Genomic DNA, 57,671 nt, shown 5'->3' with positions numbered 1-57,671 from the left:
ATGCTTTCTTGCGCGAATTCTTTTCGCGTTATCCCATGCAAAAACCAAAGCGGAAATAATCACTCCTACCAAAACAGCAAGGGCAAGATTATGCAGTATTACAGTAATTAAAGCCACAGTAATCCCCACAAATATATCTGACTTTGGCATTTTATTCACAATTCTGATAGAAACCCACTGAAAAGTACTGATAGCAACCATCATCATTACGCCTACCAAAGCTGCCATCGGGATTTTCTCAATAATTGGTGCTCCAAACAGGATAATGAATAAGATCATAATGGAAGCAATAATTCCTGATAATCGGGCTCTGGATCCTGCATTAAGATTCACCAAAGTCTGGGCAACCATTGCACAACCGCCCATTCCGCCAAAAAAGCCGTTGGTAATATTGGCCAATCCCTGTGCTACAGATTCTTTATTGGTATTTCCTTTGGAATTGGTAATTTCATCCACCATAGATAAGGTCAGTAATGATTCGATAAGTCCTACTCCAGCCATAATTAATGCATAAGGGAAAATAATCTGTAACGTTTCCAGCGAAAATGGAATCTGCGGGATATGAAAACTTGGGAGGTTACCACTGATATGGGCAATATCTGCTACCGTTTTTGTCTGGATATTGAATCCAAGCACTACCGCAAATACTACAATAATGGCTACCAGCGATGCAGGAACAGCTTTCGTAAGCTTTGGGAAGAAGTAGACTACAGCAATGGTAAGGGCCGTTAAACCACCCATAATATATAAAGGTATTCCCTGAAGCCAGCTTACAACTCCATTAGTGTCTGTAATTTTAAACTGCTCAATCTGAGCCATAAAAATAATGATCGCAAGCCCATTTAGAAAACCATACATCACCGGCTGCGGAATAAGCCTGACAAACTTCCCCAATTTAAAGATTCCGACAGACAGCTGTAGAACTCCTGCAAGAGCTACTGTTGCAAAAAGATACTCAATTCCGTGAGATTTTATGAGGGCAATCAGAACCACAATGGTAGCACCGGCTCCTCCTGAAACCATTCCCGGGCGGCCTCCTAAAACAGCTGTTACAAATCCCATCATGCATGCAGCATACAATCCTGTGAGTGGAGAAAGTCCTGCCAGGATTGCAAATGAAAGAGATTCAGGAATCATGGTCATAGCTACGGTAAAGCCTGCCAGCAATTCATTTTTATAATTTATTTTCTTCGAAAAATCGAATAAGCTTATAGTATTTTTCATTGAAGCACAAAGGTATATACTTGCTCAGTGGTAAACAATTTTCTTTTTCAACTTTTAGTATATATTAGTATTTTAATTTATTTCACACATCTGTTTACATAATATGTTAATTTTAATTAAAATTCGTTCATAAAGAAACTTTTTTATATTTCTCCCTATCTTCGTTTTTAATTTTTGTTTAAATTTGAAAGCTATTAAGCAGATTATTTGGTACTAAACAAGATATTCTAAACATAAAATACTGGTTGTTAACACACCTACAACCTTTCAACACAAAAGCTTAACGTAAATAGAATGGCATGAAGCAACTTTAATAGGCTATATATTATTTACACAAATGGAAGAAAAAAGAAGTTTGAAAAAGAAGATGAGCAGTAAAACCATTGGAAATAATGCATAAACCTAAAGGTAAATTAAACATATCCTTTTAAAATTAAGCTGTCCTAAACAATTTCCTAAGACTTTTATAGTCTCATTTCGGGTATTCAAGTTTTTTGAAAATATCCCAATCCTTCAATTTCAAAATTAAGTGAATTATGTCCTGTAATGCATAATAATATATATCACCTATTTTACGTTTTCTTATGCATAAGTTTTAATAATATAGATAATATTAAATAAAAATGTTATACAAAGAGATCCATATTGGAAGTTTTATTAAGGAGAGGGTTGATGAAAATGAAATAACCATGGAGAGAATATGTAAATTCCTGGACAGCGATGAAGGAGCTGTAGAAGGAATGTACAACAGCAGATCAATAGATACGGATCTTCTCCTGAGATGGAGCAAATTACTGGAATATGATTTTTTCAGACTTTACAGTTCTCACTTGATTTTATATGCTCCCCCGGCAGCACCCAATAAAAATCAGCAGAAATCGGATAAAATTCCCTACTTCAGAAAAAATATTTATACTCAGGAAATTAAAGAATTCATTATGAAAAGAATTCTTTCAGGAGAGATGACCCAGAGTGAGGTGATTAAGGAATACTCTATTCCTAAAAGTACGCTTCACAGATGGCTTCAGAAAAGTGATATTAACGGATAAATTGATAAAAAATGCGTCCCAATTATAAAAAGATTTATCAAGACATGCTTAAGATGGAGTATCCGGATAAGTTAAAGGATCCTAAAATAAAGGAACTTCTCGGAAAGCTTGATACCAGTGAAGATGTACTGAAATTCAATGACAGGCTTTTCAAACCTTCAAGGGAAGGCCAAAGAAACAATCAAAAACTGAAAACCTATGACAAAAAAACGATGCTCAAACTTCTTGAATACCAAAAGAAGCACGAGCATTCTACCAGTTATATGTCTAAAAAATATAAGATCAGCAGAACCACGCTTTCCAAATGGAAACTGATATTTGAAGAAGAGCTGGATCATGCCATGAAAAAAAACCGATAAATAACTTATCGGCTTTTTTGTAAAGGTAATAAAAAGGAAAAAACGGGGCGCTACGTTGGCCGGAGTTGAACCGGATAGCCTTGCCGGAGTTACCGACTGCGCTATTCCTCCCCAAAATGGTGTACGATGAATTTTTTCCTAACGACACTTTTTATTTCCTGAAAAGGAAGTTGCAAGGAAAAAGAAGGAAAAAGTTAGAAAATTACGATACAAAGATTATTTCCTACTCTCACTTTCAGCTTCGTTTTTATATTAACAAGGCAACAGACCAATAGTGATGTCGTGCTCTAACCACCTGAGCTACTCTTCCTATTTTTGTAGTGGAAGAGACGGGATTCGAACCCGTGCCCCCGTCGTGATGAATGAAGTAGCACTATTTTACGGCACTTGTTTGTTTTTTTTAAAAAAAAGAGGCAAATTTTGAAAAGACATGTACAGATCATTTTCATGATCTTTCTGGAATCGAACCAAATTAAACCGAAGTAAGCCTTTTCTACGGCACTCTTTTATACAAATCAGGGTAATATTTTAGAATCGTTCATGCATTTGCTCTACCTGCTGAGCTACCTTTCCTTTTCGAGGAAAAAGGCAGGATTCGAACCTGCGACCCAATGTTTATTCAATCTCGAAGTATGATTCTAAGACGACACCTGATTTTTAGTCTTTTTTCATTTGTATTAGTTTCTTCAAGTATAATTTTTGAACGACACTTGAAAACAGTAAGGCAGTCAGTTAAACAGACTCCTATTAACAGTGTGCTATCCTTACATGATCTGTTTCTACAGAACAGGACTTGAACCTACACCTCTGTTATCCCACGAAGTAATTCTGTTTTACGGCACTTGCTTTATTTTTCCCATTGGGTTTTTCTGTATTCCTTCCAATTTCGCTGAAACTTGGTTTCCTTTGCATTCACTACTTCTAAGCCATGTGGAAAACAATATGAACACTCTAAGTCATTTCCATATTGGAGCCTGGAAATCTGTACTCCGGAAATTTTCATCGGAAAATCAATTAATTCGTATTCATTGGTTCCGAAGATCTGTCTTAATGTTTTAATTTTTTTCATGAGTATTGAGTATTAACCTCAATACACTGCTTCTTTTAGATCTGATTTATAGTTGTTCATGGTTATGAGTTGATATTACAAATTTATATGGTTACTGCGTATTCTTTTTACGCAGTTCATTTTTTATAAAAACCAAGCAATGTATTGTAAGAGTAATTAGTTTCAATGGGAAGTTGACGATGAAACTCTTACGGACGGCATTGGTTATTTTACCGGGTAATTTGACGAAAGACTCTGTCAGTTTGGAATCGAAGGAGGCCTTTCTTACGACACTGGTAATATTAACACTGCAAAATTATGTACTAAGTGCGCATTCTTTTTACGCAGTTTTATTTTTTATTTAATGCCGGACATGAAGGCTGAAATTCTTTCGGCATTGTCAATATTCATCTTTTTCAAAATATCTGAAATCCTGTTTTTAAAATGAGTTTGGTGGTACATCACCTTGTCTAATTCATCTTTAAATTCTGATTCTTCAATATCAAATTTTATTTTCACATCTTTCACATCATTGATATTGGCTTCTGTATAATCTGAAAAACTAATCACTCCTTTTTCTCTTTTATAGAAGACCCACGGATGTCCGATCCACATTTCTGCCCATTCGGAAGATCTATTATCTATAACTTTCTCCCAGTTTTCTATATTTTCAATATCCCCACAACAACTTGGCAGAATAAGAACCTCATCCTCTTTTTTTAATACAATTCCGCCATCAAAAGAGAGTACAAATCCCATTTCCTCCGGGGCATCAAATTCTACTTCTGTAAGTTTTGCGGCTACAATGATCTGTAAACTTTCATCATCAATGGTTCTAATATTAACCAGATGAGATCCTTTCCGAAATTCATTACAATTAGTGGTAAGTCTGGAAGCTGTTTCTGTCCATTTCAAAAATAATTCTTCAGGATCAGGATAATCAGCAAGTTGGGGTAATTTAAAGTCTTCTTTGGAATATTTTAACGGATTAATCTCAATGGTGTTAATAAGCTCTATCATACTATATCTCTTCATTTACTAGCCCCGATTGCAGCGACATCCTTTTTCTGAATTGCCCTAAGACAGGCGAAAAAGATATAGCGGAAAGCGGGAATAAGCTCCTAAATATACTAATGATTTATAAGATCCTGCTGTTAATACCAATGAACTTTACATTTCAATAGAAGGCAGTGCCTTTTACAGCACTACTTTTTGAATGATTTCTATGGCTGATTTTTGATCTTCCAACGCATTCAATACATCAAAAATCTTATCTGACCAACCTGCAATGAGGTATACATCATTTCTTTTGACATCGATGGGCTGTCTGCCATAACCCGCCAAATCAAAAATATAGAGTTTAGCATTGGGTGCTATCATTTTATACCTGTTCCATGTATCCTCAAAAGAGTTCCCTCTTCCGCTGGTATCGTACAGTTGAGTATCTGTAAACAACATTACTTTATCTACTGTTTCTTTTCTTTTGATAAGGTCTTCAATCACCAGGTATCCATTGGTAGCATATCCTACTTCCCCTTCACGTTTGTAAAATACATCTACATTGTTCAAAATACCCTGTTTTGGCATCGGAACACGCAACCATCGGTCACCAAAGATTCCTGTAACCACATTTTGACATTTTGACTGCAGAATCATAGACATCAGCAAACCGATATCATACAACAAGATCTTACTCTTAGGAGAAACCGATTTCTGCATAGAACCTGAAACATCCGCCGCAATCACTACCGAAGTATTGAATCCGAAACCTTTGATATTTTGAGCACTTGCCACTAAAGCTTCTTCCAATGCGCTCCAAACAGAAGATAGATAAGGGGAATCTAGCTTTTTTAATTCCCTGTACGCCGCCAGGAAACGGAATGGCAATTGTTTTGAGTTTCGAACCGCTCTTTCATCTGACAGATAACTACATACTTTACTCATGGCCTCAGGAGAAACTCCTGCTTCAAGAATATTTCTTAGGTTTCTCAGAGTGGCCATATAGCCTAATTTATTACTGAAGATGAGTTCTTCCCATTTATTTTTGAAAGCCAGCTTCTTTTCTGCTTCATCTGCAAATTTTTTCTGACCCAATACTGAAAGTTCTACTTCCCATGTATAAGGGGTATCTAAAATATCATATACAATTTTGTTGAAAATGGTCTGCTGATTTTCATCCTTTGCTTTTGGATGAACCAGAAACAAGGCATCTTTAAAGGTTACTTCTCCTTTTCTGTTGTATTTGGCGAATTGGTATTCATCGAATTTATTGAATGATTTCACCAGACCTTTCTGGATCTGCTTTGATAATCTGTTCAGTTTTTTGGTTTCTGTTCTCTCGTTCGCTAGCTGGTAATATGCCAATAGTTCAGTGATTTCATCTGCTCTCTGAATAACACCGTCTACCGTTCTGCTCACCAGATCCGTACCGGAAGCTTCCTTCGCCAATTCTGTAGCTAAAACCAAGGGAATGGAACGCAAATGCATATCTTTTCTTGCATATACCGCAAGCTTGGCCACAAATTCAGGGTCGTTTTTCTGAATCAGAGACTGAATTCGCTCTAATCTGTCATTTCCTTTTTCATAAGTAATGTCTGACAGTCCTGTTGTAACCACAGCACTGTACAATTCTTCTGCAGGTGTCATCACATATGCTTTTGCACCTTCGTGGTTGGTTACCACTGTTTTCTCTTTTTTTAGAAAGTTAAATTTCATGAGTTACTGTTTTATTGTTAAACATAAGAAGAGTTAACGCTTCCTCTCTGATTTCTGATGCAAAGTAAAAACAAGATTACGCAATCTTTTTGCGTAGATTATTTTTTTGAAAAATTAATTTAAAATTGATGGAAAAAGAAGTTAAAGCTCTCGCAGATTGGGCTGATAACGTAGATTTTTTAAGTTTTGGCTAAAGCCAAATGGATTTGTTTTATTTATTTAAGCGGGCTAAAGCCCACCCCTATTGATGTTGATATCCGCATGGATATATACACGGATAATTGTTGTTTAACGACAAGATCTTTTATCTTTTATCTTTTATCTTTTATCTTTTATCTTTTATCTAATCCTTCTATCATTCATTTTCATGAAAGAAATCGGTATTAGCAGGCTTTTATGCTGTTGTTTACTAGCTTTGTGTACATTAAAATTAAAACTATGATTAAAGGATTATATGAGACTCATGTTCAGGTAAGTGATTTGGAAAATGCTATTCAGTTTTATACAGAAGTTTTGGGTTTGAGATTGGCCCACAGAGATGAAACAAGACCTATAGCATTCATGTGGATTGGAGAAGAAAAGGAGTTTATGCTTGGATTATGGGAGCAGAAAGAAAATCTCCAGACCAGACATTTTGCCTTTACGAGTACGAAAGAAGATATTTTAAATTATTCTGTGAAGTTTTTAGAGAATAAGAATTTAAAGCCTTATAATTTTCTGAAAAACGGAAGTGTAGAACCTATGGTATTTGCATGGATGCCTGCAGTGGCCATTTATTTTAATGATCCGGATGGAAATCAGCTGGAGTTTATTTCTATTCTTGAAGGGAATGGAAAACCTGAACTGGGTGTTCTTTCTTACAAGGAGTGGATAGAGCAGATACAAAATTAATTAACCTGAGTTCGGGATAAGACATTTCTGTTTTTAGTAAGGAAGGAAACCTGGAGCTGGGAGAGGGAAGTGAGTTGAGGTTTAAAAAACCATTTACAACCCTGTAATGTATTATTCCTTTAAAGACTGCTTCATCAAATTTTACGGCAACATCAGAAATGTTAGTTCCGATAGTAACTTCCAGCCTATTATCCTTAATTTTATGATCCCGAACTCGGGTTAACTACATTACCACAAATGCCTTTAGATTTGTAAATCTAAAGGCATTTGTGGCAAAAGGTTTTGTCATAATATGATCCATTAATTGTTATTAACAAGTTTCTTCACTGCCAGAACATGTTTACAAGGGCCTCTTTCACCTTGGTATTTACTGAACCATTCACAAGTACAGCGTTCTTTATCTTCTTCAAGGATTACCGTATGATGTACACCAGTCCCCTCTACTCTAGCTTCTGTTCTTTCTTTGGTATTGTTTAAAATTTCCACTTTTCCATCTTCAATAAGCTTTTCAGCATTTTTCATGCGGGGATTTAACCCTAAAATACGGCTTAGTTTAAAAGGTAATCTGCGGTAGAAAAATTCATTTTCATCAAGATCATATCCTAATAATCCCATCGCTGCAAGTCTTCCTGTCAGATTCTCTGTCTTACTCAAACTAAGGTTTTCTTCCAGTGTCAGAACAGTTGCATTGAATGATTGATTAGCATAAGCATATTTATCCAAGGCATCAATCCATTCATCAGGAACCTCAGTGGTTAGGCTATTCAATACAGCTCCTTCTCCGGAGAACCCACGCCAGCTTTCTCTTGATAAGGAAAAGCTGAATCTTATATTTCCCATATATAATTGCCAGGTTGTAGATTTCATATTTGGGTGTGGAAAAACCTGCATGGAATCAATATACGGAAGCAGAGGTTCCAGTAAACGAAGCCTGTGAAGCCCACCAATGCAAACTGTATCAGCCGATTTTACAGGAGAAAACATCGGTTTATTTCCTCTCACAATCAGATAATAATCAGACTTCACCACCCCTTTCGGCATTCCTCTAAACAGCTGTTGGGTCTGGATCTTATTAAAAGTATGCTGTTTTTCCGATTCGGACAGATAGATCTGAACCGTTCCGAGACCTTTGATCCATTTTACAGGCAAAGGAACTTTTCTTTCCACTACTTTTTTTTCTTCTCTGTAGAGCCCAACTTCTTTTTCCCCTACAGAAAGCATAATATTTTCGTTAGGACGAATACTTCCCAAAGCGGTTATCATAGGTTGATTAAAGTCTACATTAGTTGTTCCGTTCTCCAAAAATTCACCATTTAATCCATCCGGAAGAACATCTACACGGGCATATACGCCGGCACAGTGAGAAAATCCTTCGAAACGAAGCCTTTCATTTCCTGCAGTCACAATTGGATCTTTCAAAAGTGCCATCTGAAATGGTGACAAATTGAAGCTTGACTTCACAATATTGGAAAGTGTAATCAGACAACGAGCTAATATAAAAGGCTGACCTACATTTCCCCAGAAAAAACAGGGAATATCAGTATTTTTCTGTATCTCGCTGTATTGCGCAAGAAACAGTTCTTCAAGGTCATCTTTCTTTACAAAGGAAGATGACCTTGAATAATTATAAGTAAGCATATCTTCCATACATTTAATTTTTTAGAAGATGATTACAGATTTTCTTCAGGCTCGAGTTTTCTTTCCAGTCTTTGAGTTTTTCAATTACTTTTTTATTGGCTTGGGACTGGTTTAAAGCCAATACTTCATGATATACTTCCAGCAGCTTCTTCAGATTGGTAATAGGTTTATCCATCTGAAGCAGAATAGTGGAAATTAATTCTTCGAGTGCAATATTATGATTTTTACTAACATTCAGCATCTGATGTTGGATAAGGTCTGTAAATCTTTTTACAGGGGCCCACTCCAATTTTTCATGGGTGCCAATTACTTTTCCTAATCGGGTATTGTCTATCATCTTATGAGAAACATGTTCCAGCCAGATTTCAGCAGCCGTTCCACGAATGGTTTTATCTCCATCCAGGAAAATAGTTCCCAGGAACAGATATCCCATTTCATCCAAAGGTTTTTTAACCTGGTAAAGGGCCTGGGCTGTATTCAACACCAGATTTCTTTCGTAAACTTCTGCAATACCTGAGTAGAAAAGACAGCTCTTAATCACTTTTGCCAAAGCACTACCCAAAGTATTCGGGAAGCACCACATCATGCCAATGGTTTCTGAAAGTTCTCTTGGTTCAGCAATAAAATATTCCAGAAGCAATGGATTTTTTCTTTTTTCAAAATGATATTTTGGAATCACAATATTCAGCTCAGCCGGATAATATGAATTTTTCTTACTATCAATAGTTTTCCACTGATAAATTCCTGAAAAGAATTCTGTCGGAATCGTATCATATCCAAAACTACCGAACTCTTTGAAAACCTTTCCGGGAGAGCGTGTAATTCCGGCTGTCATCCACCATGCAGGATGTTCAACCTTTCCTTTTGGTTCAGTATTTTTACCAAAGAAGAAAAGCAGCAGATCTTTGTACTCGCCTTTTAATTTTTTTTCAGCCAGCTGTAATGCTTCGGATGTGTTATCCAGAGCACATCGCTGAAGGGCCAGCTGCATATCAAGATGATGAGGTTCTATATTTTTATTCTGATAAACTTCCAGCCTTTCTACTAAAGTAACAGGAGAAATCCAACATGGTGCATGGGTAATGGCAAACAGTAAAGGAACACTGTCTCCTGCTTTTATTTTTTCATCAGTAAATATGGCAAGTTCTTTAAAAGCTTTCATAACAGGGCTCCCTGCTCCCACTTTCGTTATTGGCCCCAGCTTTTTATGATAGTTTGAATAGGCTTCCCTTGTGGTCTCTTCATTAGAGGTTTTTTCATATATTTTGTTCAGGTTTTTAAGCTGAACCGGATATTTTTCCAATAGATTCAATCCGTAATTAATGATGAGATTACACAACAGGACATTCAGATACGGAACTTCCCATTTTGCAATGGTTTTACAGGCTTTCAAAAATACCGGTTCTATCAGTTTTACAGATTCTTCATCTACATCATTGGCAAAACGGGCAAATCCGGATAAAGCGGTATCACAGTGATGGCTGTACGGATCTTCTATAGCCAAAGGAAGGAAGAACATTAAATCTTCAAAATTTTCAAGTACTTTAACTTTATTTTCGTCAGTAGTCAGGATTATTTTTTCTGAAACTATAGCTTCCAATTCCTGTGGTTTTTCTTCTATATAAGTTTCTAAAAGGGAACGTACATTCGTTAATATATTATCTGAATAGTGGGAAATAGATTCCTTTATTGTTTCGGATGGCGGAATGTATTTCAGGATAATTTTGGCTGCTTTTGACTGTATCCCATCATCTTTACTTACAAATGCAGATGTTAAAGCCAACCCCAATATCTCAGGATTAACTTTTCTATGCTGGAATATTTTTTCCGTTAAAGTAAGACTACTCATCACCACGGTTTTCACTTCCATACTCAGCAGATTGGGAAGGTAGTGGGCAAATTCTTCATGTTTAAAAGCGGGGCTTCCTACCATTTTTTTCAAATGTATAAGAATGGTATTGACTGCTTTTGACTGTGCAGATGTTAACCCGGCCATTAATTCATCCTGAAGTTCTATCAACTCATCTTCTGTTGGTTTTAAAGCAGTAAAAGCATCCATAAACCATCCTGTCACGTTCTTATTGAAATTTCTGTTGGAAGCCAGAAGGCATTCTTTTAAAAATCTTGTTCTTTCAATTTTCTGCTCAGCGACAAGCTTTTGTACTAATGGAAACCATTCTTTCTGGAAGGGTAATGATTTCGATGGATATTCGCACAAGTACCAAAAATGGGTACTGAGTGTTTCAGGGTGCTGATCCAGATCAGCAGGATAATTACTTAAGTGATGCCCCAATAATTCTGGTTTGGGCTGGATGTAGCCTTTTTCTGTCCATCCTAAAATATGCTGATAGTTAAATGCTGTAAACTCCGCATCAATAGAATCATTGATAAAATCGGAGAACCAATCCGGGCATCCCCATTCCAATATCTGCTCTGTCTGTTCTATATTGCGGAAAAGACTCCAGTAGTTTTTACCAAAGTTCTTTTGATCCATACAAACAAATGATGCAATATCAATAATGGCATGCTGATTGACAGAACCTGCTGTATGGTAAGAATTTTTGGTCATGATGATCTTGTTGATCTCACGATCCATTTTTTTTATCGTAGGTACTAATGTCTGCTTTTCTTCTGCGCTAAGCTGCTTTAAAAAAGGGACAATCTCATGGAGTCTCTCCTCATTAAGAATCTCATAAAGTCTTTCTTTCATGTGTTTTAATTTGATGTATAATTTTTTTCAGGTTATTTTCGTTTTCCCACTCTTTAAGAACTTCAGCAATTTTCTCACTTACTTTGGTTCTGTTTTGGTTCAGCAGTTCATAATAAAGCTCTAATAGCTTTTTAAGATTAAAAACCGGTTTTTCTACTGTTGAAAGAATGGATATCAACAGTTTTTCAAAGGCCTGGTTATGACTGGCAGTCAGATTAATAAATCCGGATAGCCCATCTGTAAACCTTTTGACAGGAGCCCATTCGAAATTGATCTTTTTACCAATTATAATTCCCAGTTCATGAATATTAAAATCTTCTGAAACAGCCTTATTAATAAAGGCTTCAAAAGCTATACCAGAGAATGTTTTATCTTTATGAAATAATCCTGCAGACATTACTAAATAATGCACAGACTGAAACGGCAGATTCAATTTCATCCAGGCATCAAGGAATTCTATATTTCCTTTTATATCATATTGGTAGGCAGAACAGGACAAATCGCCATTGTATTTTCTGGCGGCTAAAGATCCTGAAAAGTAAGGAGCCGTATATAAAGTCCGAATCAGATCATCCTGATAGATGGTATGATGAGAATTAAAAAGATGGTCTAAAAATGAAGCATTTTCAGGCAATTCTTTGTTATTTTCAATAGATATTAATGATTGGGGAACTTCTTCTGTGCTATTCCATTTATAGATTTTCTTATATCCTAATTTCCAGTCGAAGCTGCCGTCAAGAAATTCTTTTTCGTAATAATTTTTAAAATAGTCCTGTTCAAAAACTGGCTTTAGAAAATCGTAATATTCCTCATTAAGTTGCTCTCTTGCATATTGTTCTCCTTTTTTCAGGTTTTCTTTTTCTACCCGAAGTATGGCAATCTCAAGATCAAAAGGAATAGGTTTCCTTCCTCGCTGCTGGTAGATTTTTAATTTATCTACAAGAGTATTAATGGTAATCCAGCAAGGTGTATATTCTGGAACAGAAAGTAGTGGAAGTTGTTTGTTTTCTTTTAAGAATTCAAATATTCCTAACAAAAGCTGATGGTAAGCTCTGAAAATAAAAGGGGTTCTTTTTTCACTCCAGTTTTCGAGTGTTGGAAATCCTAAATAAGCCTCCGATACTACTTTTGATTTATTTTTTTGCTTCAGCAAACCGTAATTAATAACAAAGGTCGCCATCAAATGTTGAAACCCTACGGTATCTTTCCTTTTAAATGCCGCATTAAAAGCAGGTTCAAGCTGATTAAAATGTTCTTCCTCAAATTCACCATTGAATCTAATGAGAGCATCCAGAAACAAATCAATGTGATAGGTTTCATTATTATTGAAGATCTGAGAAGCCAGGAAAATAAAATCATCTATGGACTCTACAGGAGTAATAGGCTGTGATACATGCCATGAATCAACTGCATAATTCTGTTCTTCTTTATTTTCAATGACTTCGTTTTCTATAATGAATTTTTCCAGTAAAGTCTGAGTATCAGAAAGAAATGATGTTGTATAAAATGTAAGTTCCTTCCTTATCTTTTCTGATTGCAGATCTCCATATTTAACAATAATTTTGGCTCCTTTCGTTTGAAGCGTTTTATCTTTATTAAGAAAAACAGGCATCAGAGAAAGACATATTGCTTCATGATATTCCTTATTGTCTTTCGCTATTTTCTCGAGTGCCTGAAGCGATGCATTAACAATATTCTTTGTTGGGAGAGTCATTAAAGATTCTGTAGCCTGTAAAAAGTCTTCTGTTTTAAAATCGTTTTCTGCAATAACCGGATTGATCATCTTTAATACCCCAGGAAACAGTGAATGTTGAGTGGAATGAAATATCATAAACATTTCATCCTGTAATTCCAGAATTTCTTTTTGAGAAGGTTCCAGATAAGCAAAAAACTCAAGGAACCATGTATTATGTTCTTTTGAAAAATTAAAGTTAATCGCCGCAAGACTTGCTTTAAGGGCTCTCGAACGATCTATTTTCTTTTCCTGAACAAGGTTTTTCAACACATCTTTCCAGCTTCTGTTATCATAAACAGATGTGATGCTGCATTCATGATCAAACAAAAACCAGATATGAGATTGCAACGTTGCTGGATAGGTAAACAGTATTTCTTCTGTTCTTGATGATGAAGAGAGCAATGATGCCCAAATTTCATCATGAAGGGTAAGATAGCCTTTCTGCTCCCATTCCAATACTTTCAGATAATCGAATCCATCAAGAAATAAGTAACTTTCTCCAATCCAATCAGGAACATGGCTCTCAAAAAGTTCATCAACAAGTTCTACCGGAATGGAATAAAATCCCGGTCTCATCTTTTCATATTCATCCTTCGTTTTACTGCATGCCAAAGCAGCCAACACCGATATTGTATTGTGCCCCCATTCTTTATTGATATGTTTCTTTAAAGTGGCAGCAACTTCTTTTTTATCTTTGGGTGTAAGTTTCTTCAGGAAAGGAATAATCTCCTTGATTTTATAGTTTAAATATATAGTTTTAAACTCTTCGTCAATAAACATAAATTCACTCTTGACGGCTAAAATATAAAAAAATGACTGACAGGCAGTAAATTATCCCCAAAAAGTGAATTTTTTAACAAAACTTTAAGTTAATAAAACCATTATACAGCTATTTATAACCAGGATTTAATTCTTTTTGTTAAAAGATATATGAATCAAAATACATCCGGGTTGCCCCACTATTATTTCTATTTTGATTATGGAAAAGACATTCTTCATTACCCTATAAAATTACTGTTTAAAAGTTCTTTCTACTTCGGTTAAACCCATTTTTGCAAGATGCCTGTATACCGTTGCAAGGGTAAGGTTTCTTTTTTCAGCAATTTCAAAAGGAGGCATTCCTTCATCAAATAACTCAAAAGTGATCATATGGGTTGGCTTTTTAACAACTGTTATGGAAGTATCCATTTCAATTTCTTTGTTAAATAAAGAAATATCTAATAGACAACAGGCTTTTAGTCTTTCAATATATTCTTCCAGGTCATGTAAAAATTTCTTTGTTTCTTCATTGAAGGTTTTTAAGCCTTTGGTTCCTATCGTTTCTGTGTAAAGGTTTTTCAAAGGCAATAAAATTTTTTCTGCTGCATTTTTATAGAAAAAGTTAACAGCACCAGAACATTTTTCTTCCAGCTCACTCCATAGAATTTCTCCATTGATAAAATCTGATAATTTCAAACGGATGACTTTTTTAAATTTTTCGGATACTTTAAAAAGATGGTCACTTTCTCTTTCAAATTCATCATACAAAGCATTGGCTTTCTCCGGATCTGGTATTCCGGAAGTAAGGATTATGTCTTTCCAGTTCATTACAGCTTCTTTTAACCAGCCTGCATCTACTGTCATCTGAACTTTATGCAATGTATAATCATATTTTTCATGTTCAATGATTGGGAGTAAACCGTCATTCACATTGGTAGAATTTTGAAAGTCTTCAATCCTATGGTCTCTGAATATAGCATTCTGTGAAATTTCAGATTTCAAAACGATTCCATTCAGGGTTCGGCAACGACTTAATGCGACATACACCTGCCCGCTTGCAAAAGACCTTCCGGCATCAATGATAACACGGTCAAATGTCAGTCCTTGACTTTTGTGAATAGTAACTGCCCAGGCCAACCGAACAGGATATTGTTCGAAACTTCCCAGCACTTCCGTTTTAATATTTTTATCGGCATCCAGCGTATATCTTTTTTGTTCCCAGACTTCCGTAGTGAGAGTTATTTCTTTCTTACTTCCATCCAACACAGCTTTTATGGTGTCTTCATCGAGATAGGAAATTTCGGCTAACTTCCCGTTATAAAAGTTTTTTTCGGGTGATGAATCATTTCTGATGAACATAATCTGAGCGCCTACCTTCAGTTCTAAAGTTTCATCAATCGGATACTGGGTTTCTTTAAATTCACCAATCACTGAGGCTTTGTACAACAATGATTCTGTCCCTAGCTCTGCCAGTTTTCTCTGGTTAATATGATCTGCCATACGGTTATGAGAACACAAATGAATATACGTTTCATCTTCTGGCTCAAAATCAGGATTGTATCTGGAGTTCAGTTTTTCAAAATCCAATTCGCGGAAATCTGCATGCCGTACAGCATCCAATATTTCCAGAAATTCTTCATCCTGCTGGCGGTAGACTGTCGTAAGTTCTACTGTAATTAACCGTAGATTTTGTAATGCTTTGGCTGAAAAGAAAAACGGAGTTTCGTAGTATTTTGATAAAATCCGTTCAGAATCGTCTCTCACTACGGGAGGTAACTGATACAAGTCTCCAATTAACAACAGCTGTGCTCCACCGAATGGCAACTGATTTCGTCTCACCCTTCTTAACGAATGATCCATCATATCTAATAAATCGGCTCTCAGCATGGATACTTCATCAATGATAATGAGCTCGATCTCCCGAAAAAAATCCAGTTTTTCTTTTCTGTACTTAAAATGAGGAAACAGCTCATTGATATTCATCGCAAGATTAGGATCAACAGGCTCTGTAGTAGGCACAAATGTACGTGAAGGAATCGCAAACAACGAATGTATGGTTACCCCACCGGCATTAATGGCTGCAATCCCTGTGGGGGCAACGATGATATGTTTTTTGTGTGTTTCCTTTACAAAGTTATTCAAGAAGGTTGTTTTTCCCGTTCCTGCTTTTCCTGTCAGGAATACACTTCTGTTGGTATGTTCAAGTAATTCGATGAGTTCCTCCAAGGGATACAATTTTTATCAAAGGTAAATTATAAAAATAAAGTAATCCATAAAAAAGAGACTGAACACGCTGGAACAATCTCTAATAATCAATTATTTTATTTCTGCTGAATTTTAATTATTCTGCAGACACCAATGCAAAATTTTGGCAATATTTCTGGCATCATCAACACCTCTGTGATGCGTGCCATCAAGCTTAAACCCAAGTTCATTGAGTGCTCTCTGCATTCCTACACTTTTTCTTACAGTAGGATGAATCTGCCCAAATAATGTTTTCACATTGATATGATCGTCATGTAAAGGATAATCCAGATAAAATCTTCTGGCCTGGTCCTGAAGCATATTCAGATCATAGTTTCCATAGCTTGCCCAGGTTAGCTCTTCTGAATCGTATTCTGCTCTCAGAATATCAAATGCATCATCCAGCATAATGCCCTCACTATCCAGCATATTTTGGGTAAGGGTGGTAAGTTCCGTACAAAACGGGCTTACTTTTGAATATTGAGGTTTTATTAAAATCCCTTCATTTTTGGAGATCTTACCGGTTTTTGCATTCATAATACACACCCCGATTTCTATGATCTCGCTTTCCTGACCTCTCGGTGGGCGGTTTTCCCAACACGTGGCTTCAAGGTCTATAATGAGTATATTTTCTGTTGTTTTCATTGTTTTTTATTTAAGATTAAAAAATGGAAGTTATTTATTGTTCCGAATCTTCAACTTCCATTCAAATAATTACTCCAAAATCTTATTGAGAATTTTGGCTGTGTTATAAGCATCGTCTGCTCCGCTATGATGATTTCCCTCGAAATCCATTTTCAGATAATCCAGGGCTCTTTTCAGTCCCATAGATTTATATAATCTGAAATGTCTTTTGAATTCGTACATTACATCCAGGTATTGTTCTGAAAAAGGATTTTCTATTCCAAGCCAATCACTTTGTTCGATGATCTGCTCTCTGTCGAAGTTTCCGTATCCGGCCCAGGTGAGCAATTCAGGATTGTATTCATCCCTGATCTTCTCACAGGCTTCTTCAAAATAGATTCCTTTCTCTTCTATCAATTGCGGTGTAATTCCCGTTAGCTTTGTACAAAAGCTATTGATTTCTGATCTTTCGGGAATAACATAAATGCTTTGTTTTTGTGAAATGGTATTGGATATCAGATCCAGTTTACAAATTCCCATTTCGATAATATCGACTTTCTGTCCGATTGGAATCCTGTCGTTTTCCCAACAGGTAGCTTCCAAATCGACAATTATGATTTGATTAGTTGTTTTCATAGTTATTAGTAAAATAGTAATGAGAGTAAGTAAAATTACTCCCGAGGCCCAAATGGTGGTGTCCATTTTTTCTTTTTCATGATTTCCTTCACTTCTTCGTAAGAAATCGGGTAAAAATTGTGGCAATCTACTCCTACATCAAAGCTCAATGCCATTTCATCATCCTGTAATGTTCCGTGTGAGTGTCCATATAACTGCCAGACTCCGCGATGGGAGCCATTCCAGGTTCGCATGGCGTAATGGAAGAGAATGATTTTCTGTTTTCCGTTGCTATTATCCGGTTCATCAATTTTCAGCTCGTGATAATCCCTGATGGAAGCAAATCGTTTAGGATATGTTAAAGCTGCTCCTTCATGATTACCTTTTATCAAATGGATATTTCCATTCAGCTGATCTAAGATTTCTTTTGTAAAATCCGGCTTTCCAAGACTGAAGTCTCCTAAATGGTAGACTGTATCTCCGGGATTGATTCTTTCATTCCATCTTTTAATGAGCTCTTCATTCATTTGCTCTGGAGACTCAAAAGGTCTTTCAGAGAATTTTATAATATTTTCGTGACCAAAATGATGGTCTGCTGTAAAAAATATATTGGGTTTCATTTCTTTAGTTTTTGTTGTTTATTGAACCACCCCTTCAAATCACAGATTTGACACCCCTCCAGAAGAGGGGAATATCACGTCTTCAACTTAAATTTTTGTGAAGGAGTGGAATCTTAGTTTTTTTCATTTCGAAATGCTTTATAAAAAGCGGTTTCAATTTCCTGTTGATCATTTTCAGTATATCTTCTTGAAAAGTGGATTGGAATGGCTTCTTTCACCTTGCAATCCTTCATGATTTTTCCTGATGCAGAAGCAAAACTGTGATAATTGATCTTTGCAAATTCCTGATCTGTATCCTTATAAAAGGTTTCAATATAAACCATATCAGCCTGATTGAAAACAGTTTTTATCTTTTGATAATTGTCTTCATCTACTGCATGATCCATGATAACTCCTAATTTATAACCTTCATTTCTGGTTAATAAATGAAATAGATCTGAGGATTTATATAAAGTTCCTTCTATTTCAATTTCCTGGTCAGAAATATTATTTTCAAAGGCTTTTTTCAATTCGCTGATCCATTTTCCTTTTTTAAAGTCAGAAGTATTTTCATGAAAAGTCACTGAATCTTTTTCTTTAAACAGATACGCAATGGAATCTGTTTTGTGATCCAGAATGGCAAAATCAACATGTACATATTCATCTTCAAAAAGGAAATCCTGAGTCTTTACAAATTCATGTGTCCAGTAAGGAGGACGAAGGCTGTAAACATTGATTTCTTCTTTGGAAACAATTTCACAGATCTCGTATCCAATTGCATTTTCAGCTATTAAATTCCATGTGTAGGATTTTAATCTGGCTTCAATTTGCTGGTGAATATTCTTCGGTCCACAGATGACTACTTTTTCTCCACTTCCAATCTGATGTCTGAAAATACCGTCAAAGTTGGCAAAATGATCGATATGAGTATGGCTGATGAATATTGCTGATAACGTCTGCGCTTCCTTTACCGTCAACAAACTGGCTTCCCCACAATCACATAAATAATGCTTTCCTGAATTGGGAACTTTTATTAATATACTGATGTCTTCTTTTAAAAGACTTTTTATTTCTGCTTGTAACATTGTTTTTCTTTTTAAACCACCCCGTCAAAAATTCTTTGAATTTTCGCCACCCCTCCAAAGGAGGGGAATTTTCACGCCTCCAACTGAGATTTTTGTGAAAATTGAATATTTGAGATTCTTCATTCTATTCCCAGGCTCTCAGTCTATATTTAGAATGATAAATTTGAAATATCCTTTTGAAGGTTCTGGTTGGGTTATACATAAAAAAGTTCCGGTAAAAATTTACCGAAACTAAACTTTAAGAGTCATCAACTCTTCTTTTACACAATCTATGACTGCAGAATTCAATTTTTTGTTGATCCTTTTCTGCTCATCTTTTTCTATTGTAGTGAAAACTGACGGAAAATCTTTTTCAAAATCTTCTAAAATGTCCTGTGCAAAAAGGCCTATGACTTTCCCTATCATTTTGGGTTCAAATTCACCAATTTTGCTCATAACATTATTTAACCTGTTTGCCGTTACATATTTTTGGATTTCCTCCCAGATATTTTGAGCTGTTTCGCTAAAATGAACTGTTTTCTGAACTGTTTTTTCCTGTTTTCTAACCATTTTAGACTTTTCGATCCATTTTTCATTCTTATTTTTTAGAATGACTCTGGCTCCGTTCCCGAAATATCTGGTTTTTAAAGTCTTAATAATAGTTCCTTCACACATATTATTCAATTCTGGTAGTCCTAACCATGTTGGGATTTTAGAATTGAAAACATTAGGAAATCTCAAAGCTTCTTCTAAAGTTCCTTGAAATAAGGTTTTTGCATAGAAAAACCCTGTCTCTTCAAAAATTGAGTTGATGATATCCGTATCTAAATAAGTAACCCCATTCAACTTAATGTCGAATGCATAAAAATCGTTGTAAGGTGCATATTCAATACCTTTTTGCACTTTTATAGCATCTTTTACGGGTTCTACTTCTTTATGTTTGTAACCGCCACCGAACAATTCACCGTAGATGACTACTGTTTCAACATTCGGGTATATTGTTTTCACTTTTTGAAACAAATTAATTACATTTTTTCTGTATTGTTCCAAAATCTGATGTGCATTGTAAAATTTCTCTTCTTTTTCAATGAAAGCTGTTCTTTTGGCGATCTTAATTTCCTTTCCGTCGGTAAAGAAAGAGAAATTAGCCCCGTGAACTTTTTCCTGCACGATGAAAACCTCATCCCAAAAGCCCTGCATCCTGATCTGATCGATCATGCGGGTTTGGTAAGCATTTTCTATAGAGTTATATGTTTTGAAAATCATTTTTTTTTAGTTTTTAATCATTTCTGATTGGTTGTTTTTCATTTGGGTAATGTGCCTTTGTGCATGAAGTGAGGGTAAGATATCCTGAATGAATCTGAAAATGTTCATTACAATTTTTTAAAGTTTTTTAAAAGTTTTTCAATATTCTCCTTTCCTACAGGGTTCATGGAGTGAGAGTAGAATCTCGGTAAGTCTAAATCGTTATCCATACAATATTCTACCAGCCATTTGGCACAATCATAACCTGTTTTCTCAACAAATTCTTTTGCATCTGGTTTCAGATAATGCTCATCTGCTAGGTCATGATCAAAAGAAATCATTTCCGGAAGTCCTTTTTCCAGAATCCTGTTGACAAACTGATCGTAATTCCGAACAATATGCCAGTCTTTTCTGAGAAATATGTCCTGTTTGGTATAACGATACGCTTCAATCGGGTATCTTATATCATCCAGAAACAATAGTCTTTTGGTTATTTTCATGGTTATTAGTTTAAATTTTTATTTTTTAGACTGGATGCAGGAAGTTCATATCATAATGTTAAAAACTTCCTGCTTTCCTCCTTATATTACACCATCATATCGGCACAATTGGAACTTGCGAAGGCAAAAGGTTTTGCTTTAAACACATAGCCCATTCCCAGAATGTATCCCATGGCATCTTTTAATGCTACATTAGATTTAAAATCCGGATCGGTATTAATGTCTGCGTGTACCTCCATTTCTACTCCATAAGTGTCCAATACAGCACAAATCGCGTAAGCAATTTCAACGGATTTGTTGACTTCATTCAGCATTCGTTCCTTGATACTGATGGTCTGTATTTCTCTTTCTTTTCTGATAAAGGTAAACGCTCCTTTTCCCTCACGAATCAATACTACTGCCGTAGCATAATTAATAGCTTCTCCATATACGTGAGAGTCTGATCCCACACATACTTTCAGACGATGTCCGTTTGCCTGTTCGCGGATAATGGCTTCTTCTACCAGCTGTGTGATAGAATGTCGGAAAATTTTTCCATTCATATTCTGCCATGTTTGTTGTTGCGTTTCCATTTTTTCTACATACTTTATTTATAATTGATAAACGATTATTGATAATTAATTTGTGAACCATCAATAGTAAATTTTTAAATTGCCTGCAAAGCAGATTCACTACTGTGGGTTCATTTAGTACTCTATAAGGGAATCGAACCCTTATTTTCTGCTCGAAAGGCAGGCGTCCTTACCGTTAGACGAATAGAGCGGTTTCTATGAGTAATGAGTAATTGGTGATGAGTAATCATAAAAACTACTTTTCTACCTTCATTACTTCTTATTCATCATTTGTGTCTTGTGGAAGTAGTAGGATTCGAACCTACTCAGCGATAAGCAACAGATTTACAGTCTGCCCCGACTCTCCAACTTCGGCGTACTTCCGGTTTTTTATAAGCAATGAGTAATTGGTGATGAGTAATGATGAAAACTACTTTTCTATCATTCATTACTTATTGCTCATTATTTATAAAAAAATGCAAAAGGTTGTCTGTATTTTTATTAACTAAAGATCTTCTGCTCTTGACAACCCTTTTTTCTTTTCTTCATTTTGTGTGAATGATAACTGGCCAACTTTTTTACAATTTGAACTTTCATGGTATTATATCAATTATGTATTGACCAGTTATTCACATCCAGTACTCTATAAGGGAATCGAACCCTTGTTTTCTGCTCGAAAGGCAGGCGTCCTTACCGTTAGACGAATAGAGCATTTTTATAAGCAATGAATAATTAGTGATAAGTAATGATGAAAACCACTCTTCTATCATTGATTACTTATTGCTCATTATTTGTATCTTGTGGAAGTAGTAGGATTCGAACCTACTCAGCGATAAGCAACAGATTTTAACTCTGTTTTTCATTTTTTCTAAGGAATCGTTCAATTCGTTCCTCATTTCAGTCTGCCCCGAGTCTCCAACTTCGGCGTATTTCCGGTTTTTTATAAGCAATGAGTAATTGGTGATAAGTAATCATGAAAATTACTCTCCTATTATTAATTACTTATTGCTCATTATTCATTATAAAAAAGAATAAGCTTGTCTTTAAATTTGCTTAACAAAAAGAACTTCTACGCTTGACAAGCCTTTCTTTCGAAAATTATATTGAGCATTTAATATTTTCTTTGACCAACTGACCAGGAATCGAACCTAAACAACAAGAGTACATTTCCTGCATGCTGCCATTACATTATCAGCGGATTTTTTTATGAGTAATGGGTAATGAGTAATGATGACAATCATTCTCCTATTATTAATTACTTATTGCTCATTATTCATCATTAAAAAAGAAAAAGCCTGTCTGTATTTTGTGTTTTTGGCTTAAAGATCTTCTGCGCTTGACAGACGTTTTCTTTTCTTAATAAAGGATATTCTTTGTTATAAGTGATAAAAGATCATTGATAAATGATTCTTGATACTCACTTATAATTTTAATTTTGAGATGGTTATGGGATTCAAACCCACTCAGCTTACGCAACGGTTTTGCAGACCGCCCCGACTCTTCCACTTCGGCGAACCATCAGGTTTTAATATGAATAATTTTTTACTGCTTATTATTCAAAAAAACAAAGTCTGTCTATACTTTTTGTTTGAACTTCTGCGCTTGCCAGACTTTATTTATACCTAAAATTTTATTAATCATATTTACATTAACTCCCAACTGTTTTGTTGAGAAAGAAAAAAGCTTGTCTGTATTTTCATGTTTTGGTGTAAAGATCTTCTGCTCTCGACAAACTTTTATTTTCTCCTGAAACAATTAACATTCAGTTACTGCGATTCCGGAAAGATTCGAACTTTCAACTTCTGGTTTAACAGACCAGCGCTCTACCATTGAGCTACAAAATCTTTTGTACGGGAAGAGGGATTCGAACCCTCAGCGCCTTGATCCTAAATCAAGTGTGTCTACCGTTCCACCATTCCCGCGGCTTTTTTATGAGTAATGGGTAATTAGTGATGAGTAATGATGAAAACTACTTTTCAATCTATAATTACTGATTACTCATTGTTCATTACTGATACTTCTGTCTGGAAAGCAAGATTCGAACTTGCGACCTCCCGCGTCCAAGACGGGTAAACAACCACCGTTATCTTTCCAGTTTTTGGGTTCACTTCTATTTCTTTTCCGGGAGACAGCCGGATTGGAAAACTTCGGTGAACCTCTTCGTGATTCCTAGAGGATTCGAACCTCTAACTCTGGGTTTAGAAAACCCATACTCTATCCAGTTGAGTTAAGGAACCGTTTAGTAACCCCAGAAAGATTTGAACTTTCAACCCCCGGTTTAAAAGACCGGTGCTCTAACCATTTGAGCTATGAGATTTTATATTTTGGGTATCTCCGGGGATCGAACCCTGTTCTCCGGTTCCACAGACCGACGCTTTACCAAATAAGCTAAAGAAACCATAAAAAAAGCGCCTCTTTTTGGGAGGCGCTCGTTTATATTCTGACGTAAGAGATCATTAGCTGACCCACGTATATAAGCACCTTTTATCCACAATTTCACTATCATAAGCACACACCATTCCTCTCGGCTCTTGTCCGAATCCTGTAGAATGTTGATTGAGTATGTTACACAATTGTTTCATTTTATTTTTGTTTTGTTTTTAAATTATTTTTTGTTGAATTCTGAAAACCTGTTGCTTTCAATTTTCGGTTGCAAAGTAAATATGATTTTTTTTAACCTGCAAATAAATTTTAAAGTTAAATCATTGACAATCAGGTAATTAATCTTTAATTTTAGAGTAAGTAATTCCTGTCCGCACTATTTTGCAGATATCTTAATTACCTAAATGACTGTCTCTCATTGGGTTGTCTATCACTCTATTTTATTGTATTAAAATTGCATTGTTAATTAAAAATTTTTCATGTTTATGGTTATTTTTTTTCATTCTAAATAATTTCTGACCTAAAAAACAAAAAACGCCTCGATTTTTCGAGACGTTTCTGTTGTATTTTGATTAAATTTTTACGGGTTTACAGTAAATAATTTCCAAAGTCAGCACATTTCGCCTCATTCCATATCATCCCATCATATGCAAATAATCCCAATATTGATGGGCTTTTGCATAGTTCTGCATTGATATGTGCTCTTTGTATTGTCATAATTTTCTGGTGCAAAGATAAATCTTTTTTGGTATTATTTTATAATTCTCACAACGAAGAGTAATAAAACAGGGGTCTCTAATCCTTTTTAACAGATGAATTCTATGTGTTTGAAACCTAACATTTTCATTCTATTTCTTCATTAAGGTTTTCAAGTTGTATGAACAGATCTCCTTGATAATCATACAGACTTTTATGTTCCGAAGTTGCTATAGCGACAACTTCTTTAGCTTCTATTAATGAAAATGCCGGAAATTTCTCCTTAATCTCCTTTATGGCATATAAGGGTGATTTTCCTTTTGAAATTATTTCCTTTACAATTTCAAAGGGATTTTTATGGTCATATTTAAAATGAAAATATTTAGCAGTATTATCCATTCTATTTTTTAGCCTTTAATTTCTAAACATTTTATTTCTTGCGGTTTTAAATCTTGAAATGTCTTTTAGGATGACATCATCACCAGGATTAAAATGTTTCAGTTCATTGATAATTTCTGAGCGGTTTTCTACTTTTTCAGCAATAATTTCGTAAGCTATTTTCCGTGTAACAGGCTGTAATTTCACATCCTTTTTAAATTCATACTTCATTGCTTCCAGATAGGTCATCTTTTTATAAGCCGGTGTTTTTTCATACATCGTCTGTATTTCTGATTCCAGCTTTTTCACATCAAAGATATTGGCAAAGTAGTTGTTCAGGCAATTGAAGGCGTCTTTATCTTCTTCCCAGCCTTTTAATAATACTTTTTGGCCCTCTTCAGGCTTTTCCATTTTCTTCCGGTATACCAATGAGGCTTTTACCATCTGATTATTGGTGGTATAGTCGTCTGCAACCATCTGATAATAGATATGGGCATTTTTAAGATCATTCATTTGCTTGTAAAGATCCCCTACTTTCTCTTTTTGTTCCATTTCTTTGTACAAGTCAATGGCTTTCTTATACTGCTTTGCTTTTTCGTAACAATGGGCAGCGTCAGATTTACTTTTTAGTTTTTTAAGATATACTGCGGCGGCTTCGTTATAGAATCCACCTTCTTCCAGGGTTTTTGCTCCTCTGTAATAATCCTGAAGCAGATTCATATAGACTTTTGCTGCTTTTTTGTAGTCTTTTTCTTCTATATATTTTTGGGCAAGATCCTCATATTTGCTTCGGATCCGGTCAAATAGTGAATTTTCCAGATAAAAACTACCTCCTCCGGGAGCTCCTCTTTTTGAGTTTTGTACCTTTTGTTCTTTATCTTTTAAAGCAGTGATGACCATAAGAATAATAAAGGCAACAATTAAAAAGATAATCAGGTTTCCGATAACACTCCAAAAGCTTTCATGGAAAAGTTCCGCCGCAATTCCGATCACTTTAAACATGGCCAGCAGTACAAAGGCTGCCATGAATTTGTCTATAAATTTCTGTTTATTCATCATCATCAGAGTTTAAAATGGTTTTATCCTCTCTGAATAAACGGTATAACAATACCATTACCCCGATTGCGAGTATCCATACAAACCAGTTGTAGCCAAACATTTTAACCAAAGGGTAAAACAGATATACCAGCATGGCTACTAAAATTACAATTAGGCAGAATTTAATCCAGGCCGAAATATTATCTCCACCCAGATTTAATGATTTATTTTTAAACAGGAAAGAATATAATCCAACCCCTGCAATCATCAGAATCACCATGTACAAAATATCTGAAACAGGAGTGTCTTTTTTCAATGAGCTATTACCGGATTCTACTCCTTTTACTTTTGAATCTTTGATAGGTGCTGGAGGAGATACATCACCAATATCAATGGTTCCGTATAGTTTTCCTAAAGAGTCTTGCATCAGCACCTGCTTTTTCTTTAAAAGATATTTTACAACATCTCCATTCACCGGCTTTCCTTTGGTGTATTGTTTTAAAGAGTCTGAAATTTTACGCTTCAGTTCTTCACTTTTTTTCTGAATATGTTTTGTTATTTTTTGGGTATATATGATCTTAAGAGAATCTCTGCTTTTCTGTTCTTTACTACTCAGCTTTTGAACATCCTGACTGATTTCATTGACCTCTCTACCGCCTTTCTTTTTATACTCTTTCTTTTCTTTTGCTGTTTTACTTTCCTGCAAGCCTGCATTAAGAAGTTCATTAGACAATCCTTTTCTTGTCTCAAAATATATAGAGTCTATCTTCTGATCGATTTCAGAAACCCCGGAATGAAAAGCAATCATATCTTCAGGAGCTTTTGCTCTGTCTTTTACAATCTTTCCTGAAGAAACAGCATTTTCTTCTTCAAGAGGTTTATCTTTAGAGGGCAAGGCTATTTTTAGCATAATAGCGACTACGATAATGCCCCAGAATATTCTGCGGAAGTTTCTTGTGCCTGCACTTTCTTGTTTACCATTGGCCCCGCCGAATAATCCTTCAAGCCAGGTAAATTTCCCCAATCCATCACCTCTGGAAGTTCCCATAATATCTAATGGTACTCCTAATTCTATGGCTCTTTCAGGATATTTTTCTAAATATTTTAAATATTTTTCAATTTCTTTTTTGTTTCCGGCCATCACTTTTTTCAAGTCAAAAGGCAGGTTTGTCATCCATTCTTCTTCGGTTTGGGGCTTCTGCAATGCTTCGAGCATTTTTTCATCATCCATTTCCACCGTATAGCGTTCTATGGTTTTCGGGATTTTAACACCATTCAAGGGTTTTCTTACCGTTTCTTCAATCTTTCCTGGCTCCTGAATCAATTCGATCCAGTCAATTTGATCCGATAATTTTACCAATCCAAACTCGGGGTGCATGATAAGAAAATCTGAATCTATCATATCCCAATCCTCCGAATTAATCTTTGGATAAAACGTTGTATTTTCCGGAATAAACAATTTGTTATCCACACACTGGAAATAAGCATTTTTTCCAATTTCCTGAGGAGCATGATCGTTGAACACAAGAAAGCACCCATACAGTACATTGGGACTATTGGCCGGAACTGCATAAGATTTTACCTGAGTAAGACTGATTCCTAAAGTTTCCATTTCCTGAAGCCATACCACAGGGGAAGCCCCTTTTATTAAAAGTCCTTTTTTAGGGTATCTATTTTTCGGGAAAGGTTTTATTCTAAGCTCCATAATCCAAAATCTGCTCTATAAACAACTTTAAATATTGATCGTACATTTCTTCCATGGTTCTCACTTTTAATAAAGTCTGTTCCGGAAGATAATATTCTGACCCACCAAATTCTGTATGAGTAGCCAAAGCAAGGAAACCATACGTTGTAGTGGGCATATAAAACTCCTCAATTCCTTTGTTACTGCTTCTGAATGTAAGTATTCCACGCGAATCTGCAATGATTTCGCTTCCGTCAGGAAAAGTATATTTATTTTTATTTTGTTCTGCAAAAATCTTGATGTCAAATCTGTTTTTGTAAAGGTTCAGGGTGTTTTCATACACACTGCTTATTTCACTCCCTGAAAAAACAAGATTATGATGAACATTGATCCCTACTTTATTAAAATTCCCTATGATTTTTAAGCCACTTCGGTCCAGTTTAGCTACTTCGGCATTCACTTTTGCAGTATTCTTATCAATATCATTGTATTTATTATCAAAAGGCTCTACAGAAGTATTCCCTTCAATATTTATTTTATATAACAGCGGATTTTCGAACTGATGAAGATAGAAACTTTTTCCAAAGTAGATCAGTTCATAGGTTTCCGGAATATTCAATCCGATAATATTCTGCTCAGAATATTCTCTTGTATTCAGATTAAGCTTTGATACTAATTTTTTGGCCGGCTGATATTGGCAGAGAATAAAATGCTGCTGCTTATTTTTTGCGAGGGCAAACTGTCCGGTTGGCTTTACAGAAATACCATCAATCATCACTTCACAGCCATGATAGGTTTTATAGTAATCATAAGAATGCCGGTCGTAATAATTGTCGGAAAGATAAGTTTTCAACAATTGTTTTTTTGAACTCAGGATAAAGAATTCGCCTTCATATAAAAACTTTGCAATTTGATTAACAGGCGTTGGAAACAGGATAGGATAATTCAACGGAAGATCTGTTCTCTTTCCATTTGGATTACTTTCTGCAATTTTTTGCTGTGGCGGATTGGCCCATAACTCCTGAAGAGGAAGCTTTATTTTTTGGATATGCTTTCTTGCTCCTTGATGATGTTTATAAAAATTAATTTCTCCATCTGAAGTAGTGGCAACCAAAAACTTAAGTCGATCTCTATTTTGATGAATGACTCTCTGAACCTTTTCGTCTTCAAGATTTTCCTGATGAGTTATGAAAAATATTTCGATATCTTTTTGAGGATAATCTTCATTAAAAAACTTTTCCAACGCTTCTGAAACTTCCAGCACCGGGCTGACCTGGTTGAGATTTTCAATTATAGTTTCTACATTATTCAAAGAAATAGGAACAGCAGCCTGTCCCAAAGTTAACACTTTACATTCTGAGTGGGCTTTCGGATGTTTAATTACAGCAATGGCGGATGCAAAGGCTAGTACTTTTGGGGTTCCCCAGTTTCTAAGGGAAGTATCAATAAGAATAATTCTTTCAAAGATATTTTCTTCAGGCGGTATTTCTCTTTGAATGTATAAGGTTTCATTATTGGCCAAACGGTTCATGAATACATCATCTTCATTCGCAAATTCTGACAAAAGCATTCTATGAAAGTCTCCTTTATTGGTCATATCGGAAATCCCCCCAATAGGCTGTTCACCGGGAGAAAGATGGTGCATCGGAATTTTAAGTCCGCTCCAGATTCTTTTGATAAGGCTACCTACCAGAAATGTCTTGGGCTCTTCAATTAATTCCCTGATAAAATCCTTATCTGTGTCTGTAGTGGTTTCTTCCTGTACCACTTCATCATCCAGTTCGGGTTCTTCAATTAACCCTTTCATGTCATCAATGATGGATTGTGTGGTTGGAAATCTGTCATTAAGATCCAATGCTTTTAAATCTCTGTTTAAAGCATTTAGATTAGCAGGTTGTTTTTCTGCACAGACAGAAATTTCGTGCGTTCTTTTATAGTAAATTCTCAGATTGAATTCAGAAGTAACAGGAGATATTCTGTTAGGGCTGTCTTTAAATAAAGTCTGGAGCAGTACTATTTTGTTCTGCTTTTGTTTATAAACTTTAGGAAGTGTTTTTATTTTTTCGAGAAATTCAATTTCTTTTTCTGCATTGAACTCAAAGTTATCAACACTGTAAAGTGTTGTAGTATGTCTTAAAGGAGTGGCAAAATCCGTATACCCTTCCTGCATCGCATATAAAACCATCAGTAAAGCCCCGAATGAGGGCCATCCCTGTGGCTGAAGTTCTTTAAGGATTTCCATAATGTATGGCCTATAAGCAATGGCCCCCACTCCAGGGATGGAGAGGAGGTTGTTATCGTTATATCCGGAATCTCCGGGAACATCTTCATCGGTTTTCCATTCCCAGAAATAATTTTCATAGGACTGGAGATATACCTTTAATTCCATTCTCTTGATTTTTCAGTAAGGCGGAACGAGCTTACGGATAATGGTCGGAAATCTTCTTTCTTTATGGCAAGATAATTTCCATTTTCATCCCATAAAAGCCATCCGTCTGACTCTTTATTATATTTCTGCTGTAGGAAGGTACTCAAATTTTTAAACTCAAAATTTAAACCGGATGGTACAAGATGTCCGTCTTTTGTCCAATAGGTTTTTCCCGGCAGACTCAGTAACGGAGTTCCTAAAAAAAGCACTTTGTCTCCTATCACAGTCCATTCTATCTTTTCCAGTCTGAATTTTGGTAATGCCGCAATACTCACTTTGATATCTTCAATTTTGCTTATCAGAGCAATCACCGAATGTTCTTCATCACTTTCCTTTAGCCTGACCGAAACTTTTTCACTAATTCCAAAATAGTTTTGATTGGAAGCTGGAAAAGTAAGACGTAACGCTTTATCAATCGGCACCCAAAGCAATGCTGTTCTCATTTTTTTACTGGGAACCAGCGCCTCTTTTTTAAATAAAAGGCCATCACGAAGTTCATACAGTAAGAAATTAGGCAACTGATGAAGTTCAGATGCTGAAGCCTGTTCATCTGTAAAGCCTTTGAGCCATATGGTTTCATCATCCGTTGCAATATGAACATTCTTCCAGTCCCGGATAGAGCCCAGATAATCTTCATCGCTACGGGGAATTTCTGCCCAGAATTCTTTTATATTGTCTGAAGAATTTTCTGCCATAAGCTTTCAATTTCCTGTTGAATGTATTGTTTTTGTTCAAAATTTCTGATCCAGTCGCAACGTGTCTGCAGGTATCTTAATTTATCTTTGATTACGTTTTGTTCCTCAAAGCTTAGCTGCCCCTGATTCCATTTATCCATAAGGATTTTTACATCCTTCATCACTTCTTCCGGATTGGGAGTTTTATTCTGCATGGCTTGTGGATGAGAATTCGGGTGATCGTCTTTTTCAATGGTTCGGTTAATGATTCCTTCCAGAATTTCAATCTGTTCTTCTGTGTCCCAGATATGTTTTAAAACCCAAAGGTCTGAAAGAACAGCTTCATTTCTTCCACAAATCAGAGCACTTGCAGCGATGAGATTCTGAAGTTTCACAGCTCTACGATCCGAAATGGCAATTCCTGTATTTCGCAGACTCATGATGGTATTCAGATAGACTTCGTATATAGGTTTTAAATCTATTGTTTTACACAGGTTCTGCAATTCTCTGATCTCATGGGCATGAATTTCCGGAACTTCTGTTTCTTCTTCATTTTCCAGCTTTCTTCCTGCTAAAAGTACTTGTTGTAAGAGTTCAGGATTCACATAATCCACATTGATTCTTACCAGAAAACGGTCGAATAATGCATTCAGGGCTTCATCTTCAGGAAGAACATTACTTGCTCCCACGAACATTAACGCAGGTAAATGCTTTGTTTCTTTTCCTCTTTTGAAGATCTTTTCGTTAAGAGCCATCAAAAGGGAATTCAAAATAGCGGAATTGGCATTGAAGATCTCATCCAGAAAAACCATAGAAGCTTCCGGCATCATTCCTTCCGTATTGGTCAAAAGTTCTCCTTCTTTTAATTTTCTGATATCAAAAGGCCCAAATATTTCATTCGGTTCTGTAAAACGGGTTAAAAGGTATTCGAAATTCTTCCCGTCTTTTACAGTCTTAGCTAAAGTTCTGACAATGGCCGACTTTGCAGTTCCGGGAGGACCGTATAAAAAGGCATTCTCTCTTGCCAGAAGACAGATTCCCAGCAAATCTACGACATCATTCTTACCTACAAAAGTATCTTTTACATAGTTAAGAACCGTATTGAGTGTTTTGATATTCTGCATCATTGATTTTCTTCAGTTATTATTTTTAATTCTCTCCAGAATGCTTCTTTGTGCATTCCAAATTCTGCGATAAGTAATATATTGATGAACGGAATTTCCGCCAGTTTATAGTCTTTCTTTTCAACAATTCTTTCAAGATATAATTTCCGGTAAGTTTTGTCTTTCAACTCGTCTTCCCAGTTCACATTGCTCAGATCAAGATCATATCCTATTCCGGAATAATGAAATTCTGTGAGAATAGCTTCAAGCATTTTAATGAGTGAATCTTCGGGGTCTACTGAATTGAGAGCCATGATAACTTCTGGCAGAAATCTTAAACATAAGTCGGCGGACAAAATAGAAGAAACGTCTCTTGTTCCTTTAAATTTCGGAATGAGATTTTCCAAATTATCCGCAGTACTTTCTCTTACCAAATATAATTGAGCACTATGGTACAGTACTTTTGCTGCCCAAACAGCTGTTGTTGTATTACAGGTTAGCTGATCGGATAGAAATTCAAGTCTTTCTTTTTCAAACTCTGCTTCAAAATACACTTCTGCTTCCTGCTCTTCTTTTGTGGAAATAGTCTGGATATTGGAAAACAGTGTGATGCATTCATTCTTCCTAAGCAGAAAGATTGTATCTAAAAATGGTGATTTGGGTTCCATCATCTAACAAAAATAGAATTATTTCGTCGAGAATAAAATTTTTAGGAATAGGATTGATATTAAATTATAGTACTGATAAAAAAATGTGGTTTTATTGGCCACGAATGCACTAATTTTACTTTGGAAGGATTGTGAAAAATGTTTTTATGTTGGAAGACGCTAAGACGCTAAGACACTAAGACACTAATTTTCTTTCCTTTCTACATGTTTTTAAGGCGCTAGGATTTTATCTGCAATAAAATTATATGCTGCTAAAATTACTAATAAAAAGCCACTAATGCATGAATAAAATAATTCGCGCATAGTGGCAAAAAAAGAGATTGCTTCGTCGCTGGCGCTCCTCGCAATGACGAATTAGGCTACTATTTCAATGATGTTGTTTTCCGGATCGAGGATAACGCTTTCATAATACCCATCACCGGTTGTTCTGGGTTCAGCGGCAATGGTATAGCCATCTTTTCTTAAGATTTCTGTAAGTTCATTTACTTTTTCCTTACTTCCTGTGGAGAAGGCAAAATGAATGATCCCGAACTGTTGGGATTCGTAGGAATTTCCACTTTCTGAAATATCTGGTCGGGTCATGATTTCAAGGCGGCAACCATTCTCGAAGCTGAGAAAATAAGATTGAAAATCTTTGATCGGATTCTCATATTTTTCATTGGAAACAGCTCCAAAGTATTTCTGGTAAAATGCTCTGGTTTTCTCAAGATCTTTTACCCAAAAAGCAATATGTTCTATTTTCATCTTTTAAAAATTTAATATAAGTAACGCTGCAAAAATAGCCTGGATAACGATGGCATATCCGCTCTCTGTTATTCTATCTTTGTTCTGTATTTACCTGTTTTATTTTTCATCTTGCCAAGGAGTTTTTTTGAGACAGACTAAAAAACAAAGATCTTAAGCCTCGGGGTAGACAGCAATAAACAAAATACTTATATAACCCGAGTTCGGGATCATAAAATTAAGGATAATAGGCTGGAAGCTGGAAGAGTGAGGCTGGAAGTTACTCTCGGAGCTACAATTTCTGACGTTGCCGTAAAATTTGATGAAGTAGTCTTTAAAGGAATAATACATTACAGGGTTGTAAGTGTTTTTTTAAACTCAACTCACTTCCCTCTCCCAGCTCAAGGCTTCCTTCCTTACTTCCTTCCTAAAAACAGAAATGTCTTATCCCGAACTCAGGTTATATACAATTATTTACCTATTACATTCTTATAAATTGGCTTCTTCATTTTACTTTTTACAATGATGCGATCAATATAAAAGTTATTATCTTTGTGCCATTCAAAATAAAATTATGAGTATTCACATCAGTGCAAAAAAAGGAGAAATTGCTAAAGTAGTATTGCAGCCGGGGGATCCGCTTCGTGCACAGTATATTGCTGAAAATTATTTAGAAAATGCAAAACTGGTAAGCAAAACCAGAGGTATCCTTTATTATACAGGTCTTTACAAAGGTAAGGAAATCACTGTAGGAGCCAGCGGAATGGGATTCCCAAGTATCGGGATCTATTCTTTTGAGTTATATACAGAATATGAAGTAGATACAATCATCAGAATCGGAACATGCGGGGCTTACAATACAGACCTTAAGCTTTTTGATATTTTAAATATTGAAAATGCCGCCAGCGAAAGTACATATGCTAAATATGCATGGGGAATTGAAGAAGACATTCTTTCTCACCAGGGAAATATCTTCAATACGATCAATGAAACTGCTAAAGAATTATCTATAGATGCTAAAGCGATTAATATCCACAGCAGTGATATTTTCTACAGAAAAGATCCTAACACTCCTGAAATTGCAACAAGATATAACTGTCCTGCGGTAGAAATGGAAGCTTTCGGATTGTTTGCAAATGCTAAGCACTTAGGTAAAAATGCAGCTACGATTCTAACGGTAACTGACATTATCCCAACTCATGAAAAAATTTCTGCTGACGAAAGAGAAACTGCTTTGAAGCCAATGATGGAATTGGCATTAGAGTCTGCTATCAAGAGTTTATAAGAAAAGGTCTAACCTTTCAACACTATAAAAAAAGAGCTTTACTGAATCAGTAGAGCTCTTTTTTATAGTCTGAAAAATTTTCTGGCAGTTTCTGTAGTTTCGTCTGCAATTTCGGAAATACTGACCTTCTTCAAATGGGCAATCGTCTGTGCTACATACGGCAGAAAGGAAGGTTCATTTCGTCTATTCTGCATTCTCGGCATATTCTTCGGAAGCATGAAGGGAGCGTCTGTTTCAATCATTATTCTGTCCAGAGGGGCATATCGGATCACTTCTTCTAAATGTTTGAATCTTTTTTCATCGCTGACGGCTCCGGTAAAGCCCAGATAAAATCCTTTGTCCAGATATATTTTTGCTTCGTCTAATGTTCCAGTAAAGCAATGTACAACGGCTTCCGGCAGTTTGGAAAGATAATCATCCGTTATTTCATTAAACCTTTTAAAAGCAGATCTTTCATGGAGAAAAAGAGGTTTATTCACTTCTATTGCTAATTCCAGCTGAGCTTTATAGCATTTTTCCTGAGCAGGTCTTGGTGAAAAATCACGATCAAAATCCAATCCGCATTCTCCTACTGAAATAACATGATCCTGCTTCAATAATTTTCTAAGCTCATTAATACTTTCATGATTAAAAGATTTTGCATCATGAGGATGAATTCCCGCTGTTGAAAATAGAACATCAGGATAATCTTCTGCTATTGCTGCCGATTCTTTGCTTCCGCGGATACTTGTTCCCGTGAGGATCATATAATCTACTCCATTATCCAGAGCGCGATTAATGACTTCTTCGTGTTCATTATAGAACTGTTTATTGGTCAGGTTAATGCCAATATCAATGTATGTGTTCATTTGTTTTAAATTGTTGTGTTATTTAAGAGGCTGGAAGATGGGGGTTATGAAGGTCATAAAGAATAGCTACCAATTTTTTATTGTTTTTAATATTCCTTTTATTGTGTTATTGTGTGCTTTCAGTAATAATATAACTAAAAGTAACTTCCAGCCTCATTCTTCCAGCTTCCAGCCTTTTATTTGAATTTAGTTATTTATTTTCAGGAGCGGCAATTTCCTTGTTTTGTCTGGTTTACATTTTTTTGTCAAAATTATTTATAGTAAACGCAATCTTTTTGTGTAGTAAAGAAATATTGATTAATTGGACTGAAAAATGGTCAGAGAGTTCAATCTTATTTTTTCTTTTTTAAAACAGTTTAAAAATGACCTCTAGAAGTTACAAGACAAAGAGTAGCTTCCAGCCTCCTTCTTCCTGCTTCCAGCCTTTTATTCATTGATAAATTTTTCCAGAAAACCTATCAATTTGGTTCCACCGTGGCTCCATCGGATACCATGGCCTTCTTTTTCTCTGACTTCAAAAACAAGTTCATGTTTATAATGAAAGAAAACATTCCACCAGGTTTTATTTTCAAGAATATACTGAATTTTCTGCATCACTTTTTCCTGTTTCTGTTGGTTATTTCCTTTCACTTCACCCCAGAAATCATCATCATTCATTCTTCCGGTATGTTTTTCCCAAGCACGTTGAGCAATGGTAATTTCTTCGTTAAATGGCTCCTGACAAGCTTCTATCAACACTGAGTTCAGTGGTGGAACAGCGTTTTCATCACGGATACTGGCAGAAGTCAGTCTTTGTCCTAAAACAATCAACCAATTTTCAAATGGAATGGATACCAACTGCTTTGCTTTAACCTCAGCATCAGCATCATTGCTATTAAAAATATTGATAAATTGATTAAAAACTTCTTCCCTATTAATCTTAATTTCTTCATTGAAATAAGGAAGACTCCACACCAAAGTTTTATCCTGAAATTTTTGAATATTCTGTGACAGGTTTTTGAGATGTTCTTCGGTTAAAATAGCGTTATATTTTTCCTTCCAATCATTTGAGATCAAAGGAATATACTGTTCAAACTTATTCTTCATCACATTGTATCATATTAACGAAGAGATTTTCTTCTTTGATGAGGTAGCCAATAAGATTGAACCATTCTTTGCAATGATCCAGAATCCAGGCATCTGAAGAAATAATAACGTCTGAACTTTCTGTGAGAAACTTATCCGGACTGAATTGTAATTCAACATCCCAATTCAGTTGATTTTCAATAGCAAAATCAAGAATAATCTGCTTAATTCTTCCACTATTGGAAACCGGCTGGTCAAAAATCCAGATTAATTTCTGAGCCTGAGATTTTTTAGAAAATATAGCAACAAGTTCTATGGCTCTCTGGGTTTGGTTCACCCTCTTATACGTTCCGTGAACACCGGAAAGATCCCGTAGACAGCCATCAACTCCTTCAAAAATATAGGCCTCTGACAACAGGCTTTCCAACAAGATCAACACATTGAAGCCATCAAGATAAATGGTTCTATTTTTCAAAGCTGAAATATCCTGTTGTTTCAATTTTCGGTCATGAATTTGCTCCTCAGATGCAGAAGCTCCTCGCAACACTTGTATCTGTCGTGTTTTCAATCTGTATCTGTTTCCGACAAGATCAGAGGCTGCTTTTTCTGCATATCCTCTTGTGAGTAAATACTGCATATCCTGAACAGCAAGTTTTAGCTTACCGATCTGTTTTTCTGAACCGAACAGGGTGTCATCGCCTGTATTTTTTCCGCGGTTTCTGTTATTCATACTCAAAAATAGAATTTTTTGAATATAAAGTGCTCGCAGATTATACAGATCACGCAGATTTTTCCACCATCATCTGTAAGAATCTGTGAAATCTGCGGAAAATAAAATATAGTTTTCTGAAAGCTTCAGCTTTAAAATTTGGCAGATAATTGTCTGTACAAACGGTTTATTGTACTTTTAAGGAAAATGCATCATATCATGAAAATACCTAATCAGCTTTCCTTTATTATACTGCTCTTCTTTTTCTGTTTTTCCTTTCAAAGTTGTGAAAGCAAAGGAAAAGAAAAAATTGGAAATATTTTTGGAACGAAAAAGGAAACAGAAAAGCTGAAAAATGTGGATATCTTTGATAAAAACACGCAAACGATCCATGTATTGGTTGCTTTATGTGATAATAAATACCAGGGCATTGTTCCGGTTCCTGAAAAAATAGAAAATGGTCAGGATCCTGATCAGAATTTGTATTGGGGAGCAGGTTATGGAGTCAGAACTTATTTCAAAAAGAGTAAAGACTGGAAATTTTTAAAGTCTGAAAAAAAGGATTCAATAAGAATGGAAAGGCTTATTTTCCAGCATACTTCAAAGAAAAACTATTATTTGGTTGCCGATGCCTATGATGGTGAGTATATTAAAAATTGCACAAAAGATTTTTTCTACAGCAGTTCAGGGCAGATGAAAGATGTACTTTCCGTTAATAGCACCAAAATTGGACTTTACGGAAATGCTAAGCTTCTTTCTTACATAGGACATGATGGATTAATGGATTTCCAGCTTTCAGAATCTTTTAAAAATAGGGATGGGCAAACAAGGGATTGTATCATTTTAGCCTGCTACAGTAAAAAATTCTTTTCCCCTTTATTACAAGAAACAAAAGCCAATCCTTTGGTATGGACAAGCCATCTGATGGCTCCCGAAGCTTATATTCTTCATGATGCTTTAACAGGATATATTAATCATGAAACTGGAGAACAGATCAGAAGCCGTGCAGCATTAGCTTATTCAAAATACCAGAAATGCAGTGTAAAAGCAGCTAAAAATATTTTGGTAACAGGCTGGTAGTATTATATTATTCAATTCAAAAGGACTTCGGTTATATTTTTTACAACAAAAGAGATATTTTATACAACACTTTTAAGGTGTATTAGGGATAAGTTTGCAAAGACTTAAAATTACCCTTATGAATACACTGAAAAAATTATGTTATCTGTCTGCGGCGATTCTTCTATCTGCCCCTTTCGTTTCATGTTCCAGCGATGACAACGAAATTGTTATTGAACAACAGACTCCCTCACAGGTTCTGGCTTCTACTCCATGGGAAACTACGGGAGCTAAAGATAAAAACGGTGCTAATGTAGCCTTAACTGATGCTAACGTAGCCGGATATGTAGGTTTTGCTTATTTTAAAGCAGACGGAAATTTTGCTATTTACAACTTAACTGATGTGTTGAGATCAAGAGGAACATGGTCTGTAGATGCTCAGGGAAAAACGAGAACTATTGCAGCTTTAAACCCGGATGGAACAACCATTTTCAAACGTGATGTTGAAATTCTTGTACTAAACAGAAATCAATTCACGTACAGAATTCGTCCTAATGCTGCTGATCAATCTGTTTATTATGATATTATCCATACGAGAACTGCTCATGCGGAACCTAAAAACGGACAACTTACCTTAGCTTCTACTCCATGGAAAACTACAGGAGCCAAAAATAATAGTGGTAGTGATGTGGCTTTAGATAATGCGAGTGTAGCAGGTTATGTAGGATATTCTTACTTCAAAGCTAACGGAACTTTTAAAATCTTCGGATTAAACGATGTACTAAGATCTCAGGGAACATGGACTATTTCTCCTGATGGAAAGACCAGAACTTTGGTTGCTTTAGATGCTAATGGTAATGTACTTTTTACCCGTACTGTAGAGATTCTTGTACTGAACGAAACTACGTTTACTTACAGAATTACTCCTGATACCACCCAGCCGTCTGTATTTTACGATATTATTCATACTAAGGATTCTCACAAAGAGCCTCAGTAGTGATTATTATTTTTATAAGGAAAAACCTGTCCATTATGGGCAGGTTTTTAATTTTATTGGTTCATCCTGAAAATTGCAGAAAGAGAGATTCTTCATTCAGAATGACAACTCTTTTTATTTACATCATGACAGTTTTCCTTTATTTATGTTTGGAAGGATATGAAAATTATGTTAATTCTTACCAATATTCTTCCCACCATTTTTTCCAAATCACATTTCCTAACTGATCCAGATCTACTTTTTCACCTATAACAGGTAAAGTAATGGGTTGGTTATTATCTTCTGCATTTTTAGCGGCCAATTCTACGGGCTCAAACCATGCATGCTGAGAAAGTTTAAATTTTGAATGATGCACAGGGATAAAGTTTCTTGCTTTTAATTCCTGTATTTCTCCGATAAGCTGATCCGGTAATGTATGAATGTAGGGCCATTTTTCGTTGTACTGGCCGCATTCCATAACAGCAAGGTCAAACGGACCATATTTATTACCTATTTCTGTAAAATGATCTCCATAACCGCTATCCCCTCCTAAAAATAGGTTTTTGGTAGGTGTTTTCAGTACAAAGGAGGTCCACAATGAAATATTTCGGTTCAGCAGCCTTCCGGAGAAATGTCTTGCCGGTGTAAGGGTAATTCTAAAACCTTCTGCAATATCAATACTTTCCCACCAGTTTTTTTCAATGATTTTTTCTGGTTTCCAACCCCAGTATTCGAAGTGCTGTCCTGTTCCCAGTCCACAAATTACTTTTCCTACTCTATTTTTTAATTCCTGTATGGTTTTATAATCCAGATGATCCCAATGGTCGTGTGAAATCAACAGAAAGTCTATATCCGGCATATGTTCCGGCTTATAGTAGTCTGCTCCCGGAAATGCTTTTATAGATCCTGGCATTGGTGATGCATTCCCACTGAAAACAGGATCTATCAGGAATTTTTTGCCATCAACCTGTATAAAATATGAGCTATGCCCAAACCATATCAGCACGTTTTCTTCCAGAGGAAGTTTTTTCAAATCGGTGATTACAAATGGAAGAGCAGTTCTGGGAGAGGTATGCTCAACTTTGCATAGACTTCCCAAAAGGGCTTTGGTCATACTTTCGCCTTCTAATAAGGCTGGTGTGATGAGGATATTCTGAAATTTCCCATTGGCATAATTGGGAAGTGTGCTGAAGTATTCCTTTCTTTTTTCATCAGGAAACTGCCCGAGCTGTTTTACTAAATTCATTTCCTTATTTTTTTACATTCTCAGCCTCTCTTCTTCAAGATCCAGCCTTGTTAAATAATGTCTTATATATTCTTCGTCCATATTCAAATTTTTTCTGTTTTCTTCTCTAAGCCAGATGCGCTGCTGTTCCAGCGTTTCAAAATAAATTTCTTTGGCTTCATCAGACAGTTTATGGACAGAACTTTCTTTGTCTTCCTGCTCCCAACGATCCATCAGCCTGTTGAAATATTCATTTTCGTTTCTTCTTTCTTTATAATTTTCGTTGAGATATTTTAAGGCAACACGACGCATTTCTTTCCTTAGGAAATGTTCTGATTCTTCTTCAGACAAGTACCCTCTTCCAATATCAGACAGATTGAGTTTTTTAATTAAAGCCGGCAAGGTAAGTCCCTGAATAATAAGGGTGGCTAAAATCACAATAAAGGTAATAAAGAGAATGAGATCACGATGGGGAAAAGGCTGCCCGTTTTCCATTACGACAGGAATTGATAAAGCTGCGGCCAGTGAAACTACTCCGCGCATTCCTGTCCAGCTCATGAGTATTGGTGCTTTCATTCCCGGATCTCTATCGGCTACATTAATGAAGTTCCGCATAATTAAGGTTACAAAAACAGCTCCAAAAGAGGATAAGAAACGGACGATAATCAAAACTGCTGTAATGAGTAATCCATAAGTAATCGCATCTGTAAGGCTTATACCTTCTTTATGCAAACCTACCATAATCTCCGGTAGATCTAATCCGATCAATAGAAACACAATTCCGTTAATCAGAAATACAAAGCTTTCCCATACATTGGAGCCTTTAAGCCTTGATTCTGAGGTTCGGAAAATTTCATGTCTTCTGATGGAAAGAAATAATCCACCGCTTACCACCGCCAAAACACCGGATGAATGAACTTCCTCCGCAGCAATATACATCACATAAGGAGCTACCAGACTGAGTATAGCATCCATATTGACATCTGTGGGAAATATTTTTTCAATTTTGAGAAATATAAACGCCAGTACCAGACCTATTCCCAATCCTCCGAATACCATCCATCCAAAACTTACCACTGCATCCTGCCATATAAATTGTCCGGTAGCTACGGCCACCATGGCAAACCTAAAGATAATTAGTGAAGAAGCATCATTAAACAGGCTCTCGCCCTCTAAAACGGTAGATAAATTTTTAGGAACTTTTACAAATTTTAAAATAGCTCCCGCACTCACTGCATCCGGCGGAGAGACAATTCCTCCCAGCACAAAGCCTAATGCTAATGAAAACCCGGGAATATATGAATTGGCCACAAAAGCTACCGATATAGCTGTAAGAAAAACTACAATAAAAGCAAAACTGGTGATGATCCGCCTCAACTTCCAGATTTCCTTCCATGAAACGGCAAAAGCAGCTTCGTATAATAATGGGGGTAAAAAAATGATAAAGATAAGTTCAGGATCAATTTTTAAGGGGGGTAAACCAGGAATAAAGCTAATAAGCAGGCCAGCAATCACCAATATAATGGGATAAGCTACTTTTAATCGATTGGCCAGCATTATCGCTCCAATAATTACCAGAACCAACCCCAGATAATAAATAAAATTTTCCACCATTTGTTTCTCAATTAATTTTTAAACCAATTTATATATTTTTTGATAAATATGATTGTTTTTTATCTGGTTTTCAAACTTAACCGAAAAATATCTATAAGGATTTTTTTTAGGAATTTTTCATTTTTAAATTATCAACTCTTGTGATTTGATTCCAAAATATAAAAGGCTGTCTCAAAAGTATCATTCTGAGTACAGACTTACAAATCTGCAAACACACCCTCTTCATTGCCAGATTATTGAAGATTCTTCACTGTTCTCAGAATGACAAAAGTCTATTTTAAATTTTTGAGACAACCTATTTCAATCAAGTTTTGAAGACATATGGTTGACTCCTTCAATCATAAAACTCCTACTGTGACAGTCCTTTCTATAATATGTTTTATATATCTTTTCCCGTCCAACATAAATTTTTCGGAATGAGTACTGAATTCTTCATATACCAATGGATCTGTTCTCCCATCTGGTCTGAAGCGGGCACATAGCTATAGCCCAAACAGGATAATACAATATAGCAATGACAACAAATATTTTTACACTCCCGGAGACTAAAAAGAGAAACACAGCAAGTATTATAACCATAACCAGCAACACTCCTCCTCCTAAAATATTAATCAGCCATGTAACTGTCGGCTAGATTTGGTAGCTAATGGTAAAAACTCTTTTCTAAAATCCTCTTGCATCTGTTCAGGATACAGAAAAATGAGAATCGAAAAAAAGCTCCAGTGTTCTCTGAAGCTCTGTACAAAATTGAAAATAAGATATGTTTTTAAAACTATGAGATGATGTGTGTTTTTTCTGTAGTCGTACTAAAAATTTCTGAGGTAACATTGTCTACAAATCTCCATTCTGCAAAGGATTCTCCTGTCGTAAATTTCACATGCAGATATCCTCTTTTATAAAGATTGGCATACTCCAGATCATCGATTAATGATGAAAATGCCTGAGCCAATGCCATTGCCTGACTAGGGTCTGATGTGATCCCAAGATACCCTTCAAGACCTGGCGAAGAAACAGAACTACAAGCTAATTCGGTTCCGATAACTTTCCCTTGTGCATTAGTGAGTGTTCCTAACCATGCGTTGTGGGTATCACCTGCTAATACTACTATTTTTTTACCTGCAAGGATAGAATATAGCTGTTCTCTTTCCATAAAATATCCGTCCCATGCATCAAGATTATAAGGTAATGTAGTGGTAATTCTTGCTATTTCCTGTGGAGTAAGAGTAGGATCCTGAGCTTTGTGTCTGGCTTTTAGAACCATCAGTTGGGCAATGGTATTCTGAAGAGCCTGCATGGTAGCCGGCTGAGCACTTCCGAGCTTTTTGATCTCTGCTAAAATCTGATTAAGCAGCATTAATAATTCTGCAGGAACCATCATTTTGGTCATCAGGATCTGTTGTCCCAATACTTTCCATTTTGCAGCATCAGCATTGATCTGTGAACCTAGCCAAGCCATTTGCTCACTTCCAATAAGATTTCTGTTAGAATCTAAAAAAGCGGTTTTAAATTTCACCTGATCGAAGTTTCCCGTATTATCCAGATAATCTGAATACTCTAATTGCTTATCTCTTGCAATCACCCTTGTATCCATCATGTAAAGGGAAACAATATTTCCGAAGTTGAAGCTTCTGTAGATTCTAAGATCTTTACCTGTTTTAAGAGGAATGTATTCACTGTATGCTTGGAAAGCTGCCTTTTTTCTTAGTTCAAAATCACCTTCATCCGGCTGATGATTTTCTGCTCCGGATTTATAAGTATCATTTGCAAATTCATGATCGTCCCACACACAGATAAAAGGTTTTTTCTGATGAGCCAACTGAAGATTTTTGTCGCCTCTGTATTGTCTGTATCTTTCTCTGTAATCGTTCAGATTCAGGATTTCTTTAGCTGGTTTATGGGCTCTGCCCAGTGGATTGGTGTAAGGATTGGTTCCGTATTGTCCCGGAGCATATTCATAAATATAATCACCAAGGTGTACTATTACATCAGCTTCAGATTTAGCAACCGCTCCATATACATTGAAAAGTCCTGCAGGAAAATTGGAACACGATACCACCGCCATTTTCACATCATTTACAGCATCTGTTTTGGATGGTAAGGTAATGGTTTCCCCTGTTACACTGATTTCCTTTGTTGCAAGGTTATAGAATCTATAGTAATATTTAGTATTGGATGGAATATCCTGTACATCTATCGCTACTGTAAAGTCATTAATAGCTGATGCACTTGCTTTTCCTCTTCTTAAAACATTGGAAAAATTGCTGTTTCTACTTATTTCCCAAGTGATTTCTGCATCTATTCCTCCGGAATATCTTGTCCACAAAATTACACCTGTTGCTGTAGGATCAAAACTGGCGATTCCGGTATCAAAGCCTGAATTTTTAAGATCATTAGGAGCAGTCTCTCCTTCTGTAAAATCATCATCGCTGCAGCTTATAATTAGAGGAGCAATAAAAAGCCCTCCGGCTGCCAGCAGTGAATTCTTAAGGAACCGTCTCCTGTTAAGTAGATTGTTATTTTCCATCATTACTTTTTTCTGCAAAGCAACGGTATCTGTGGAAGAAGGCTGTTAACTGAGTTTTAATTATTCTTTACGCTTTTTTTAAACATATGTTTGACATAATATTTTTATAAAGTATTGATTATTAAAAAAGACTTGAGAGGGTTAATTGCCCTCTCAAATCTTTTATTTTAAATATTTAAACACATCTACAGTCTGGTATTTTGGACTTCGTTTTAAAAATTCACTAAAAAATGCAGCATGAGTAGCTCCGGAAATAATAAGGACTTTATCATTTTCAGAAAGCGGAATCTGATTAAGGTTAGAATACATTCTCAGATTTCTTCTATAGTATTTGGCAGCCTCGTCCGCTCCCTCAAAATGACCGGTAGTGCTTACGTGTGTCAAAATATCAGCATTAGCTGTAATGAGCTCCTGTAAAGTGGATTCTTTATTATAATTAATGAGTTTTTCTTTTACAGAAAGGTTTTCATGTTTTCCAAATCCTTCAATAAATGTGGTTATAAAACGTTTATACGTGGTATTATCTACCTGGTCCTTCAGCTGTTCTCCTAGTCTATAATTGTATTTGCTCGTTTCCTGCTCATCAATTCCGTATATTTTTTTCACGTTGGCTATTTTTGCAATCTGATAGGCCAATAGTGAAACTTCGCCTTCATAGGCCGTTTTAAAGTTTTTATTCTTTAAGAAGTTCTGATAATCATTCTGGATCTTTTCATTCTCAGCCGGAAGAATCTCAACACAAATAACAGTTGGTTTAAACTCAGCGAGCAGTTTTACGATTTCCAAAACTTCTTTTTGACTTTTCTCGCTTTTTGGATCAAATTTAACTTTTGCTGCATCCGGTGTTTCCCCCATATGAAAGGTAGCAAAATTAAGTACCTCTATCTTTTGTGCTGATAACCACATGCTCATCAAAAATCCACAAATAACACTTATTCTTTTCATAGTTTTAATTTATGGTTCAAAAGTAAAAATTGAGTAACAAGAAAACAACACGATATCGACGAAAAGACTTATTTATCTGATGAAACGGTACTAATGGGAATATGCCTAAATAAAAAGTGAATGGCTAACTACTCCTTTTTGTGGCAAAAATAATTTTCAATCCTTTAAAAGAATCAGCAGGAATAACTTTAAATCCAAAAGGTAATAAATCCTGTCTTAATTGATTAATGATAAAACTAAACAAGGAAGCAAATATACATGACTTAAAAAAATCTTTTGGGAATTTACTCTTAATAGAAGTTTTTAAATATTATAAGTCAGTTTGAGTAGGTAATCTGCTATTTTAATTATTAAGTGATATGTTTTAAAATAAAAAAACCGCTCACATTAAGTAAGCGGTTGATTTTCTGTGGTCCCACCTGGGCTCGAACCAGGGACACTGGGATTATCAATCCCTGTCTCTAACCAACTGAGGACATAGATCTTATAGCTTTAGTATAATCATTGGTCATAACTTAGAACACCTTAAAACGTGCCTTTTATTAAATATATTTCCTTTTTTGGTATGATAAAGTTATTTGGTCATTGTTCATTATTCTTTTCAGTATTATAAAATATCTTCCAACATACCAGGAGCAAAAGTAAGTATTGTTAATAAACTTTTGCTCATAAGCAATGCCTATAAACTGCTCTATCCACACTTTTAATTTTGTATATAAATTAGGTTTGAAATAGTAGTCTATCTTAGTTAATATATCAGCATTGTAGTATAATAGTATTTCTTCAATTTTCAGGTCAAATAAATGCTCATTATCTGCCTTATCAAACTCATATACTTCATAGCAATACTTTTTACAACAGTATTCTTCTTTATAAAAAAGCTCAAACTCATGTTTACATTGTTCTTCCCCAATCCTAAATTTCAGATGCTTATGTATCTCATTTTTCATTTGGTTTACAGGTATAAAAAAACCACCTTATTTATGGTGGCTAAATATTAGTTTTATATTATTCTTAACTCATGATAGAATCCCATAAGTATTAATCTATTTAAGGCTATTTCCTATAACATAAAAAATAACTCCAAAAACAATGTACATAACTGTTTTAGTGAGCACTATCTTTCTATCATAAATTAATTCAGAAGGATATAATCTAAATGCAATAAAAGGCGTTACTAAATACAGGCAGATAATATTGCTTATAATAAGTATCAACCAATGCAAGTTAATACCCTTATATAAAGGGAATAATGCAATTATAAATCCACTGAAAAATACCAGGAAAAGAAGTAATGTATTTTCACTTAATTTGCCATTTTTAAGCTCATAGTTAAAAGCCTTATCTGGATTATACTTCTGCATTCTTTTAAATCTTCTAATTGTGTCTTGATAAGTTGCAAATGGTAGCTGAAATAAAACTACTGAAATGATAAATAGTAAAGTAGACATTTTCTTTATTCCTGGTTAAATTTATACTGGTTATCTCCTACTTTCAATGTCATTACAGAACCTGAAATTGTACCACTATTTAGAGGATTAAAAGTAGCTCCAGATTCATAATTAAGTTTTATTGTACCAGTAGATGAATATGTGTAAGTCCCATTATATGGTCCACTATTAATAATCCATTGATTCTGTGAGTTCTTTCCATATCCATACAGCTTAAAACCGTTGTTTTCTTTAAATTGAACTTGTATCTTCTCATTATCCCAATTCATGGTGTTATTGGTCATGATTTTAATTTCAGTAGAAGAGAATACCCCTGACCATGCAGTATTATCAAGCTTTACCAAGGTAGAACTATCATTGTTATTGTCATCATTACTACTACAAGATACTGTTAGTGTTAATAGTGCAATAAGTAATAAAATTGATTTTCTCATAAAATGTAAGTTTTAAAATTTAACAAATATATTAAAGTTATCAATAATGATAACCTAAAATTATCATTTATGACCACTTTTGGCTATTAATATAAAAAAGTGGATAAGAAAGAGTTTCAGATTGCTATTGGTAAAAGAATAAGACAACTTCGTGAAGAAAAGAAAATATCACAAGTTGAGCTTGCTGCATTCTGTAACTTTGAAAAGTCCAATATGAGCAGACTTGAAGCTGGAAATACTAACCCTACAGCTTATACATTATATGTTATTGCTCAAAAGTTAGAAGTTGAGGTGTTTGAGCTTCTTAATTTTGAAGTATAAATTAGCTATTAATACCTATCTATTGCTACTTTCAAATCAAAAAATAAATAGAAATTTATAAGTGATTTGGTAAAGCTGTATATGCATAATCATTATAAAAACTTGTTTTCCTCATTGAGACTATAGTAATGATGTCTTGTGATAATTAAATGATCCAGTAAAGACAAATTCAATAGCTCACATGATTTCTTTAATTTTTCTGTAATATTTATGTCTGAACTACTTGGATTAAGATTTCCACCTGGATGATTGTGTACCAGGATCAACTGAGTAGCATTGCATTTAAGAGCTACAGCCAAAATAATTCTTATATCAACTACTGAACTATCTATACCTCCTTTTGAAACATCATAAATTCCTAAAACATAGTTTCCTTTGTTCATTAAAATCACCTTACATTCTTCCTGAAATTCAATGATATTAAGATTCCAATTCTTAATAATTAATTCATAGGCTTCTTTATGATTTGTTATTTTTATTCTTTCCTGATTATTAGTGTTATAAATGACTGATATCTCCATTGTATTGTAATATTTTAAGTTAAGTGAAGCCATGCTTTAAACATAAATGCACAGGTTTTCCTAGTTCTTATATATAGAAAAGGAAAACTTGTGCAAAAAATCCAAATCTTACTAAAATCTATATAATAAAATTTGGATATTATGTTGTTAGGCTAAGCAAACTCAATGTGCTTTCCATTCTTAGAGAAAGACTCCATATCAGTAGCAAAACTATTGCTTACCTGTTGCTTAACAGTATTCTTTGCTCCTGGTTCCTGTGCTGAGTATACAAATCTGTGATGAAGAACAATCACTTCTCCAGTGTCCTTAACAGTATATTCATAAGGGGCACATTCTTGTTTAATGATACTACCTTGCATTTGAGTTCCTATAAGAGCTTGGCAAGTAAGTTCATCAAATGTTGATGAAATGGAAGCCTTTTTGGATGTGGCATAGAACTGATTTGTAGTTTGGCTCATAACCATTTCAATACCTCCCTGAACTTCTAGTACATAGAATGTAGAACCATCTTCTTTTTGTCTTTGTTTGTAGTTGATAATTGTTACCATTATAGTTGATTTTTGAGTTAGATAAAACACCAGGAACAAAAGAATTGTGAGCAATAGTACATCAGCTATCACCTTGATAATATTACTGCCTGCGAAATTTTCTTTCTATTCTTACTGGTGGGGGGATGTTTTCCTTTCCCAATTATTGGTGGGGGTCTTCAGAGGGGGATTTATCCTTAAATATTTTTTTTTTAGAAAAAATATAACCTTAAAGATAAAAGTTGTATATTTTTGCATTATGAGAAATCTAGGAGATAAAAATTTTTGGAAAAAGAACTATGGTCTTTTACCTATGCATCTTGTGCCACAAAATGGAGAAGAAAGGTTTCTGATGCTTAATGGTGGTACCTCAGATTTTTGTTTTCAATCTTTTGATAGTGATGATAGTTTGGAAACTTATTTTCAATCTTCCTGGTCTACAAATACTAAAAATTATTTAATACTGGGGGAGGATAAATTAAAAATTTTCAACTGGTACAATAACTCTGTTGAAGAAGTATCTAAAACCCAAATAATATCTAATTCTGAAAAATTTTATGAATATTTATTATTAAAATCTTTTAAAACTCAAAATGATGTTGTTCCTTTTATAATAGATGTTTTTAGACAATTACGTAATCTTACTCTTGAAAAGGAAAATGCTAAAGAAGCTTTAAACCTATTATATCTTCTACTAGTAAGTATTGAAGAAGATTTTTCAACTATTAAATTTGAGGATTGGGGATTTAATGTAGAAAACATTCCTGATAGGTTTGAATATTTTGTAGAAACAATAAGAGCTGGAATAAAATCTATAAAACCTAATCTTGATTTAATTTTGAGGCATACTTCAGGAGCTTTATTTCAAGAGGCTCATAGAGAAGTGATTTATTTTAGTCCTCAAAGAGATTTATTTGGAGGAGTATCCAGTAAACTGATAACTAAAACAGACTCTTACTCAAGTATACATTATACTCCACAATATATTGCAAGAAGTATAGTAGAAAATTGCTTAAAAGAAATTGATATAGACAAGAATGAATTAACCATTCTTGACCCTGCTTGTGGGTCTTCTGAATTTCTAATTGAAGTACTTAAACAATTAAGAGAATTAGATTACAAGGGTAGAGTTTCTATAAGGGGCTTTGATATATCAGAAAGTGCTATCAATACATCTAGATTTCTTTTAGAGTACGAAAATAGAATACAATGGCAAAATAACTTAAGCATTGAGTTAAGAGTCGTTGACGACTCTTTATTAGAAAACTGGGGTGATAATAATGATATAATACTAATGAACCCTCCTTTTGTTTCATGGGAGCTTATTAAGAACAAGGATAGCAGAGCTATTATATTAGATACTTTATCAGCATCTTTTAAAAAAGGAAAACCAAATCAAGCAAGTGCTTTCTTTTACAAAGCAAAAGGAGCATTAGCGGGTTCTGGAATTTTAGGATGTGTCCTCCCATCATCAATTTTACAAAGAGAATCATACAGTTCTTTGAGAAATGAATTTCAAGAAGAATTAACAATTAAATTAATTGCGAAACTTGGAAATTTTGTATTTGAAGATGCGTTAACAGATGTCAGTTTATTTATAGGAAAAAAACCTAAGTCAGCATTAGCCCCAAAAGTAATTTGGACCAAAAATGAAAAAGGAACTGTACAAGAAGCACTTAGGGAGTTAAGAAAGTCAACGGAAAACAATGAATTGTCAGTTGAAGAAAAAAATTATAGCATATATACTCCAACATCATTTCCATTTGTAAAAGATTCATGGAATATTATCTCACTTAAGGAAAATAATTTCATAAAGAATACTGAAAGGTTTATTTTAGACAATAAACTAGTTCACATCTCAAAAATATTTACAGTCAAGCAGGGAATAAGAAGTGGTAACAACAATGCATTTATCATATCAAAAGAAGAATTTGAGTCCATTCCTGAAGCTGAGATACATTTATATAGAAAAGTAATAGGAAATGACTCAATTAAAAATGGTGTTATCACTTTAAAAAACTATATATGGTATCCTTATAATGAAGAAAAATCTTTATTTCAAAGTGAGGGAGAACTATTAGATTTTGCACCATACTCATACTCCAGATTACTTGAATATAAAAACGTGTTAACAAATAGACCTAGAAATTCTGAAGCTAATTGGTGGTTACTAAGTGAGCATAGAGCATGGTTAAGAAAAAAAGAAAAAAGATTATTCTCTACAGAATTTGGTAAATCAGATTCTTTTGGATTTGATAATGTTGGTGACTTTGTAGTTGAAAGAGGGAATGCATGGAGCTCTAAGAGAGCTATGAGTGATGATGATTTTTTCTTTTATTTATCTGTCTTTTCAAGTGGGATATTTGATAATTTTCTTTCAATCTTCTCTAAGCCTATAATGTCTGGTTATTACTTAGGACAAACATATACTAAAGATATACCTATCCCAAACATTTATAACCTTGATAAAAAATCAGAGGAATATGTAAAACTAGTAGAATTAGGTAAAGAATTATCTAATGGAAATTCGCTTGCTAAATATTCAATAGATGAGGTTTTGACAACTTATTTCTATCCTAAATTTTAGACTATTATGATTAATCATGAGGAATTAATTACTAATATAAATGATAGCTGTAAATACCTTTTCCCTAATCAGGTTTTCAAGCTTGAAGAAAATATCTTATCAAATAGTGCTAAAGTATATAAGATACAAGGAAACTCTAAAGCTTTAAATAGAAAAAAAAATGACATTTTTGAAGTTTCTGTATTAAATTGGTTTGAAGATTTTTATTTGTATGTTGAGGTTAGATTTGTTTCAAATCATACTTTTATTTCACTCTCTGTCTTTAAGGGAGCAGATGCTCAGTCAAATAAGCACCAGTTATTTAGAGCAGAATGGGATGACTATGATAGAGATGATGAAATTCATGCACAACCTCATTGGCACATTACAACTGATGTTGCAATTTCAAATAATTTTAATAACTTTTTAGGGGAAAAGGAGCAAGTAACATTTGAGGTTTTTGAACTATCAAAAGCTGAGGTTTTCGATATTAAGAATTTCCATTTTGCTATGTTAGGTAATTGGCAACAAGATGAAACCCATATTCATAAGATTTCTGAGCCTGCGAAAGTAACAAAATGGTTAATAGGAGTTCTTAAGCACATTAGAGTAGAATTGGATGTGTAAATAAGCTACTCAAAAGAGTAGCCTATCTAACTCAAAAACCAATGATAATTAGAATTATCACTGAGTGTTTTCTGAATCCCTTTAGTAAATTCAAAGGCATTCAAATTCCTATCTAGGAAAGTATCTATATAACTACTCTTATTAGCTTGTGTAAAGAGATTATATACATTCCATAGGTTAATCTCTCCATTATCAGCCTTACAAAAACTCTCATCTTCGTAGTAGTCTTTAGCTATTGTATTTAACTGGCTATCATTGAAAGTTAACTGAGGGATATTTAATCTCTGTTTTTCAGTTTTAGATATGTGTTGATACAGCCTAGTTCTTCCCAATAATTGAGCAAACTGATGCTCAGTTAAGTAATGGTCTGAAAACCCTTGCATTTCCAATAGATGTTGTTGTGCATTGTATTCTGTCAAAGTGTTCATTATTTTACTTTGCAACTCTTGGTATGAGTTTACTCTCATATCATCTACAAAACCATCACTCCAAACACATAAGTTGCAACACACTTTGTTTTGGAAGCCAATGAAGAACTTAAACTTTTCAAAAGTTTTTTTATTGTATAAATTCTCCTGATTATAGGCTCTAACTCCACCAACTGTTAATGATAGCTCATTACCATTAATTGAATCTGTTATACCAGGAATCCTAATAATAAATGCCATCCTTTCAAAATACTGTGTTCTTTCATGATCTAATAAATCTTTTGCATTCTTATAAATAGCATCAGGAGTTCTGCCTTTAATTTGATGTGAAACTCTTATTTCAGGTTGCATAAAAGATTGATGAGAAAACACTTTACTAATACAGTCCTGTGTAATATCAATAAATTCCTGATGAGCAATGTTTTTTTCATTGTCTTTAGAGAATACAGGAATAATACAATCATTCTTTAACTGATAGAGATTGACTTCTTGTGTGTTTGCTTCAATGAAAGGTTTGTATTCATATGGTTTCTCTTCTATTGATTTATTTTCCTGGTGAACTTCAATACTTTGAAGAGAACTATCAAACTCTTGCCAGACTTTATCTTGTTCTAATTCAGTTGAAACAGCACCAGGAATAAAATAATCCTGATTTGAATGATGAGCTGTGCCATTGTTCATTCTACTTTCATACAAAGAAATCTCTTTAATATTCTGTGCTGGTCTCAATTCAAATGCTTCTTCTAATGTAACTGGTCTGATTTTATTAATGGTGTCCATTGGTTGAAAAGTTTTGAGGGTTGGATAATTTGATTAAGAATGATTTTCTGGCTTCATATTGAGATCTTAGTTCTTTCTGGTATTCAGGATATTGTTTATAGATAGCTAAAAGCTCTGCAATGGTATTACTGGTTTTAATCTTAGTTAGAATATCATCTTTAGATAAGTAATTTATACCAGGATCAAAAGTAATAGGTTTGATAGAGCTTTGAGGACTGGCAGGGGAATCCATACCAGTTGAAACAGTTGCAGTTTCTGCAATTCCAGAATTACACCAGTTCAATATTAATTTACCTGTGTCAGAGGTAATAATAAATTCAGGCTTGTTCATAAATAGTCCTGTTCTATCCTTACTTGCCTTAGCTAAATGGTTTTCATTGACTAACTCAAAATTTATGGTTAATTCATACTCAAAACCATCTCTGGTGATTTCTTTGGTTCCATGCTTTACTACCTGAGTTTTACCATTGCTTCCAACATCTAAAGAATAGTCTATTTTTCTCCTAGTAGTGGTAATAATGTGGCAGGTTGACTGTAGTATCTTATTAATAAATGCTTGATGTCTTGGTGTGACATTAGCCCAATCCTGAAATCTTCCACCTAGTTTCTCATGAATATCAAGACATCCACCAGTACCATTCCATTCATGGCTTGCAGAATCAATGATAATAACAGAAATTCCTGACTTTTCACACAGTTCAATTGCCTGTATGTATCTTTCAGGGCTATAAGGAGCTTGTAAATCCAATACATTATAATTTCCTAAATCTGAATATAAAGAAGCAGAGGAATTTTCTGTATCAATGACAGCAATCTTGCTCCAATCTTTTGTCATACCATAGGCTAATAATAGGGCTGACTTGGTCTTTCCAAAGCCTGATGCACCTGACAAACCTAATCTGAGCTTTACCTGTTGTCTTTGTGATTGTTTTAATTGCATAGTTATAAACTTTAATTATTAATATTTTTAATTGATTATTTAATGTTGAAAATGAATAATATTCTGTTCCTGGTATACTTCAGAAAACAAAAAAACCAACCTTATATGAATAAGATTGGCTGATAAAATCTGCACAGATTTTCCTCAGTTAATATATACACTCAGGAAAACTTGTGCATTTTTATAAAATTGCTGATGGTATTTTATCATAGAGAAGATTAAGATAAAATTGAGCCAAATCAATTCTAGCAATATCTCGATAATGTCTTTGTTCCCTTTTACCATTAATAGTAGGTTGTATATCTTTAATATTTTTACTGAAAAATGAGTCTATTAATAAGTTGAAGAAAGACTCTACTCTCTTTGCTTTAACTGTATTAGAATAAGTATCTTTAAATGGAATGATATCAGCACTTATTATTGGGTCAATTGTCAATAAATTTTCTAGTTCTGTATTAAACTTCTCTTTTTTAAACTTATTTACAAAATCAGTACTTGGAAATTTTGGTAGAATTCTCTTGTTTTTGTACAAGAATATTTCATTTTCTATTAAGTTAATATATTCATCCCATTTTTTATAGTGAAGAATTAAATTAGCATCTGTTATTGAAATTGGGTAGTCATCATTATATTCTGTTTTTGTATAATACTTAGCTTCATCCTCAAAGAGAGGTATATTAGAAAATCTAATGCATGATTTTAAATATGCATGAGTAAGTTCTTTACCTAGTTCTCTGGAAGTAAATTCCCTATCTATTTTACCATGACTAATAACTAACATGAGAAGGTATCTCTTTATAAATACTATTTCAGCAGGGGTTGCATCACGCTTACCTCCTTCAAAATAAAACTCCTTGGAAGGCAACATATTTAGCAATTTATTCCAAACATAGAACTCAGAGTAATATTCAGCATATCTTTCTTCCTTGTACCCCCCTTCCACCCCTGGTGGTACTACATCAAATGCATAATCATTATACATTTCTTGTATAGTTTCAAAAAAAGAACCTTTTTCAAAAATAATTTTGTTATCCCTATAGAGTTTATTTATTCTGCAATTTAGAAATTGATTATTTAAAGCTGCAAAGAAGGTATAGGTAGACAAATCACCATCAAAAAACTTTTGAGTTAAATAGTTTTCTCCTTTCTCTAAAATAAATCTTTCTTTAGAAGGGTAATCCAAACTATTCATACCAGTTCTTTCAGTATTTTGGATGTTTTCAGATGCCTTAGTATTTAAATCAGTTAATTTTTTATATGCCTTATTCAACAGCTTCTTTTCTTTATTTGTATCTGAATAGCTTACCACTTTACCACTAGCATATTTTTGGAAAGAATTGACTATCTGAGTATTGATCTCAGAATCATAAGGGAGAGATTTAGCATTTATATAATATGGTGTAGGCATTATGATATAAATTTCTCCTGGAAGCCTTTGCCTAGCTAATGTTTGTATAATTGTATTGACACCATTGGTAAAAACACCTCTATTATTAACAAAATCTATTTTTAATCTTTTAGGTAAAATGATAATATATATATGATCCTTTTTTTCAATATTAATTCCAGTAGTAAAGTTTGTACCTACATTAATAACTTTTTCATCATGATCATATTTTTTATCATTATCATTCTCAAAGTCAAAAACATCTCTATAGCATAAGTTTAATTCTCCTTTAATCTGTGATAAAGGACCATTTTTAATTAACTGTTTAATTTGCTTTTTTGAATATACTATTATATCAAATGTACTTTTACTATTAAGTAATTTAACTATTAACTCTTTATAAAAAGTATTGTTATTAATTTTTTTATAATCATTGAAGATAAAATTCAATTTACTTTGTCTTGCAGGTATTATGACCCTTTCAGATTCAATTATTTTTATTTTTTTTTCTGTAAACTCAGAGATGTATTTTATGACTTCTTTTGATGCCTCATTGAATGTTGCACTAATGATAAATGTCTTATGAACTAAGTTCTGGAAATTCCATAATTTATAGATGTATTCTTCTCTAAAGTTCTGTATAGCATCATGAATTTCATCAAAAACAATAATTAATTTTTTCTTATTGATGTTACAATGATCAACAAGTTTTTCAAAATAGTTAATTCTTTTACTTGCAGGGAAGATAAAGTTTTCACCAGGATTACCTAGTAATGCATTAGTAGTCATTATATGAACTCTAAAATCTGAAATATTTGATTTCCTAATTAAGTCAGTATCATCAACGTGAAAGAAATTTATCGCATGACTTGTCATTTCCTTTTCACTCTTTAAAAAATCATATTGATTAATACGAATGATATTAAAGATATTATCTGGAGCAATTCCTCTAACTAAGCAATCTGTTTCATATTGTTCTATAAGATTATTAGAAGGTACTGCTATAATTACAATATATTCTTTACTCATTGAATAATCTAAAACCTTATCCATGATGGTTCTTGATTTACCTTGACCAACTCCTGCATTTATTACAACAGTGTTTTTAACATCAAATTCATCATCTAATATTGGTTTTAAGGAATCAGCTAAATATCCTTTCTTATTGGGTTTTATAATTTCTTTTTCAACAGAATAATATTTACTTTCAAAATCATCTGTATTTATTTGTTTAAACTCAATTTCAACTCCATTAATTGGATCTATAAATTCTCCTTTCATAATTGTAATTAACTGTGCTATAAAAATACTATAACACAGTTAATATTAAATCATTTCAACTTAGAATTTAATTTATTCATTTGCTCACTAACTTTCTTATTTACAACTTTAGCATAATGCTCCTGGGTAATAGTAATTTTTGAATGACCTAACAACTCTGACACTATCTCCATAGGGACATCATTAAAGAGTAATACTGTTGTTGCAAAGGTTCTTCTTGCTAAATGGTGGGTCAGTCTTTTCTCTATCCCAACAATGTCTGCTATTTCTTTAAGGTAGGCATTAAACTTCTGATTACTGAAACTTGGCAGTACTTTTACTTCATGTGCATTGTTGTATTTCTCAATGATGAATTTACTTTTAGTCAATAGGGGAATAGATAAAGTTTGTTGAGTTTTAAGCCTTTTCATATTAATCCATTCATTGCCATCAAAGCCCTTTACAATATGAGATTTCTCAAGATTAGTCATTTCATTATAAGCTAGTCCTGTATAACAACAGAAAATAAACATATCGGCTACTGTTTGTAATCTTTCTGCCTTAAATTGATACATCTCAAGTTTCTTTAATTCTTCTGTTGTTAAATAAACTATCTCTTTTTTAACACGTTTTACCTTATACCCTACAAAAGGATCTCTATCTATAATTCCTTGTGAGATGGCTATTTTAACAACTTTCCTAAACCTTTGAATCATCTTGTTTACTGTTGCAAGAGCTAAAGACTTCTCTGTTTTCAAATAAAATTCATAATCCTGAACAAATTTTAAATCCAAATCTTTAAACTGATAGTCTGCCTTAGTAAATGAAAACGTAA

The 57,671-nt window shown here is 34.5% G+C and carries 49 protein-coding genes and 12 tRNA genes (2 of these 61 cut by a window edge); 9 read left to right on the top strand and 52 right to left on the bottom strand.

The features are described 5' to 3' along the window. Positions 1-1,224: the 5' portion of a SulP family inorganic anion transporter gene (locus CHSO_RS05040; RefSeq protein WP_045493075.1), read on the bottom strand. It extends 315 nt beyond the left edge of the window; only the first 1,224 of its 1,539 coding nucleotides appear in the window; the start codon lies at positions 1,222-1,224; the stop codon falls past the left edge of the window. 623 nt (positions 1,225-1,847) lie between these two features. On the opposite strand from CHSO_RS05040, the gene CHSO_RS05035 reads away from it, so the two are divergent. Continuing rightward, on the top strand, positions 1,848-2,273 hold the full coding sequence (locus CHSO_RS05035) for a transposase (RefSeq protein ID WP_045493072.1): 426 nt from the start codon (positions 1,848-1,850) through the stop codon (positions 2,271-2,273). 11 nt (positions 2,274-2,284) lie between these two features. Next, on the top strand, positions 2,285-2,632 hold the full coding sequence (locus CHSO_RS05030; protein ID WP_045493069.1) for a hypothetical protein: 348 nt from the start codon (positions 2,285-2,287) through the stop codon (positions 2,630-2,632). 847 nt (positions 2,633-3,479) lie between these two features. On the opposite strand, the gene CHSO_RS05025 is transcribed toward CHSO_RS05030, so the two are convergent. From CHSO_RS05025 to CHSO_RS05015, 3 genes are all read right to left on the bottom strand, one after another. Then, positions 3,480-3,701 carry a hypothetical protein gene (locus CHSO_RS05025; RefSeq protein WP_045493066.1) on the bottom strand — a complete coding sequence of 74 codons (222 nt, stop codon included), beginning with the start codon at positions 3,699-3,701 and terminating at the stop codon, positions 3,480-3,482. A gap of 336 nt (positions 3,702-4,037) precedes the next feature. Further along, positions 4,038-4,700, bottom strand: coding sequence for a hypothetical protein (locus CHSO_RS05020; protein WP_045493063.1), 663 nt, complete (start codon positions 4,698-4,700; stop codon positions 4,038-4,040). Between the two features lie 177 nt (positions 4,701-4,877). Beyond that, a complete protein-coding gene (locus tag CHSO_RS05015; RefSeq protein WP_045493060.1) occupies positions 4,878-6,395 on the bottom strand; it encodes a TROVE domain-containing protein in 1,518 nt (505 codons plus the stop codon). A 438-nt stretch (positions 6,396-6,833) separates the two neighbouring features. Here CHSO_RS05015 and CHSO_RS05010 point away from each other — a divergent pair, with 438 nt between their 5' ends. Continuing rightward, positions 6,834-7,286, top strand: coding sequence for a VOC family protein (locus CHSO_RS05010; RefSeq protein ID WP_045493057.1), 453 nt, complete (start codon positions 6,834-6,836; stop codon positions 7,284-7,286). A 300-nt stretch (positions 7,287-7,586) separates the two neighbouring features. Here CHSO_RS05010 and CHSO_RS05005 read toward each other — a convergent pair whose 3' ends face one another. The 31 genes from CHSO_RS05005 to CHSO_RS04865 form a co-directional block, all read right to left on the bottom strand. Beyond that, complete coding sequence (locus CHSO_RS05005; protein ID WP_045493054.1) at positions 7,587-8,933, bottom strand: SWIM zinc finger family protein; 1,347 nt, start codon at positions 8,931-8,933, stop codon at positions 7,587-7,589. A 4-nt stretch (positions 8,934-8,937) separates the two neighbouring features. Next, complete coding sequence (locus CHSO_RS05000) at positions 8,938-11,634, bottom strand: DUF6493 family protein (RefSeq protein WP_045493029.1); 2,697 nt, start codon at positions 11,632-11,634, stop codon at positions 8,938-8,940. Then, complete coding sequence (locus CHSO_RS04995; protein ID WP_045493026.1) at positions 11,615-14,149, bottom strand: DUF6493 family protein; 2,535 nt, start codon at positions 14,147-14,149, stop codon at positions 11,615-11,617. The genes CHSO_RS05000 and CHSO_RS04995 overlap by 20 nt, the downstream gene beginning before the upstream one ends. Before the next feature lie 231 nt (positions 14,150-14,380). After that, a complete protein-coding gene (locus CHSO_RS04990) occupies positions 14,381-16,354 on the bottom strand; it encodes an AAA family ATPase (RefSeq protein ID WP_232509154.1) in 1,974 nt (657 codons plus the stop codon). Between the two features lie 111 nt (positions 16,355-16,465). Next, positions 16,466-17,017: a 3'-5' exonuclease gene (locus tag CHSO_RS04985; RefSeq protein ID WP_045493015.1), complete on the bottom strand. Its 552-nt coding sequence runs from the start codon at positions 17,015-17,017 to the stop codon at positions 16,466-16,468. Between the two features lie 69 nt (positions 17,018-17,086). Beyond that, positions 17,087-17,632 (bottom strand): 3'-5' exonuclease, encoded by a 546-nt coding sequence (locus CHSO_RS04980; protein WP_045493013.1) that lies wholly within the window; start codon positions 17,630-17,632, stop codon positions 17,087-17,089. Positions 17,633-17,667: 35 nt separating this feature from the next. Next, on the bottom strand, positions 17,668-18,231 hold the full coding sequence (locus CHSO_RS04975) for a metallophosphoesterase family protein (RefSeq protein ID WP_045493010.1): 564 nt from the start codon (positions 18,229-18,231) through the stop codon (positions 17,668-17,670). Between the two features lie 113 nt (positions 18,232-18,344). Further along, on the bottom strand, positions 18,345-19,295 hold the full coding sequence (locus tag CHSO_RS04970; RefSeq protein WP_045493007.1) for a hypothetical protein: 951 nt from the start codon (positions 19,293-19,295) through the stop codon (positions 18,345-18,347). A 231-nt stretch (positions 19,296-19,526) separates the two neighbouring features. Next, a complete protein-coding gene (locus CHSO_RS04965; RefSeq protein WP_045493004.1) occupies positions 19,527-20,540 on the bottom strand; it encodes an RNA ligase, Rnl2 family in 1,014 nt (337 codons plus the stop codon). A gap of 107 nt (positions 20,541-20,647) precedes the next feature. After that, positions 20,648-21,019 (bottom strand): cyclic-phosphate processing receiver domain-containing protein, encoded by a 372-nt coding sequence (locus CHSO_RS04960; protein WP_084220931.1) that lies wholly within the window; start codon positions 21,017-21,019, stop codon positions 20,648-20,650. A gap of 86 nt (positions 21,020-21,105) precedes the next feature. Next, positions 21,106-21,591, bottom strand: a complete 486-nt coding sequence (locus CHSO_RS04955; RefSeq protein ID WP_045493000.1) for a ribonuclease H-like YkuK family protein — start codon at positions 21,589-21,591, stop codon at positions 21,106-21,108. Between the two features lie 118 nt (positions 21,592-21,709). Then, a tRNA-Glu gene (locus CHSO_RS04950) sits at positions 21,710-21,781 on the bottom strand. A 90-nt stretch (positions 21,782-21,871) separates the two neighbouring features. Then, positions 21,872-21,954: transfer RNA gene (locus tag CHSO_RS04945), tRNA-Tyr, on the bottom strand. A gap of 255 nt (positions 21,955-22,209) precedes the next feature. Beyond that, positions 22,210-22,281: transfer RNA gene (locus CHSO_RS04940), tRNA-Glu, on the bottom strand. A gap of 90 nt (positions 22,282-22,371) precedes the next feature. Next, a tRNA-OTHER gene (locus tag CHSO_RS25760) sits at positions 22,372-22,504 on the bottom strand. A 504-nt stretch (positions 22,505-23,008) separates the two neighbouring features. Then, positions 23,009-23,090, bottom strand: a tRNA-Cys gene (locus CHSO_RS25755). A gap of 252 nt (positions 23,091-23,342) precedes the next feature. Further along, positions 23,343-23,414 (bottom strand) — tRNA-Asn (locus CHSO_RS04930). 5 nt (positions 23,415-23,419) lie between these two features. Next, positions 23,420-23,492, bottom strand: a tRNA-Leu gene (locus tag CHSO_RS04925). A gap of 101 nt (positions 23,493-23,593) precedes the next feature. Continuing rightward, positions 23,594-23,665 (bottom strand) — tRNA-Pro (locus tag CHSO_RS25750). Positions 23,666-23,733: 68 nt separating this feature from the next. Next, a tRNA-Arg gene (locus tag CHSO_RS04920) sits at positions 23,734-23,807 on the bottom strand. A gap of 6 nt (positions 23,808-23,813) precedes the next feature. Beyond that, positions 23,814-23,887 (bottom strand) — tRNA-Lys (locus CHSO_RS04915). 8 nt (positions 23,888-23,895) lie between these two features. After that, a tRNA-His gene (locus tag CHSO_RS04910) sits at positions 23,896-23,963 on the bottom strand. A 577-nt stretch (positions 23,964-24,540) separates the two neighbouring features. Continuing rightward, positions 24,541-24,669 (bottom strand): hypothetical protein, encoded by a 129-nt coding sequence (locus CHSO_RS04905; RefSeq protein WP_045492995.1) that lies wholly within the window; start codon positions 24,667-24,669, stop codon positions 24,541-24,543. A 126-nt stretch (positions 24,670-24,795) separates the two neighbouring features. Further along, on the bottom strand, positions 24,796-25,047 hold the full coding sequence (locus tag CHSO_RS04900) for a hypothetical protein (protein WP_045492992.1): 252 nt from the start codon (positions 25,045-25,047) through the stop codon (positions 24,796-24,798). 15 nt (positions 25,048-25,062) lie between these two features. Next, positions 25,063-26,088 carry a tetratricopeptide repeat protein gene (locus tag CHSO_RS04895; RefSeq protein WP_232509153.1) on the bottom strand — a complete coding sequence of 342 codons (1,026 nt, stop codon included), beginning with the start codon at positions 26,086-26,088 and terminating at the stop codon, positions 25,063-25,065. After that, entirely contained in the window at positions 26,075-27,769 is a 1,695-nt protein-coding gene (locus tag CHSO_RS04890) for a hypothetical protein (RefSeq protein ID WP_045492988.1), read from the bottom strand. The genes CHSO_RS04895 and CHSO_RS04890 overlap by 14 nt, the downstream gene beginning before the upstream one ends. Then, positions 27,759-30,137, bottom strand: coding sequence for a hypothetical protein (locus CHSO_RS04885; RefSeq protein ID WP_045492986.1), 2,379 nt, complete (start codon positions 30,135-30,137; stop codon positions 27,759-27,761). The genes CHSO_RS04890 and CHSO_RS04885 overlap by 11 nt, the downstream gene beginning before the upstream one ends. Beyond that, on the bottom strand, positions 30,128-30,871 hold the full coding sequence (locus tag CHSO_RS04880; RefSeq protein WP_045492984.1) for a hypothetical protein: 744 nt from the start codon (positions 30,869-30,871) through the stop codon (positions 30,128-30,130). The genes CHSO_RS04885 and CHSO_RS04880 overlap by 10 nt, the downstream gene beginning before the upstream one ends. Next, complete coding sequence (locus CHSO_RS04875) at positions 30,844-31,977, bottom strand: AAA family ATPase (protein ID WP_045492982.1); 1,134 nt, start codon at positions 31,975-31,977, stop codon at positions 30,844-30,846. The genes CHSO_RS04880 and CHSO_RS04875 overlap by 28 nt, the downstream gene beginning before the upstream one ends. Further along, complete coding sequence (locus tag CHSO_RS04870; RefSeq protein WP_232509152.1) at positions 31,974-32,624, bottom strand: hypothetical protein; 651 nt, start codon at positions 32,622-32,624, stop codon at positions 31,974-31,976. Before CHSO_RS04870 ends, CHSO_RS04875 begins: the two co-directional genes overlap by 4 nt. 351 nt (positions 32,625-32,975) lie before the next feature. Next, positions 32,976-33,365, bottom strand: coding sequence for a VOC family protein (locus tag CHSO_RS04865; protein ID WP_045492981.1), 390 nt, complete (start codon positions 33,363-33,365; stop codon positions 32,976-32,978). Positions 33,366-33,918: 553 nt separating this feature from the next. Here CHSO_RS04865 and deoD point away from each other — a divergent pair. Continuing rightward, positions 33,919-34,629: a purine-nucleoside phosphorylase gene (gene deoD / locus CHSO_RS04860; protein WP_045492978.1), complete on the top strand. Its 711-nt coding sequence runs from the start codon at positions 33,919-33,921 to the stop codon at positions 34,627-34,629. 62 nt (positions 34,630-34,691) lie between these two features. Here the strand turns inward: deoD and CHSO_RS04855 are convergent, their stop codons facing one another. The 3 genes from CHSO_RS04855 to CHSO_RS04845 form a co-directional block, all read right to left on the bottom strand. Further along, entirely contained in the window at positions 34,692-35,477 is a 786-nt protein-coding gene (locus tag CHSO_RS04855; RefSeq protein WP_045492975.1) for a TatD family hydrolase, read from the bottom strand. Positions 35,478-35,903: 426 nt separating this feature from the next. Beyond that, complete coding sequence (locus CHSO_RS04850; RefSeq protein WP_045492970.1) at positions 35,904-36,563, bottom strand: hypothetical protein; 660 nt, start codon at positions 36,561-36,563, stop codon at positions 35,904-35,906. Beyond that, the gene (locus tag CHSO_RS04845; protein ID WP_045492967.1) at positions 36,553-37,272 is read right to left on the bottom strand and encodes a DUF434 domain-containing protein; all 720 of its coding nucleotides are present in this window, start codon (positions 37,270-37,272) and stop codon (positions 36,553-36,555) included. The genes CHSO_RS04850 and CHSO_RS04845 overlap by 11 nt, the downstream gene beginning before the upstream one ends. A 198-nt stretch (positions 37,273-37,470) precedes the next feature. Between CHSO_RS04845 and CHSO_RS04840 the strand changes: the two genes are divergently transcribed. Continuing rightward, entirely contained in the window at positions 37,471-38,331 is an 861-nt protein-coding gene (locus CHSO_RS04840; RefSeq protein ID WP_232509151.1) for a hypothetical protein, read from the top strand. A 118-nt stretch (positions 38,332-38,449) separates the two neighbouring features. After that, complete coding sequence (locus CHSO_RS25300; RefSeq protein WP_084220930.1) at positions 38,450-39,307, top strand: DUF4822 domain-containing protein; 858 nt, start codon at positions 38,450-38,452, stop codon at positions 39,305-39,307. Between the two features lie 178 nt (positions 39,308-39,485). Here CHSO_RS25300 and CHSO_RS04830 read toward each other — a convergent pair whose 3' ends face one another. The 8 genes from CHSO_RS04830 to CHSO_RS04795 all read right to left on the bottom strand — a co-directional run bounded on the left by CHSO_RS04830 (position 39,486) and on the right by CHSO_RS04795 (position 47,479). Continuing rightward, on the bottom strand, positions 39,486-40,532 hold the full coding sequence (locus CHSO_RS04830) for an MBL fold metallo-hydrolase (protein ID WP_045492963.1): 1,047 nt from the start codon (positions 40,530-40,532) through the stop codon (positions 39,486-39,488). Positions 40,533-40,544: 12 nt separating this feature from the next. Continuing rightward, complete coding sequence (locus CHSO_RS04825) at positions 40,545-42,125, bottom strand: Na+/H+ antiporter (protein ID WP_045492959.1); 1,581 nt, start codon at positions 42,123-42,125, stop codon at positions 40,545-40,547. A 772-nt stretch (positions 42,126-42,897) separates the two neighbouring features. After that, on the bottom strand, positions 42,898-44,652 hold the full coding sequence (locus CHSO_RS04820; protein ID WP_052480487.1) for an alkaline phosphatase D family protein: 1,755 nt from the start codon (positions 44,650-44,652) through the stop codon (positions 42,898-42,900). Positions 44,653-44,811: 159 nt separating this feature from the next. Beyond that, complete coding sequence (locus tag CHSO_RS04815) at positions 44,812-45,594, bottom strand: DUF5694 domain-containing protein (RefSeq protein ID WP_045492954.1); 783 nt, start codon at positions 45,592-45,594, stop codon at positions 44,812-44,814. Positions 45,595-46,004: 410 nt separating this feature from the next. Beyond that, a tRNA-Ile gene (locus CHSO_RS04810) sits at positions 46,005-46,071 on the bottom strand. A 65-nt stretch (positions 46,072-46,136) separates the two neighbouring features. Beyond that, positions 46,137-46,544: a hypothetical protein gene (locus CHSO_RS04805; protein WP_045492952.1), complete on the bottom strand. Its 408-nt coding sequence runs from the start codon at positions 46,542-46,544 to the stop codon at positions 46,137-46,139. Positions 46,545-46,640: 96 nt separating this feature from the next. After that, positions 46,641-47,045, bottom strand: a complete 405-nt coding sequence (locus CHSO_RS04800) for a hypothetical protein (protein ID WP_045492949.1) — start codon at positions 47,043-47,045, stop codon at positions 46,641-46,643. A gap of 5 nt (positions 47,046-47,050) precedes the next feature. Then, positions 47,051-47,479, bottom strand: coding sequence for a hypothetical protein (locus CHSO_RS04795; protein WP_045492947.1), 429 nt, complete (start codon positions 47,477-47,479; stop codon positions 47,051-47,053). A gap of 99 nt (positions 47,480-47,578) precedes the next feature. On the opposite strand from CHSO_RS04795, the gene CHSO_RS04790 reads away from it, so the two are divergent. Continuing rightward, positions 47,579-47,800, top strand: a complete 222-nt coding sequence (locus CHSO_RS04790) for a helix-turn-helix domain-containing protein (protein WP_045492944.1) — start codon at positions 47,579-47,581, stop codon at positions 47,798-47,800. 92 nt (positions 47,801-47,892) lie between these two features. On the opposite strand, the gene CHSO_RS04785 is transcribed toward CHSO_RS04790, so the two are convergent. Together CHSO_RS04785 and CHSO_RS04780 are read right to left on the bottom strand one after the other, a co-directional pair. Then, entirely contained in the window at positions 47,893-48,321 is a 429-nt protein-coding gene (locus CHSO_RS04785; protein WP_045501895.1) for a JAB domain-containing protein, read from the bottom strand. A gap of 152 nt (positions 48,322-48,473) precedes the next feature. Beyond that, a complete protein-coding gene (locus CHSO_RS04780; RefSeq protein ID WP_045492942.1) occupies positions 48,474-48,869 on the bottom strand; it encodes a hypothetical protein in 396 nt (131 codons plus the stop codon). Positions 48,870-49,107: 238 nt separating this feature from the next. Here CHSO_RS04780 and CHSO_RS04775 point away from each other — a divergent pair, with 238 nt between their 5' ends. After that, positions 49,108-51,435 carry an N-6 DNA methylase gene (locus CHSO_RS04775; protein WP_045492940.1) on the top strand — a complete coding sequence of 776 codons (2,328 nt, stop codon included), beginning with the start codon at positions 49,108-49,110 and terminating at the stop codon, positions 51,433-51,435. Between the two features lie 6 nt (positions 51,436-51,441). Then, positions 51,442-52,041, top strand: a complete 600-nt coding sequence (locus CHSO_RS04770; protein WP_045492938.1) for a hypothetical protein — start codon at positions 51,442-51,444, stop codon at positions 52,039-52,041. Between the two features lie 26 nt (positions 52,042-52,067). On the opposite strand, the gene CHSO_RS04765 is transcribed toward CHSO_RS04770, so the two are convergent. The 4 genes from CHSO_RS04765 to CHSO_RS04750 form a co-directional block, all read right to left on the bottom strand. Further along, positions 52,068-53,249 (bottom strand): DUF3871 family protein, encoded by a 1,182-nt coding sequence (locus CHSO_RS04765; RefSeq protein ID WP_045492936.1) that lies wholly within the window; start codon positions 53,247-53,249, stop codon positions 52,068-52,070. Continuing rightward, positions 53,236-54,189 (bottom strand): AAA family ATPase, encoded by a 954-nt coding sequence (locus tag CHSO_RS04760; protein ID WP_045492934.1) that lies wholly within the window; start codon positions 54,187-54,189, stop codon positions 53,236-53,238. The genes CHSO_RS04765 and CHSO_RS04760 overlap by 14 nt, the downstream gene beginning before the upstream one ends. Before the next feature lie 181 nt (positions 54,190-54,370). Continuing rightward, entirely contained in the window at positions 54,371-56,857 is a 2,487-nt protein-coding gene (locus tag CHSO_RS04755) for a DEAD/DEAH box helicase (protein WP_045492932.1), read from the bottom strand. A gap of 50 nt (positions 56,858-56,907) precedes the next feature. Continuing rightward, a protein-coding gene (locus CHSO_RS04750; protein WP_045492929.1) for a site-specific integrase crosses the window boundary here: on the bottom strand, positions 56,908-57,671 show its 3' portion. The gene runs 445 nt beyond the window's last position; the window shows 764 of its 1,209 coding nt (coding positions 446-1,209); the start codon falls outside the window, past its right edge; its stop codon occupies positions 56,908-56,910.

Origin of the sequence: Chryseobacterium sp. StRB126 (assembly GCF_000829375.1) — a bacterium.
In the GTDB taxonomy this organism is placed as follows: Bacteria; Bacteroidota; Bacteroidia; order Flavobacteriales; family Weeksellaceae; genus Chryseobacterium.
The sequence above is the reverse complement of the archived record's forward strand: the minus strand, read 5'-3'. Positions and strand labels throughout refer to the sequence as shown.

What these genes read in the sequence shown, in the direction of transcription:
- CHSO_RS05035 (WP_045493072.1), top strand. Translation starts at nt 1,848, where the DNA reads ATGTTATACAAAGAGATCCATATTGGAAGTTTTATTAAGGAGAGGGTT.
- CHSO_RS05030 (WP_045493069.1), top strand. Translation starts at nt 2,285, where the DNA reads ATGCGTCCCAATTATAAAAAGATTTATCAAGACATGCTTAAGATGGAG.
- CHSO_RS05025 (WP_045493066.1), bottom strand. Translation starts at nt 3,701, where the DNA reads ATGAAAAAAATTAAAACATTAAGACAGATCTTCGGAACCAATGAATAC.
- CHSO_RS05020 (WP_045493063.1), bottom strand. Translation starts at nt 4,700, where the DNA reads ATGATAGAGCTTATTAACACCATTGAGATTAATCCGTTAAAATATTCC.
- CHSO_RS05015 (WP_045493060.1), bottom strand. Translation starts at nt 6,395, where the DNA reads ATGAAATTTAACTTTCTAAAAAAAGAGAAAACAGTGGTAACCAACCAC.
- CHSO_RS05010 (WP_045493057.1), top strand. Translation starts at nt 6,834, where the DNA reads ATGATTAAAGGATTATATGAGACTCATGTTCAGGTAAGTGATTTGGAA.
- CHSO_RS05005 (WP_045493054.1), bottom strand. Translation starts at nt 8,933, where the DNA reads ATGGAAGATATGCTTACTTATAATTATTCAAGGTCATCTTCCTTTGTA.
- CHSO_RS05000 (WP_045493029.1), bottom strand. Translation starts at nt 11,634, where the DNA reads ATGAAAGAAAGACTTTATGAGATTCTTAATGAGGAGAGACTCCATGAG.
- CHSO_RS04995 (WP_045493026.1), bottom strand. Translation starts at nt 14,149, where the DNA reads ATGTTTATTGACGAAGAGTTTAAAACTATATATTTAAACTATAAAATC.
- CHSO_RS04985 (WP_045493015.1), bottom strand. Translation starts at nt 17,017, where the DNA reads ATGAAAACAACAGAAAATATACTCATTATAGACCTTGAAGCCACGTGT.
- CHSO_RS04980 (WP_045493013.1), bottom strand. Translation starts at nt 17,632, where the DNA reads ATGAAAACAACTAATCAAATCATAATTGTCGATTTGGAAGCTACCTGT.
- CHSO_RS04975 (WP_045493010.1), bottom strand. Translation starts at nt 18,231, where the DNA reads ATGAAACCCAATATATTTTTTACAGCAGACCATCATTTTGGTCACGAA.
- CHSO_RS04970 (WP_045493007.1), bottom strand. Translation starts at nt 19,295, where the DNA reads ATGTTACAAGCAGAAATAAAAAGTCTTTTAAAAGAAGACATCAGTATA.
- CHSO_RS04965 (WP_045493004.1), bottom strand. Translation starts at nt 20,540, where the DNA reads ATGATTTTCAAAACATATAACTCTATAGAAAATGCTTACCAAACCCGC.
- CHSO_RS04960 (WP_084220931.1), bottom strand. Translation starts at nt 21,019, where the DNA reads ATGAAAATAACCAAAAGACTATTGTTTCTGGATGATATAAGATACCCG.
- CHSO_RS04955 (WP_045493000.1), bottom strand. Translation starts at nt 21,591, where the DNA reads ATGGAAACGCAACAACAAACATGGCAGAATATGAATGGAAAAATTTTC.
- CHSO_RS04905 (WP_045492995.1), bottom strand. Translation starts at nt 24,669, where the DNA reads ATGACAATACAAAGAGCACATATCAATGCAGAACTATGCAAAAGCCCA.
- CHSO_RS04900 (WP_045492992.1), bottom strand. Translation starts at nt 25,047, where the DNA reads ATGGATAATACTGCTAAATATTTTCATTTTAAATATGACCATAAAAAT.
- CHSO_RS04895 (WP_232509153.1), bottom strand. Translation starts at nt 26,088, where the DNA reads ATGATGATGAATAAACAGAAATTTATAGACAAATTCATGGCAGCCTTT.
- CHSO_RS04890 (WP_045492988.1), bottom strand. Translation starts at nt 27,769, where the DNA reads ATGGAGCTTAGAATAAAACCTTTCCCGAAAAATAGATACCCTAAAAAA.
- CHSO_RS04885 (WP_045492986.1), bottom strand. Translation starts at nt 30,137, where the DNA reads ATGGAATTAAAGGTATATCTCCAGTCCTATGAAAATTATTTCTGGGAA.
- CHSO_RS04880 (WP_045492984.1), bottom strand. Translation starts at nt 30,871, where the DNA reads ATGGCAGAAAATTCTTCAGACAATATAAAAGAATTCTGGGCAGAAATT.
- CHSO_RS04875 (WP_045492982.1), bottom strand. Translation starts at nt 31,977, where the DNA reads ATGATGCAGAATATCAAAACACTCAATACGGTTCTTAACTATGTAAAA.
- CHSO_RS04870 (WP_232509152.1), bottom strand. Translation starts at nt 32,624, where the DNA reads ATGATGGAACCCAAATCACCATTTTTAGATACAATCTTTCTGCTTAGG.
- CHSO_RS04865 (WP_045492981.1), bottom strand. Translation starts at nt 33,365, where the DNA reads ATGAAAATAGAACATATTGCTTTTTGGGTAAAAGATCTTGAGAAAACC.
- deoD (WP_045492978.1), top strand. Translation starts at nt 33,919, where the DNA reads ATGAGTATTCACATCAGTGCAAAAAAAGGAGAAATTGCTAAAGTAGTA.
- CHSO_RS04855 (WP_045492975.1), bottom strand. Translation starts at nt 35,477, where the DNA reads ATGAACACATACATTGATATTGGCATTAACCTGACCAATAAACAGTTC.
- CHSO_RS04850 (WP_045492970.1), bottom strand. Translation starts at nt 36,563, where the DNA reads ATGAAGAATAAGTTTGAACAGTATATTCCTTTGATCTCAAATGATTGG.
- CHSO_RS04845 (WP_045492967.1), bottom strand. Translation starts at nt 37,272, where the DNA reads ATGAATAACAGAAACCGCGGAAAAAATACAGGCGATGACACCCTGTTC.
- CHSO_RS04840 (WP_232509151.1), top strand. Translation starts at nt 37,471, where the DNA reads ATGAAAATACCTAATCAGCTTTCCTTTATTATACTGCTCTTCTTTTTC.
- CHSO_RS25300 (WP_084220930.1), top strand. Translation starts at nt 38,450, where the DNA reads ATGAATACACTGAAAAAATTATGTTATCTGTCTGCGGCGATTCTTCTA.
- CHSO_RS04830 (WP_045492963.1), bottom strand. Translation starts at nt 40,532, where the DNA reads ATGAATTTAGTAAAACAGCTCGGGCAGTTTCCTGATGAAAAAAGAAAG.
- CHSO_RS04825 (WP_045492959.1), bottom strand. Translation starts at nt 42,125, where the DNA reads ATGGTGGAAAATTTTATTTATTATCTGGGGTTGGTTCTGGTAATTATT.
- CHSO_RS04820 (WP_052480487.1), bottom strand. Translation starts at nt 44,652, where the DNA reads ATGATGGAAAATAACAATCTACTTAACAGGAGACGGTTCCTTAAGAAT.
- CHSO_RS04815 (WP_045492954.1), bottom strand. Translation starts at nt 45,594, where the DNA reads ATGAAAAGAATAAGTGTTATTTGTGGATTTTTGATGAGCATGTGGTTA.
- CHSO_RS04805 (WP_045492952.1), bottom strand. Translation starts at nt 46,544, where the DNA reads ATGAAAAATGAGATACATAAGCATCTGAAATTTAGGATTGGGGAAGAA.
- CHSO_RS04800 (WP_045492949.1), bottom strand. Translation starts at nt 47,045, where the DNA reads ATGTCTACTTTACTATTTATCATTTCAGTAGTTTTATTTCAGCTACCA.
- CHSO_RS04795 (WP_045492947.1), bottom strand. Translation starts at nt 47,479, where the DNA reads ATGAGAAAATCAATTTTATTACTTATTGCACTATTAACACTAACAGTA.
- CHSO_RS04785 (WP_045501895.1), bottom strand. Translation starts at nt 48,321, where the DNA reads ATGGAGATATCAGTCATTTATAACACTAATAATCAGGAAAGAATAAAA.
- CHSO_RS04780 (WP_045492942.1), bottom strand. Translation starts at nt 48,869, where the DNA reads ATGGTAACAATTATCAACTACAAACAAAGACAAAAAGAAGATGGTTCT.
- CHSO_RS04775 (WP_045492940.1), top strand. Translation starts at nt 49,108, where the DNA reads ATGAGAAATCTAGGAGATAAAAATTTTTGGAAAAAGAACTATGGTCTT.
- CHSO_RS04770 (WP_045492938.1), top strand. Translation starts at nt 51,442, where the DNA reads ATGATTAATCATGAGGAATTAATTACTAATATAAATGATAGCTGTAAA.
- CHSO_RS04765 (WP_045492936.1), bottom strand. Translation starts at nt 53,249, where the DNA reads ATGGACACCATTAATAAAATCAGACCAGTTACATTAGAAGAAGCATTT.
- CHSO_RS04760 (WP_045492934.1), bottom strand. Translation starts at nt 54,189, where the DNA reads ATGCAATTAAAACAATCACAAAGACAACAGGTAAAGCTCAGATTAGGT.
- CHSO_RS04755 (WP_045492932.1), bottom strand. Translation starts at nt 56,857, where the DNA reads ATGAAAGGAGAATTTATAGATCCAATTAATGGAGTTGAAATTGAGTTT.